The 43,668-nt window shown below is 66.9% G+C and carries 34 protein-coding genes and 2 pseudogenes; 21 read left to right on the plus strand and 15 right to left on the minus strand.

Translation table 11 applies throughout. The features are described 5' to 3' along the window. Nucleotides 1-11: 11 nt before the first annotated feature. The 4 genes from ASE02_RS01825 to ASE02_RS01840 form a co-directional block, all read right to left on the minus strand. Nucleotides 12-1,928, minus strand: coding sequence for a potassium transporter Kup (locus ASE02_RS01825; RefSeq protein WP_056730572.1), 1,917 nt, complete (start codon nucleotides 1,926-1,928; stop codon nucleotides 12-14). Nucleotides 1,929-2,090: 162 nt separating this feature from the next. Further along, on the minus strand, nucleotides 2,091-3,980 hold the full coding sequence (locus tag ASE02_RS01830) for an acetyl/propionyl/methylcrotonyl-CoA carboxylase subunit alpha (protein ID WP_056730574.1): 1,890 nt from the start codon (nucleotides 3,978-3,980) through the stop codon (nucleotides 2,091-2,093). A gap of 2 nt (nucleotides 3,981-3,982) precedes the next feature. Beyond that, the gene (locus ASE02_RS01835) at nucleotides 3,983-5,590 is read right to left on the minus strand and encodes a carboxyl transferase domain-containing protein (RefSeq protein ID WP_056730576.1); all 1,608 of its coding nucleotides are present in this window, start codon (nucleotides 5,588-5,590) and stop codon (nucleotides 3,983-3,985) included. Then, the gene (locus tag ASE02_RS01840; protein WP_056730578.1) at nucleotides 5,587-6,744 is read right to left on the minus strand and encodes an isovaleryl-CoA dehydrogenase; all 1,158 of its coding nucleotides are present in this window, start codon (nucleotides 6,742-6,744) and stop codon (nucleotides 5,587-5,589) included. The genes ASE02_RS01835 and ASE02_RS01840 overlap by 4 nt, the downstream gene beginning before the upstream one ends. A gap of 111 nt (nucleotides 6,745-6,855) precedes the next feature. Here ASE02_RS01840 and ASE02_RS01845 point away from each other — a divergent pair, with 111 nt between their 5' ends. Next, the gene (locus tag ASE02_RS01845) at nucleotides 6,856-7,722 is read left to right on the plus strand and encodes a LysR family transcriptional regulator (protein ID WP_200957590.1); all 867 of its coding nucleotides are present in this window, start codon (nucleotides 6,856-6,858) and stop codon (nucleotides 7,720-7,722) included. Nucleotides 7,723-7,748: 26 nt separating this feature from the next. Here ASE02_RS01845 and ASE02_RS01850 read toward each other — a convergent pair whose 3' ends face one another. The 3 genes from ASE02_RS01850 to ASE02_RS01860 form a co-directional block, all read right to left on the minus strand. Continuing rightward, nucleotides 7,749-8,159, minus strand: coding sequence for an META domain-containing protein (locus tag ASE02_RS01850; RefSeq protein WP_156405878.1), 411 nt, complete (start codon nucleotides 8,157-8,159; stop codon nucleotides 7,749-7,751). Further along, nucleotides 8,159-8,749, minus strand: a complete 591-nt coding sequence (locus ASE02_RS01855) for a beta/gamma crystallin-related protein (protein ID WP_056730583.1) — start codon at nucleotides 8,747-8,749, stop codon at nucleotides 8,159-8,161. Before ASE02_RS01855 ends, ASE02_RS01850 begins: the two co-directional genes overlap by 1 nt. Nucleotides 8,750-8,850: 101 nt before the next feature. Next, on the minus strand, nucleotides 8,851-9,369 hold the full coding sequence (locus tag ASE02_RS01860; RefSeq protein WP_056730584.1) for a GNAT family N-acetyltransferase: 519 nt from the start codon (nucleotides 9,367-9,369) through the stop codon (nucleotides 8,851-8,853). 134 nt (nucleotides 9,370-9,503) lie between these two features. Here ASE02_RS01860 and fghA point away from each other — a divergent pair, with 134 nt between their 5' ends. After that, nucleotides 9,504-10,334, plus strand: a complete 831-nt coding sequence (fghA, locus tag ASE02_RS01865) for an S-formylglutathione hydrolase (protein ID WP_056730586.1) — start codon at nucleotides 9,504-9,506, stop codon at nucleotides 10,332-10,334. Between the two features lie 12 nt (nucleotides 10,335-10,346). On the opposite strand, the gene ASE02_RS01870 is transcribed toward fghA, so the two are convergent. Then, nucleotides 10,347-10,817, minus strand: coding sequence for a DUF411 domain-containing protein (locus ASE02_RS01870; protein WP_056730589.1), 471 nt, complete (start codon nucleotides 10,815-10,817; stop codon nucleotides 10,347-10,349). 114 nt (nucleotides 10,818-10,931) lie between these two features. Here ASE02_RS01870 and ASE02_RS01875 point away from each other — a divergent pair, with 114 nt between their 5' ends. From ASE02_RS01875 to ASE02_RS01925, 11 genes and pseudogenes are all read left to right on the plus strand, one after another. After that, entirely contained in the window at nucleotides 10,932-11,225 is a 294-nt protein-coding gene (locus ASE02_RS01875; RefSeq protein ID WP_156405879.1) for a hypothetical protein, read from the plus strand. 17 nt (nucleotides 11,226-11,242) lie between these two features. Next, nucleotides 11,243-11,659 carry a periplasmic heavy metal sensor gene (locus ASE02_RS01880; protein WP_235536566.1) on the plus strand — a complete coding sequence of 139 codons (417 nt, stop codon included), beginning with the start codon at nucleotides 11,243-11,245 and terminating at the stop codon, nucleotides 11,657-11,659. After that, on the plus strand, nucleotides 11,656-12,243 hold the full coding sequence (locus tag ASE02_RS01885) for an RNA polymerase sigma factor (protein WP_056730594.1): 588 nt from the start codon (nucleotides 11,656-11,658) through the stop codon (nucleotides 12,241-12,243). The genes ASE02_RS01880 and ASE02_RS01885 overlap by 4 nt, the downstream gene beginning before the upstream one ends. A 161-nt stretch (nucleotides 12,244-12,404) precedes the next feature. Further along, a complete protein-coding gene (locus tag ASE02_RS01890; protein ID WP_056730596.1) occupies nucleotides 12,405-14,117 on the plus strand; it encodes a copper resistance system multicopper oxidase in 1,713 nt (570 codons plus the stop codon). Then, nucleotides 14,114-15,070, plus strand: a complete 957-nt coding sequence (locus ASE02_RS01895) for a copper resistance protein B (protein WP_056730598.1) — start codon at nucleotides 14,114-14,116, stop codon at nucleotides 15,068-15,070. The genes ASE02_RS01890 and ASE02_RS01895 overlap by 4 nt, the downstream gene beginning before the upstream one ends. Nucleotides 15,071-15,150: 80 nt before the next feature. Continuing rightward, complete coding sequence (locus tag ASE02_RS01900; RefSeq protein ID WP_056730600.1) at nucleotides 15,151-15,474, plus strand: copper-binding protein; 324 nt, start codon at nucleotides 15,151-15,153, stop codon at nucleotides 15,472-15,474. Nucleotides 15,475-16,155: 681 nt separating this feature from the next. Next, nucleotides 16,156-18,867, plus strand: coding sequence for a TonB-dependent receptor domain-containing protein (locus ASE02_RS01905; RefSeq protein WP_056730602.1), 2,712 nt, complete (start codon nucleotides 16,156-16,158; stop codon nucleotides 18,865-18,867). A gap of 85 nt (nucleotides 18,868-18,952) precedes the next feature. Further along, on the plus strand, nucleotides 18,953-19,654 hold the full coding sequence (locus ASE02_RS01910) for a hypothetical protein (protein WP_056730605.1): 702 nt from the start codon (nucleotides 18,953-18,955) through the stop codon (nucleotides 19,652-19,654). Between the two features lie 7 nt (nucleotides 19,655-19,661). Then, a complete protein-coding gene (locus tag ASE02_RS01915; RefSeq protein ID WP_056730607.1) occupies nucleotides 19,662-20,408 on the plus strand; it encodes a PepSY domain-containing protein in 747 nt (248 codons plus the stop codon). 35 nt (nucleotides 20,409-20,443) lie between these two features. Beyond that, nucleotides 20,444-20,662 (plus strand): annotated as a pseudogene (locus ASE02_RS01920) (GntR family transcriptional regulator); the annotation flags it as partial. An 87-nt stretch (nucleotides 20,663-20,749) separates the two neighbouring features. Further along, nucleotides 20,750-20,989, plus strand: coding sequence for a DUF2188 domain-containing protein (locus ASE02_RS01925; protein ID WP_056730611.1), 240 nt, complete (start codon nucleotides 20,750-20,752; stop codon nucleotides 20,987-20,989). On the opposite strand, the gene ASE02_RS01930 is transcribed toward ASE02_RS01925, so the two are convergent. Together ASE02_RS01930 and ASE02_RS01935 are read right to left on the minus strand one after the other, a co-directional pair. Then, nucleotides 20,986-22,980 carry an OPT family oligopeptide transporter gene (locus tag ASE02_RS01930; RefSeq protein WP_056730613.1) on the minus strand — a complete coding sequence of 665 codons (1,995 nt, stop codon included), beginning with the start codon at nucleotides 22,978-22,980 and terminating at the stop codon, nucleotides 20,986-20,988. The genes ASE02_RS01925 and ASE02_RS01930 overlap by 4 nt on opposite strands. Nucleotides 22,981-23,069: 89 nt before the next feature. After that, nucleotides 23,070-24,383, minus strand: a complete 1,314-nt coding sequence (locus ASE02_RS01935) for a serine hydrolase (RefSeq protein ID WP_056730615.1) — start codon at nucleotides 24,381-24,383, stop codon at nucleotides 23,070-23,072. Nucleotides 24,384-24,626: 243 nt separating this feature from the next. Here ASE02_RS01935 and ASE02_RS21910 point away from each other — a divergent pair, with 243 nt between their 5' ends. Then, nucleotides 24,627-25,127 carry an SMI1/KNR4 family protein gene (locus ASE02_RS21910; protein ID WP_162257126.1) on the plus strand — a complete coding sequence of 167 codons (501 nt, stop codon included), beginning with the start codon at nucleotides 24,627-24,629 and terminating at the stop codon, nucleotides 25,125-25,127. Between the two features lie 343 nt (nucleotides 25,128-25,470). On the opposite strand, the gene ASE02_RS01945 is transcribed toward ASE02_RS21910, so the two are convergent. Both ASE02_RS01945 and ASE02_RS01950 read right to left on the minus strand, forming a co-directional pair. Next, the gene (locus tag ASE02_RS01945; RefSeq protein WP_056730619.1) at nucleotides 25,471-25,749 is read right to left on the minus strand and encodes an HU family DNA-binding protein; all 279 of its coding nucleotides are present in this window, start codon (nucleotides 25,747-25,749) and stop codon (nucleotides 25,471-25,473) included. Between the two features lie 182 nt (nucleotides 25,750-25,931). Further along, nucleotides 25,932-27,911 (minus strand): TonB-dependent siderophore receptor, encoded by a 1,980-nt coding sequence (locus tag ASE02_RS01950; RefSeq protein ID WP_056730621.1) that lies wholly within the window; start codon nucleotides 27,909-27,911, stop codon nucleotides 25,932-25,934. Between the two features lie 274 nt (nucleotides 27,912-28,185). On the opposite strand from ASE02_RS01950, the gene ASE02_RS01955 reads away from it, so the two are divergent. Further along, nucleotides 28,186-31,071 (plus strand): flavodoxin domain-containing protein, encoded by a 2,886-nt coding sequence (locus ASE02_RS01955; protein WP_056730622.1) that lies wholly within the window; start codon nucleotides 28,186-28,188, stop codon nucleotides 31,069-31,071. A gap of 530 nt (nucleotides 31,072-31,601) precedes the next feature. Further along, nucleotides 31,602-32,333: a histidine utilization repressor gene (gene hutC, locus ASE02_RS01960; protein WP_235536568.1), complete on the plus strand. Its 732-nt coding sequence runs from the start codon at nucleotides 31,602-31,604 to the stop codon at nucleotides 32,331-32,333. Nucleotides 32,334-32,338: 5 nt separating this feature from the next. Here the strand turns inward: hutC (ASE02_RS01960) and ASE02_RS01965 are convergent, their stop codons facing one another. Further along, nucleotides 32,339-34,381, minus strand: a complete 2,043-nt coding sequence (locus tag ASE02_RS01965; RefSeq protein ID WP_056730624.1) for a TonB-dependent siderophore receptor — start codon at nucleotides 34,379-34,381, stop codon at nucleotides 32,339-32,341. 301 nt (nucleotides 34,382-34,682) lie between these two features. Here ASE02_RS01965 and ASE02_RS01970 point away from each other — a divergent pair, with 301 nt between their 5' ends. Continuing rightward, a complete protein-coding gene (locus tag ASE02_RS01970; RefSeq protein WP_235536572.1) occupies nucleotides 34,683-36,584 on the plus strand; it encodes a S9 family peptidase in 1,902 nt (633 codons plus the stop codon). A 23-nt stretch (nucleotides 36,585-36,607) separates the two neighbouring features. Here the strand turns inward: ASE02_RS01970 and hutC (ASE02_RS01975) are convergent, their stop codons facing one another. Next, a complete protein-coding gene (gene hutC, locus ASE02_RS01975) occupies nucleotides 36,608-37,357 on the minus strand; it encodes a histidine utilization repressor (protein WP_056730655.1) in 750 nt (249 codons plus the stop codon). Between the two features lie 486 nt (nucleotides 37,358-37,843). Here hutC (ASE02_RS01975) and ASE02_RS01980 point away from each other — a divergent pair, with 486 nt between their 5' ends. The 3 genes from ASE02_RS01980 to ASE02_RS01990 all read left to right on the plus strand — a co-directional run. Continuing rightward, nucleotides 37,844-40,807: a flavodoxin domain-containing protein gene (locus ASE02_RS01980; protein ID WP_156405880.1), complete on the plus strand. Its 2,964-nt coding sequence runs from the start codon at nucleotides 37,844-37,846 to the stop codon at nucleotides 40,805-40,807. 64 nt (nucleotides 40,808-40,871) lie between these two features. Further along, nucleotides 40,872-41,321: hypothetical protein (locus ASE02_RS01985; RefSeq protein ID WP_369818508.1), on the plus strand; the 450-nt coding region annotated here is incomplete at its 3' end. A 232-nt stretch (nucleotides 41,322-41,553) separates the two neighbouring features. Further along, nucleotides 41,554-42,003, plus strand: a 450-nt coding sequence (locus tag ASE02_RS01990) for a hypothetical protein (protein WP_235536569.1), incomplete at its 3' end; no start/stop codon positions are given. A gap of 118 nt (nucleotides 42,004-42,121) precedes the next feature. On the opposite strand, the gene ASE02_RS01995 is transcribed toward ASE02_RS01990, so the two are convergent. Then, complete coding sequence (locus ASE02_RS01995) at nucleotides 42,122-43,486, minus strand: formimidoylglutamate deiminase (protein WP_056730632.1); 1,365 nt, start codon at nucleotides 43,484-43,486, stop codon at nucleotides 42,122-42,124. Between the two features lie 96 nt (nucleotides 43,487-43,582). On the opposite strand from ASE02_RS01995, the pseudogene ASE02_RS22800 reads away from it, so the two are divergent. Further along, nucleotides 43,583-43,668: pseudogene (locus tag ASE02_RS22800) on the plus strand (hypothetical protein); the annotation flags it as partial.

Raw genomic sequence — 43,668 nt, forward strand, 5'->3', positions numbered from 1 at the left:
CTAGGGCGCGGTCAGACGCTCATCTGGGTGCCGAGTTCCACGACCCGTCCCGGCGGGAGCCGGAAGAAGTCGATCGGGTCGGCGGCGTTCTTGCTCATCCAGATGTAGAGCCTGTCCATGCCGGGTGGCAGCAGCGAGTGAGGCGCGTGGACGATGGTCCGCCGTCCCACGAAGAACGACGTGCTCATGATGTCCAGCTTCAGGCCCTGCTTGCGCAGGCCGGCCAGGGCGCGCGGGATGTTCGGCGTCTCCATGTAGCCGTAGGTCAGCACGATCTTGGTGAAGTCGTCGGAGAGCCGCTCGATCTCGACGTGCTCGGCCGGGCTCGCCCGAGGGGTCTGGGCGGTTCGAACGCTGAGGATCAGGTTCGTCAGGTGAAGCACCTTGTTGTGCTTGAGATTGTGCAGCAGCGCGCCGGGCGTGCGGCTGGGGTCCGATGTCAGGAACACCGCTGTGCCGGGTACGCGATGGACGGACCGCGAGGCCAGGATCGGCATGATGTCCGCCAGTAACGGCGTGTCGCGCTCCGAGCGTCGCCGGACCAGGTCGGTCCCGCGCGCCCAGGTGGCCATCAGGAAGAACAGCGCCGCGCCGATCGCCACCGGCACGAAACCTCCCGAGAGCAGCTTCAGGGCGTTGGCGCCCAGGAAGATCGTGTCGATCACCAGCATCGGGCCGACCAGAGCGATCGCGCCCCAGAGCGGCCAGCGCCACTTGCGGGTGACCACGATGAAGGCCAGGCAGGTCGTGACGACCATGGTCCCCGTCACCGCAAGGCCATAGGCGTGCGCCAGGCCGCTGGAGCTGTGGAAGACGCCGATCAGCAGCACCACCCCGATGGCGAGCAGCAGGGTGATCTGCGGAATGTAGATCTCGCCGGCCATGGTCTCCGAGGTCCGCAGGACCGTCAGCCGCGGAAGGTAGCCCAGCTGAATGGCCTGGTTGGTCAGCGAGAAGGCCCCGGTGATCACGGCTTGGCTGGCGATCACCGTCGCCATGGTCGCCAGCAGCACCATCGGCGCCCTGAACAGCACCGGGGTCATCTGGAAGAACCAGTCGGCGTTCTCCACCGGCTGGCCGTTCGCCGTGGCGATGTGGTGCAGGGCGAACGCCCCCTGGCCCAGATAGTTGAGCACCAGGGCCGGCAGCGCGAAGAACAGCCAAGAGGCCTGGATCGGCCAGCGGCCGAAATGTCCCATGTCGGCGAACAGGGCCTCGGCCCCGGTGACGGTCAGGAAGACTGAGCCCAGCACGAAGAACCCGGCCAGTCCGTGATGGAGCAGGAAGTTCACCGCATGATGCGGGCTGATCGCGCTGACCACCTCGGGGTTGGCGAGGATGTGCGGGACCCCGATCGCGGCGATGGCGACGAACCACAGGATGCAGATCGGGCCGAACCATCGGCCGACCCCGGCTGTGCCGCGCGACTGGACGAGAAACAAGCCGGTGAGGATGGCGATGCTGGCGCCGATCACCATGCCCTGGCTGATATGGTCGGCCAGGGCGGGCACGGTCCTCAGGCCCTCGACGGCCGAGAGTACTGAGATCGCCGGCGTGATGATGGCGTCGCCATAGAACAGCGCCGCGCCGGTGACGCTGAGCGCGAAGATCAGCGGCGTGCGTCGTCCCACCGCCGCCTCGGCCAGGGCGGCGAGCGACAGCACCCCGCCCTCGCCGTTGTTGTCGGCGCGCATGAGGAACAGCACGTACTTGACCGTGACGACGAGGATCAGCGCCCACAGCGCCAGGGAGACGACGCCCATGACCGCCGCGTCGGTGATGCCGCCGGCCTGGCCCAGCGCCTCGCGAAACGAATAGAGCGGGCTGGTGCCGATATCGCCGAACACCACGCCGACGCTGCCCACGGCCAGCGCCCAGAAACGCCGACGAGCCTGGGCATGCGCCGCCGGATCTAAATCCGTGTGCAACGGCCCGCCCCCCGCAGTTTCATCCCGAACGCGTGGCCGACATCTCTTGCGGGCATTGTTCTAGGCTACACCCGATCGGCTCGCGTCAGGAAGGTCGGAAATAGCCAGGCGCGGCGCGGCTCGCGGGCGGGGCCGGGCCGGGTGGCGTGGGCCCGCCTCAGCCTAAGCCGGGGGCGCCGCCAGCCGCGCCAACGTCACCCCTTCGCTGACCTGATCGCCGACCGAGACCGAGATCGACTCGACCTCTCCGTCGAAGGGGGCGGTCAGGGCGTGTTCCATCTTCATGGCTTCTAGGGTCAGCAGGGCCTGGCCGCGCGTGACCTTGTCGCCGACGCAGACCGCGACCGCGACCACCTTGCCCGGCATCGGGGCGCGGATGGCGCCGTCGCCGCCGCCGGCGTGGGCGGCGTCCTTGATCGGCGGGCGGGCGGTGAGCACGAAGGTCTCGCCGGCGTCGAACACCACGATCTCGCCGTCTTGCGTCAACAGCGCGTCGCCGGGGAGGTCGTCGGAGGCGAGCGGCGCGTCGAAGCCTTCATCGCCCAGATAGAGCCGCATGGTCGGCGCGCGCGCGGCGTTCAGCCGGAACCCGGTGAGGTCGCGCCACGGGGTGGCGGCGGGCTCGGCCTCGTCGCCCAAGGTGAGCGCCATCGCGGCGCTTGCGAGGGCGGCCTCCGATGGCGCCGGCCGTGGGGCCAGGACGTCGAGGCGCGCCTCGATGAAGCTGGTGTCGACGTCCCCGGCGATGAAGTCGGGGTGGTCCAGGCAGCGGGTCAGGAACCCGGCGTTGGTCTTCACCGGCCAGACCTCGACCTCGCTGCAGGCCTGGGCCAGCAGGTCCGAGGCGCCCTCGCGGGTCGCGGCGTGGGCGATCAGCTTGGCGATCATCGGGTCGTAGAAGGGCGAGACCTCGCCGCCCTCCTCCACGCCGGTATCGACGCGGATCAGGTCCTCGGGCAGCTTGAAGTGCTCCAAGGTCCCGATCGAGGGCAGGAAGCCGCCGGCCGGGTTCTCGGCGTAGAGCCGGGCCTCGATGGCGTGGCCGGTGAGGGTGATCTGGTCCTGGGCCAGGGGCAGCGGCTCGCCCGAGGCGACGCGGATCTGCCACTCGACCAGGTCGACGCCGGTGACGGCCTCGGTGACCGGGTGCTCGACCTGCAGCCGGGTGTTCATCTCCATGAACCAGATGCGGTCGGGTTTCAGGCCGTCGCTGGCGTCGGCGATGAACTCGACGGTGCCGGCGCCGACATAGCCGACCGCCTGGGCGGCCTTGACGGCGGCCTGCGTGACGGCGGCCCGGGCGGCGTCGCTCATGCCCGGCGCGGGCGCTTCCTCGATGACCTTTTGGTGGCGGCGTTGTAGCGAGCAGTCGCGCTCATAGAGGTGGACGACATTGCCGTGGCCGTCGCCGAACACCTGGACCTCGATGTGCCGGGGGCGAGTGACATAGGTCTCCAGCAGCACGCGGTCGTCGCCGAACGAGGCCGAAGCCTCGCGCTTGCAGGAGGTCAGGGCGGCGGCGAAGTCAGCGGCCTGCTCGACCTTGCGCATGCCCTTGCCGCCGCCGCCGGCCACCGCCTTGATCAGGACGGGGTAGCCGATCTTGTCGGCCTCACTTTGCAGGCGTTCGGGACTCTGGTCCTCGCCGAGATAGCCCGGCGTCACCGGCACCTGGGCCGCCGCCATCAATGACTTGGCGGCGTCCTTCAGGCCCATGGCGCGGATCGCCGAGGGGGGAGGCCCGATCCAGATCAGGCCGGCGGCGACCACGGCTTCGGCGAACTGCGCATTCTCCGAGAGGAAGCCATAGCCGGGGTGGATCGCCTGCGCGCCCGTCGCCAGCGCCGCCTCGATGATGGTCTCGCCGACCAGGTAGCTTTCACGCGCGGCGGCGGGGCCGATCAGCACGGCCTGGTCGGCCATGCGCACGTGCGGGGCGTCAGCGTCCGGCTCCGAATAGACCGCCACCGTGGCGATCCCCATCGATTGGGCGGTGCGGAAGACGCGGCAGGCGATCTCGCCACGATTGGCGACCAGAATGCTCTTGATCATGGTCACATCCGGAAGACGCCGAACCGGGTGTCCGGTATCGGGGCGTTGAGGGCCGCGGAGATGGAGAGGCCGAGCACGTCTCGGGTCTGGGCCGGGTCGATGATGCCGTCGTCCCACAGCCGCGCGGTGGCGAAATAGGGGTCGCCTTCGTGCTCGTAACGCTCGCGGATCGGGGTCTTGAAGGCGTCCTCGTCGGCGGCGGGCCAGGTCTCGCCCTTGGCCTCCATGCCGTCGCGCTTGATGGTGGCCAGCACGCTGGCGGCCTGCTCGCCGCCCATTACCGAGATGCGGCTGTTGGGCCAGGTCCAGAGGAAGCGGGGGGAGTAGGCGCGGCCGCACATGCCGTAGTTGCCCGCGCCGAACGAGCCGCCGATCAGGACGGTGAACTTCGGAACCTCGGCGCTGGCGACGGCGGTGACCAGCTTGGCGCCGTCCTTGGCGATGCCGCCGGCCTCGTACTTGCCGCCGACCATGAAGCCGGAAATGTTCTGCAGGAAGACCAGCGGGATCTTCCGCTTGCAGGCCAGTTCGATGAAGTGCGCGCCCTTCAAGGCGCTCTCGGAGAACAGCACGCCGTTGTTGGCCAGGATCGCCACCGGATGGCCCCAGATGCGGGCGAAGCCGCAGACCAGGGTCGTACCGTAGAGCGCCTTGAACTCGTCGAAGTCCGAGCCGTCGACGATGCGGGCGATGACCTCGCGCACGTCATAGGGCGCGCGCACGTCGGTGGGCACGACGCCGTAGAGTTCCTCGGGGGCGTAGGCGGGCGGGCGCGGCGCCGCCATGTCCATCTCGACCTGTTTGACGGTGTTCAGGTTGGCGACGATGGAGCGCACGATGCTCAGGGCGTGCTCGTCGTCCTCGGCCACATAGTCGACCACGCCGGAGCGGCGGCCGTGGGTGTCGGCGCCGCCCAGCTCCTCGGCGGTGATGATCTCCCCGGTGGCGGCTTTCACCAGTGGCGGGCCGCCCAGGAAGATGGTGCCCTGGCCACGCACGATCACGGTCTCGTCCGACATGGCGGGCACATAGGCGCCGCCGGCGGTGCAGGAGCCCATGACGCAGGCGATCTGGGCGATGCCCTGCGCGCTCATCCGGGCCTGGTTGTAGAAGATGCGGCCGAAGTGGTCGCGGTCGGGGAAGACCTCGGCCTGGTGCGGCAGGTTCGCGCCGCCGCTATCGACCAGATAGACGCAGGGCAGGTGGTTCTGCATCGCCACTTCCTGGGCCCGCAGGTGCTTCTTCACCGTGGTCGGGAAATAGGCCCCACCCTTCACCGTGGCGTCGTTGGCCAGGATCATCACCTCGCGGCCCGACACCCGGCCGATGCCGGTGATCAGGCCCGCGCCGGGCGCTTCGTCCTTGTAGAGACCATGGGCGGCGAGGGGGGCGACTTCCAGGAACGGCGAGCCGGGGTCGAGCAGGCGCTCGACCCGTTGGCGCGGCAGTAGCTTGCCGCGTGAGGCGTGGCGATGGCGGGCGTGTTCGGGGCCGCCGAGGGCCGCATGGGCGGCGCGCTCACGCAGCTGCTCGACCAGGGCCCGATTGTGGGTGTCGTTGGTCGCAAAGGCGGGGCTCGCCTTGTCGATGGCGGTGGCGAGTTTGGTCATGCGCCCAGCAGTTCCCGGCCGATGAGGAAGCGACGGATTTCGTTGGTGCCCGCGCCGATGTCGTAGAGCTTGGCGTCGCGGACCAGGCGTTCCACCGGGAACTCCTTGGTGTAGCCGGCGCCGCCCAGGGCCTGTACGGCCTCCAGGCTGACTTTCACCGCGTTCTCCGAGGCCAGCAGGATCGCGCCGGCCGCGTCAAAGCGGGTGGTGAGGCCGGCGTCGCAGGCCTTGGCGACCGCGTAGACGTAGGTGCGGGCCGAGTTCAGGGCGACGTACATGTCGGCGATCTTGCCCTGCATCAGCTGGAACGAGCCGATCGGCTTGCCGAACTGCTTGCGCTCGCGGACGTAGGGCAGGACCACGTCGAGGCAGGCTTGCATGATGCCGAGCGGCCCGGCCGCCAGCACAGCGCGTTCATAGTCCAGCCCGCTCATCAGCACGCCCGCGCCGCCGTTCAGCGGACCGAGCACGTTCTCTTCCGGGACCTCGCAGTCTTCGAACACCAGCTCGGCGGTGTCGGAGCCGCGCATGCCCATCTTGTCCAGCTTGGGCGAGACGGAAAAGCCCTTCATGCCCTTCTCGATCAGGAAGGCGGTGACGCCGCGGCTGCCCTCCTCGGGCGAGGTCTTGGCGTAGACCACCAGGGTGTCGGCGTGCGGGGCGTTGGTGATCCAGAACTTGGTTCCGTTCAGCACGTAGCGGTCGCCGCGATGCTGGGCGTGGGCGCGCATCGAGATGACGTCGGAGCCGGAGCCCACCTCGCTCATGGCCAGCGAGCCGACATGCTCGCCGCTGATCAGCTTGGGCAGATATTGGCGCTTCTGCTCGGGGCTGCCCCAGCGGCGGATCTGGTTCACGCAGAGATTGGAGTGGGCGCCGTAGGAGAGGCCGACCGAGGCGGAGGCGCGGGAGACTTCCTCCATCGCCACCACGTGCTCGAGATAGCCGAGGCCGAGGCCGCCGAACTCTTCCTCGACCGTAATCCCGTGCAGGCCAAGCTCGCCCATCTGGGGCCACAGCTCGCGGGGGAAGGTGTTGGTCGCGTCGATCTGCGCGGCGATGGGGGCGATGCGATCGGCGGCGAAGCGCGCGGTGGTTTCGCGGATCGCGTCGGCGGTCTCGCCGAGGCCGAATTGGAAGCTGGGGCCGGACATGTTCGATCTGCCTTCTGGAGGGCGGTCTTTAGACAACCTCGCAAAACTAGCGGCTTGTGAACAATCCACAAAATTGAACGATCATGATCCACATGATAGATGTGACCTATCATGGATCGCTACCTGCTCCGCTATTTCCTGGCCATCGTGGAGACCGGGAACTTCAGCCGGGCGGCGGCGCGGGAGAATGTGGCCCAGCCCACGCTCTCGGCCGGGATCGCCAAGCTGGAAGGCCAGCTGCAGGCCCGGCTGTTCGACCGCACTAATCGCCGGGTTCACCTGACGCAGGCCGGCAGCCGGTTCCTGGTTCACGCCCGCCGCATCGAGCACGAGTTCAACCTGGCGCAGGCGGCGGTGTCGGGCGCGGCGCAGACCGAACTGCTGCGGGTGGCGGTGCTGTCGACCATCCCGACCGCCCTGCTGGAACAGGCGCTGACGCAGCGCGCCGCCGGCGATGAGCGGGTGGAGCTGCTGGAAGGCTCGGAGCGCGAGGTGATCAGTTTGCTGGATCGCGGCCGGGCCGACGTGGCCCTGACCATCTTGCGGCCCGGTGCCGAGCGGTTCGCCAGCGAGCGCCTGTTCGAGGAAGGTTACGGCCTGGCCCTGCCGAGCAGCCACCGTCTGGCCGAGGCGGTGTCGCTACGCGGCGAGGAACTGGCCGACGAGGTAATGATGGTGCGGCGTCACTGCGAGGTGCTGGCGCAGACCAGCCGTTACTTTACCGACCGCAATGTCCGGCCGGCCTTCAGCTATCGCGGCGTGAACGACGACCGGGTGATGGCGATGGTGCGCGCGGGGCTGGGAATCACCGTCATGCCCGACAGCTATCGCGAGGCCGGGGTGGCGCGGGTGAAGCTGGAGGGCTTCACGCCGCGCCGGATCATCGGTCTCTGCTACGCCGGCCCGGCCGCTCGCTACCGCACCAGCGGCTTCGTGCAGGCGGCGCGGGAACTGGGAAGCGCCCTTCCTCCCCTGTGACCAAAGGGAACGGGGGAGGAAAGACGTCAATCCTTGCGGAACTTCAGCGGGCCTTGGGCGGTGGTGATCACCAGGGCACCGTCGGGGGTGAAGGCGTAGCTGGACGCGGTTTCCAGCGACCGCAGGAACTTGCCCTCCTGCTCCATCAGCGAGGGTGCGCAGGCCATCATGGTGGAGCCCATCTTGCCCAGGGTGAGCTTGGAGCCCGCCTGCGTCCAACTGCCGAAGTAGCGGTTGCAGCCGCCCGAACCGGAGGTTTTCCCCTCGGGGCCGAACGTCAGGGTGACGTGCGAGCGGTCGATGATCCCGCCGCCGAGCAGATCCTCCAGCCGCCATTCGGGGCCGGCGATGGAGCCGCCCCCGCCGGAGGCGGGCGGGGTGGTGGCGCAGGCGGTGGTCATGACGGCGGCGAGGCTGAGGGCAGCGAAGAGCCGCATCAGTTCCACCGCGAGCAGAGCACGTCGGCCAGCATGATCCGCCCGCTGACCGTCTCGGCCGCGCTGTTCTTAGCGCGGACATAGCCGATCGACTTGCAGAAGGTGTCGGCCTCGCGGGCGACGCAGGCCGCCGAGCCGCCTTGGGAATTACAGGAGTCGATGCGGCGGCCGCGATATTCCGGGGCCGGGAAGAACTCGGCCGCCATGCCTTTCAGCGATTGGCCGCCGCCGCCGCCGCCGGGGGGAATGCCGGGCAGGGTCACGGGGCCGCCGGGGGCGGGCCGGATCGAACCGATGCCGCTGATGCCCAACTGCTGCATGAGGTTGGTGCTGCTGCCGCTTAGGACGGTGCAGCGGCCGCGGAAGTAGCGTTGCTCGCACACTTCCCAGGAACTGCCGCCGCCCATGCGGATGCTGCGCGGCGCCCAGGAGGCCTGGATGATCGGCGTCTCGCGCATGATCGTCAGGCTGCGGCCGGTATAGTTCGGGCCGGAGAACAGTTGAGCATTGGGCGCCATGCGGTCCTGCGCCATCGCGGGCGCGGAGGCCCCGAGCAGGATCATCGAGGCCAACAGGATGCGAGACAGCATGACAAACTCCCCAAAAAGCGCGCGCGCCGAGATGCCTATAATGGCTAAGCGGCGCCGTAGTTCCCGCGAGGGTTGTCGAAAACCGGAGCGCGATCAATGAGTCAGGCGGTCAGCTCCGAGAGGGTCGCGGTCATATAGCGGGCGTCGGGGCTATAGCCGGCGACCTTGGCCTTGAGGGCCTCGGGGATCGTGGCGGGGGAGGCGTAGCCGAGCTTGGCCCAGAAGCTCCAGGCGCCCTGGACGGCGATCAGGTCGCCGCGAACCAGGCCAAGTTGCTGGGCGGCTCCGGCCCCGGCGCGCACGAGATCGCGGCCGAGCCCCAGGCCTCGCGCCTGCTGGCTGATGGCCAGGTCATGGACGAACCAGTTGTCGCAGGCCGGCGGCGGCGGCAGGGCCTGACCGAGCGGCGGGGGGCTGCCGGCCGGCCAGGGATGGCTGAGGATGTAGGCGAGCAGGTCGCCGCCCCGGAACGCGCCCCAGCAGCAGGTCGGGGCGATCTTCAGTCGGCTGCCCAACGCCTCCTGGGGTTCCAGATAGAGCGGGTCGAAGGCCGATTTCTGGATAGCCATCACCGCCGGCAGGTCGCCTGGGGTCAAGGGTCGGAGTTCGGGAGCGGTCATGTCGGCCTCGTTCTAGCTGAGGCGCATATAGGGTGTCTCAATGACGAGCCGGTTCATCGATTGTCCTCCCGTGTTCCTGGGCGGTATGGAACCGGCTTGTCTGGCGGCGCGCAAGCGCGGGGAGTTCTGGGTCGATGAGCGTCGAAATTCTTCAGCAGCATCGGGTCCATGGCGGAACCTTGAGCTATTGCCGGCACGCTAGCGCGGCGACCGGCACGCCGATGCGGTTCAGCGTCTTCCTGCCGCAGGCCGACGGGCCGGTCCCCTATCTGATCTGGCTGTCGGGCCTGACCTGCACCGAGGACAACTTCACTACCAAGGCCGGCGCCTACGCCGCGGCGGCCCGCGCCGGCGTGGCCATGATCGCGCCCGACACCAGCCCGCGCGGCGAGGGCGTGGCTGACGACCCCGCCTATGACCTGGGGCAGGGCGCCGGCTTCTATGTCGATGCGGTTCAGGCGCCCTGGGCGGCGCACTTCCAGATGGAGAGCTACGTCGTTCGTGACTTGATCGCGGCGGTGGAGGGCGCCTTCCCGCTCGACGGCGCGCGGCGCGGGGTGTTCGGGCACTCGATGGGCGGGCATGGGGCGTTGACGCTCACCCTGCGCCACCCGGAGCTGTTCAAGTCGGTCTCGGCCTTCGCGCCGATCTGCTCGCCGACCCGGTGCGCCTGGGGCCAGAAGGCCTTCACCGCCTATCTTGGCCCCGACGAGGCCGCCTGGCGCGAACACGACGCGGCCCTGCTGGTCGAGGCGGGCCGGGCGCGGGTGTCGGAGATCCTGGTCGACCAGGGAACCGCCGACAACTTCCTGGCCGACCAGCTCAAGCCGGAACTGCTGAAGGTCGCCTGCGAGGCGGCGGGCGTGGCCCTGACCCTGCGGATGCAGGAGGGCTACGACCACTCGTACTTCTTCATGACCAGCTTCGTCGCCGACCACGTGGCCTGGCACGCCGAGCGGCTCTAGGCGAAACGCCGATCAGCCGTGCCGGGCGAAGACCTTGGTGCGGCCGTTGGCGTCGAGCAGCAGCAGGGTTTCGTAGGCTTCGGTCTTGCCGCCGGGAACCTCCATGCCGGGCGAACCGATCGGCATGCCAGGGACGGTGAGGCCGAGCGCCTTGGGGCGTTCGGCCAGCAGGCGCACGATGTCCTTGGGCGGCACGTGGCCCTCCACGACATAGCCGCCGATCAGGCCGGTGTGGCAGGACGACAGGCGGAACGGCACGCCGTGCCGGGCGCGGATCGGGGCCAGATCCTCGATTTCGATGACCTTCGGGCTGAAGCCGGCGCGGCTCATGTGGGTGATCCAGCCCTTGCAGCAGCCGCAGTAGGGCGTCTTGTAGACCGTGATGTTGCGGCTCGCCGCCTGGGCAGAGCCCCCGGCGACCAGGGCGGCGGTCAGGCCCAGGATCAGTCCACGGCGGGGGAGGACGGCGGCTTCAAGGGTCATGTTTCACGTCCAGCAGTGTCGATAAGGCAGATACGCAGGCGATGGCTTCATCCCTCAGTTGAGGGTTTGGGCGTCCCGTGGCGTATATCAGGTGCGACGTTCGCGGAGTTTTCGATGAGTCACCCATTGGACGACCTGATCACCGGCCTTCGGGCGCAGGGGCCAGATCGCGATCTCAGCCAGGTCGAGCCCGCCGTGTGGCGGGTGATCGCCGAGCGGCGCCCGCAACGCGGGAGCTTCGGCGCGTTCATTCCGCTGCGAACCGCGGCGATCGCCATGTCGCTGGTCGTCGGCGTCGCCGTGGGTGGGGCTTCGGCTGTCGCGGCGGCCGCTCACCCGACCGAGACCTCGGTCTTCGCCGTCAACACCCACCTGGCGCCGTCCACCCTGCTGGGCGGCGGCCATTGAAGGGGCTGCGCGGACTTTTGCTGACGCTGGTCCTGGTCGCGCTGGCGGCGGGACTGGGCGCCTGGGGCGGCGCGAAATACGTGCTGCGGGCCGAGCGCGAGCCGTCGCTGCATTCCTTCCTGCATGGCAAGTTGAACCTGAGCACCGACCAGAAGGCCAAGCTGGAGATCCTGGAGACCGAGTTCGCGGTCCGCCGCCGGGCCCGCGAGGCCGAACTGCGGCTGGCCAACGCCGAACTCGCCGCCGCCATCGAGACCCAGCATCGCTATTCGCCAGAGGTGACGAGCGCGATCGAGCACTTCCATGACGTCATGGGCGAGCTCCAGAAGGAAACCATCGTCCACATTCTGGACATGCGGGCGATCCTGACCCCCAACCAGGCCGCGATCTTCGACAAGCGCGTGTCAGAGGCTCTGACCGAAGAAACGAAGTGAACGACCTGGACGACGCGACGGACGCCGAGCTGGCGTCACGGGCGCTGGCCGGGGAGGATCGCGCCTTCACCGTGCTGATGCGCCGCCACAAGGACGGCCTCTATCGGTTCGTGCGTCGCTATGTCGGCGACGCCGACGCCGCCTATGAGGCCGTGCAGGAAAGCTTCGTCGCCGTCTGGAACAACCTCGGGCGCTATGACGGCGCGCGTCCGTTCGGCAGCTGGCTGCGGACCATCGCCCTGAACAAGTGCCGTGACCGCGGGCGGCGCGAGACCGTGCGCCGGATGGTGTTTGGAACTCGCCCGCTGGAGGCGCAGGACACCCTAGCCCAGGCCGATCAGACGCCCGACGCCGAGGCCAGCCTGATCGGACGTGAGCGCCAGACGGCGCTCGACCGCGCCATCGCCGCCCTGCCGACCAAGCTGAAGGAGCCGCTGATCCTCACCTGCTTCGAAGACCTGTCCCACCAGGCGGCGGGCCAGCTGCTGGGCGTTTCGGCCAAGACCATCGAGACGCGGGTCTATCGCGCCCGGCGGAAACTGAGCGATGCGTTGGGGTTGAGGGATTTCGACCCCGGCGAGTGAGGGAGACGCGCGGCGCGTGCGTATCTGTTGTGTACCGCGTCTTGACCCTCCCATCGTGGGAACCCTCATTCTTCGCCGAGCATGACCTTTAGTATCCGTACCCGCCGCCCCGCGTTCCGACGCGCCGCGGCCTATCTTCGAATTTCTGAGGACCGCGTAACATGAGGGATCTCGACCGGCGCCAGCTGCTGCGCGGCGCTTCCATGATCGGCGGGGGGCTGGCGGTCAGCGCCATGCTGCCCAGCTGGGCGCAAAGCGCCACGCCGGGCCTGCTCTCGACCCTGCCCACCGTGTCGGGCGAGGACATCAAGCTCACCATCGGTCACACGCCGTTCAAGGTGGACGGCCGCAAGGGCCACGCCGTGACGATCAACGGCACGGTGCCCGGGCCGCTGGTGCGGCTGAAGGAAGGCCAGGACGTTCGGCTGTCGGTGACCAACCGCCTGGACGAGGACACCTCGATTCACTGGCATGGCCTGCTGCTGCCGTTCCAGATGGACGGCGTGCCCGGCGTCAGCTTCCCCGGCATCAAGCCGGGCGAGACCTTCAACTACGAGTTCAAGGTCCGTCAGAACGGCACCTACTGGTACCATAGCCACTCGGGGCTGCAGGAGCAGATGGGCCACTACGGTCCCATCGTCATCGACCCGGCCGGCGCCGATCCCGTCGCCTATGACCGCGAGCATGTGGTCGTGCTGTCGGACTACAGCTTCATGCATCCGCACACGATGATGCGGAAGCTGAAGGCCCATGCCGGCTACTTCAACATGCAGAAGCAGACGGTCGGCGGCCTGCTCGCGGGCAAGGACCAGCCGCTGAAGGACCGCGTCGAGTGGTCGAAGATGCGCATGGACCCGACCGACGTTCTCGACGTCACCGGCTCGACCTACACCTTCCTGATCAACGGCCATGGGCCGAAGGACAACTGGACCGGCCTGTTCAAGCCCGGCGAGCGGGTGCGGCTGCGGTTCGTCAACGCCGCCGCCATGACCATCTTCAATGTCCGCATTCCGGGCCTGAAGCTGAGCGTGGTCCAGGCCGACGGCCAGAACGTGCGGCCCGTCGAGGTCGACGAGTTCCAGATCTCGCCGGCCGAGACCTACGATTTCATCGTTCAGCCCACGGAAGATCAGGCCTACACCCTGGTGGCTGAGGCCGCCGACCGTTCGGGCATGGCGCGCGCCACCCTGGCCCCGCGCCCGGGCATGGTCGCCGCCGTGCCGCCGCTGCGTGAGCGGCCGCTGCTGAACATGCGCGACATGGGCATGGACATGTCCAGCATGGCCGGGATGGACCATGGCGACATGGACCACAGCGCGATGATGCTGGACCCGCGCAACGCGCCGAGCGTGAAGATGGGGCCTGGCGTGCAGATGATCTCGCCGATGCCGGCCGATCGCACCGGCGATCCCGGCCAGGGCCTGGAGAATGTCGGCCACAAGGTGCTGGTCTATACCGACCTGGCCTCTCTGGACCCGAACCCCGATCCAAGGCCGCCGTCACGGGAGATGGAGATCCATCTCACCGGCAACATGGAGCGCTTCATGTGGGCGTTCGACGGCGAGAAGTTCAGCCATCTGAAGGCGCCGATCCCGTTCCGCTTCAACGAGCGGGTGCGCGTGGTGCTGATCAACGACTCGATGATGGCGCACCCGATCCACCTGCACGGCCACTTCTTCGAGGTGGTGACCGGCAAGCCTGGGCACAATCCGCGCAAGCACACGGTCAATGTGCTGCCGGGTGGCAAGGTGGCCTTCGACCTGACGGCCGATGAGCCGGGGGACTGGGCGTTCCACTGCCACCTGCTGTTCCACATGCACGCGGGCATGTTCAATGTCGTCACCGTGCGGCCGCTCGATGGAGGCGCCGCATGAGCCGGTTGATGCTGATCGGCCTGCTGCCGCTCGTTCTTTCCACGCCCGCCCTGGCGCAGGCCGCTGATCCGCACGCCGGGCATGTCATGCCGCCGCCCGCGGCCCCGGCCGACCCTCATGCAGGCCACGTCATGCCGGCGGCGCCTGCTCCGGCCGATCCCCATGCGGGCCATGACATGCCGGCCATGTCGGCGGCTCCGGCTGATGAGGCGATCGGGACCGAGCCCGCTCCCCCAGTCCCGACCGACCGTGCGGCCGAGCGCTTCTACAGCCCGCAGGCCATGGCCGCGGCGCGTGCGCAACTCGCGCTCGAGCATGGCGGCGGCACGGCCTGGAAGGTCATGCTCTCGACCGCCGAGGTCCGGCCTCAGTCCGGCGACGACGCCTATGCCTGGGAAGGCGAGGCCTGGTACGGCGGCGACCAGCACCGGCTGGTGCTGAAGTCGTCTGGTGAGGGCGTCTTCGGCGGCGACCTGCACAGCGCCGAACTTCAGGCGCTCTATTCGCGCCCGATCGGGCCGTATTTCGATTGGCAGGTTGGGGTGCGGCACGACTTCGAGCCCGGCCCGTCGCGCACCTATGCGACGCTCGGCTTCGAAGGCGTCGCGCCCTACTGGTTCGAGCTGGAGGGCGCGGCCTTCCTGTCCGACAAGGGCGACCTGTCGGCGCGGCTGGAAGGTTCCTACGACTTCCGCCTGACCCAGAAGCTGGTGCTGGAGCCTCGCGCCGAACTCAGCCTCGCGGCCCAGAAGGTGCGCGAACTGGGGATCGGCTCGGGGGTCACCGACGCCGAGGTTGGCCTGCGCCTGCGCTATGAGTTCAAACGCGAGTTCGGCCCCTATGTCGGGGTCATGCACGAGCGGAAGTTCGGCGAGACCGCCGACCTGGCCCGTGCGGCGGGCGAAGACCGCGACAGCACCACTTTCGTCGTCGGCGTCCGGGCCTGGTTCTAGGGGCCGGGGCGAGGCGTTCGATTTTTCCGCGGTTTCGGCCGCACCCAACAGGCGCTGAACGCGCATCTCTGGAGACGCAAATGAAGACCATCATCCTGGCGCTCGCCGCCGCCCTCACCGTGACCTCCGCCGCCGCGGCGCAGCACGCGGGCCATGCCGATCATTCGGGTCAGGCCGCGGCGCCGGCCGCCGGAACCGTCGAAGGGGTCGGCGTGGTGAAGAAGATCGACGCCAAGACCGGCTCGGTCACCATCGCCCATGATCCGATCAAGGCGCTCAACTGGCCGGCGATGGTCATGCCCTTCAAGGTCGCCGACAAGGCGCTGATCGGGCAGATGAAGGTGGGCGCGAAGATCCGCTTCCAACTGAACGGTCAGGTGATCGTCGGCGTCCGCCCCTTCTAAGAACGTGAGGCCCTGGCGGCGCGGCGAGGCTCGCCCGCCGCCAGATCCCTCCGAACCTCGGGCGAACTGGTCCCCTTGTCACGGCGCGCCGCAGGCAAAAGTGAGGGATCGTGGCGGTCGGTGCGTATCCCAATCGAGCGGCTGAGATCGCTACGCGATCCGGTCGGGGTGGGTTCGAGGAGGGATAAGAAAAGTTCGTCTCAAATCTGAATAGCAATCGACTTCGTTCGGCTAATAGCTGTTCGAGAGCGATTTCATTCGAGCTACTTTCAATAAATATCGGCCCTCCGATCAATTCAATGAGGTCGTAGGCGAAACTGTAGGCGCGTTGTCGGCGCGACCATTTGCTTCTTTGGTCGACTATGTATCAAGCGCGGCTGCATATTGTTTGATCATTTTGACAATTTGTTGCGGGTCGACCGCAAGTGTTGATCAAAATCAAAATAACGACGTTTTCGGTGCAAGGTGGCGAGGTGTTGGAATTCTATTCCGATACGGTCCATTTTTTGGGATATTTTTCCCTATTGGCGCAGATTTTGGAGTAGATCGTTCCCGGTTTGCGCCACTTAATATGTATATACATGTCTTGACGCCTCGGGGTGGGACGCCAAGACAGTTCGACGAATGAAGGGCGCGGCCGGGCAGGTCGAGCTGTGGATCTGAGGGAATGAGGGGGTCGGCATGAGCCGTATTTCGAAGAATCTTCTGTTCGCCAGCGCACTGCTGACGACGGCCATGGTGGGTGGTCAGGCCTTTGCTCAAAGCGCCGAGCGCGCCGTTGAGGAAGTGGTCGTCACCGGTAGCCGCATCAAGCGGGTGGACATCAGCGGCGTTGGGCCAGCGACGGTGGTCAGCCAGGAGCAGATCTCCAACACCGGCATCGCCAATGTCGAAACGCTGCTGCAGCGCCTTCCGGCCTCGGCCGGCGCCGCCGGCGGCCAGACCAGCGCCTACTGGACCGGCAACGGCTACGGCACGGCGCAGGTGAACCTGCGCGGCCTGGGCATCAACCGCACCCTGACCCTGATCAACGGCCGCCGGGTCGTGAACGGCGGCACCGGGGCCAACAGCGCGCCCGACCTCAACATGATCCCGACGGCGATCATCGGCCGGATGGACATCCTGAAGGACGGCGCCTCGGCCATCTACGGCGCCGACGCCGTGGCCGGCGTGGTCAACATCATCACCATCAAGGATTTCGACGGGCTGAAGGTCTCGGGCAAGTACGGGATCACCGACGAGAACGACGGCGCCGAATACACCGTCGACCTGCTCTGGGGCATGCGCGGAGATCGCGGCAGCGTGACCGCGGCGCTCACCTATCAGAAGACCGAAGCCGTCAATCTGGCGAGCCGGGCGCCCTGCGCCCTCGGCGAGAGCAATGGCGCGCTGATCTGCTCGTACAGCGGCAACACCCTGGGCGGCCGTGCGCGCCTGGCTGACGGCCGGGTCGTCAATTTCAGCCAGACGGCGGGCGCTGACGGCCAGTTCTTCGAGCCCTACAATGGGGCCAAGCACGGCTTCAACTCGAACCCGTTCCTGAACGCGGTCTCGCCCATCGAGCGGGTCAGCACCGCCTTCTTGGCCGACTACGACCTGACCGACAATGTCAGCCTGTTCGGCGAGTTCTTCTTCACTCACCGCAAGAGCAACCAGCTGGCCACCCCTGGCGGGCTGACCCACAATCCGGCCACCCCCACCGGCGCCTACGATCCGCTGCGTGATTTCACGATCAAGGCTTCGAACCCGAACAACCCGACCGGCCAGGATCTGGTCCTGCTGGCGCGCCGGATCGGCGAGGGCGGCCCGCGTAAGTTCTTCCAGGAAACCGACACCTATCGCTTGGTGGCCGGCGCCCGCGGCACGATCGTCGGCGATTGGACCTGGGAAGCAGCGGTGAACTGGGGCCGCAACACCGGCATCGACGCCATGACCAACATCGCCAACCTGGAGCGCGTACAGCAGACGTTGGACTGTACGCCTGGGGCGACCACACCTTGCGGCGACTATCTGGGCGCCGGCAGCCTGTCGAAGGAAGTGCTGGACTACGTCCTCTACACCTCGCGCGACACCGGCGGTAACGAGCAGCGCAGCGTGACGCTCGATTTTTCGGGCACCGTGTTCGAGCTGCCGGCTGGTCCGGTGGGCGCGGCCGCGGGCCTGCTCTATCGCGAGGAAAAGGGTTGGCGTGACCCCGACGCCCGGACGGTCCTAGGCATCGCCAACTCCAACCGGCAGGAGTCCATCTCCGGCAAGATGCAGGCCAAGGAAGCCTACCTGGAAGTCTCGGCGCCGCTGCTGGCCGACCTGCCGATGATGAAGCTCTTGGTCGCCGACGCGGCCATCCGCTATTCCGATTACGACCTGTTCGGCAGCAACCAGACCTACAAGGGCAGCCTCAACTGGTCGGTGATCGAAGGCCTGCGCCTGCGCGCCACCTACGGCACCGGCTTCCGCGTTCCCAGCGTGCCGCAACTGTTCGGGGGCACCTCCGAAGGCAACCTGACGACCGCTGATCCCTGCAGCGGCTACAGTACGAGCGGCAACGCCACCCTGGTCGCCAACTGCAAGGCCTCGGGCGTTCCGGCCGGCTTCAAGCAGCTCGGCAACACCATCCTGACCACCAATGGCGGCAACGAGGACCTGCAGCCGGAGAAGGCCAAGACCCTGACCTTGGGCGTGGTCTTCACGCCGCCGCAGGTCAGCGGCCTGTCGGTGACGGTCGACTATTTCGACATCAAGATCACCGACGCGATCCGCTCGATCCCCGGCTCCACCAAGCTGGCGGTCTGCTACGCCTCGGCCGGCCTGACCCATCCGTTCTGCGGGCCGTCCAACTACACCCGCAGCAAGCTGACCGGCGAGGTCAACTTCCTCTCCTCCATCCCGGTCAACACCGGCAAGGAAGAGATGAAGGGCGTCGACATCGGCATCCACTACGACTTCGACCTGGGCCCGACGCGCGCCAGCTTCGACTGGAACACGACCTATCTCGGCGAGTATCTGATCACCGCCTATGAAGGCGCTGCGCCGATCCAGTTCGACGGCCGGATCGGGAGCGGCAATGGCGGCTTCCCGAAGTGGCGTTCGAACGCCAGCTTCTCGGTCACCGATGAGGCCTGGACCGGCACCTATTCGGTTCAGATGATCGGCAAGGCCATCGACTTCAACGCCGCGCCAAACGACATCGGCTACCAGGCGCCGCGGGTGTTCTACCACAACGCCCAGATCGCCTATCGCTTCGCCGAGAAGGCCGACATCGCCGTCGGCGTCGACAACCTCTTCGATCGCAAGGCGCCGTTCATCAAGAGCTACACGGACGGCAACACCGACACCATGACCTACGACCTGCTCGGTCGTCGGGGTTATGTGCGCCTGACCTACCAGTTCTAGGTCAGACGGCTTGGCGCCGGGCGGGTCCCCCATATCCCGTCCGGCGTCGTTTCCCAGAACAGTGCGGCGTTGAGAGAAACCTGAGATGCGCTTGCCAGCCTTGGCGCGAAAAACCCACAAGTGGCTCGCCCTGATCATGGGCGTGCAGGCGGTCTTTTGGACCGTAAGCGGCCTCTATATGACCGCGGTCCACATCGACACCATCCACGGCGACCACCTGGTGCGCGCGGCCGAGCCGGCGCCCATCGCCCTGGGCGGGTTGGTCGAACCCGGCTCGCTGATCCCCGGCGGCACGCGGTCGGTGAAGCTGGAAACCCAGCTTGGCCAGCCGGTCTATATCGTCGACGCGATCCCCGGTCGCATGTTGTTCGACGCCCGCAGCGGCGAGCTGCTGTCGCCGATCGGCGAGGACGCGGCGCGCGATCGGGCGCTGTCCTACTATGCCGGCGTGGGTGGTATCGAGAAGATCGAGCTGCTTGATGCGGCCCCCAGTGAAATCAAGAACCGTCCGGTTCCGATCTGGCGGGTGGAGTTCGCCGGCCTGTGGCGCCCGACGCTCTACATCTCGCCGTTGACCGGCGAGCTGGTGGCCAAGCGCCACGATCTTTGGCGCACCTTCGACTTCGTCTGGATGTTCCACATCATGGACTACGAAGAGCGCACGGACATGAACAACACCCTGCTGCGTGTCGCCACCTGGATGTCCGTCGCCACCTCGCTGACCGGCGGCTGGCTCCTGCTCTACAGTTTCCGGCGCCGTCGCCGCGCGCGCAAAGCCGGCGCCTGAGGTCCCCATGTTCCTGATCCGCACCCTGCACAAATGGTTCGGCCTGATCCTTGGCCTGCAGTTCGTCCTCTGGTCGATCAGCGGCGCGATGATGGCCCTGCTCGACCACCACAAGGTCTCGGGCGAGCCCTCGGTTCGTGAGCCGGCGGCCGCTATCGCTCCGGCCGAGCCCCTGACCCTGGCGCGCCTGTCGCAGGCGGTCGGCGCCCCGATCCAGGGCCTGAAGCTGAGGCCGCTGGGCGACGGCTATGTCTATGAGGCTATGACGCCGGCCGGCGTGAAGCTGGTCGATGCGACCAGCGGCCAGACGATCGCGGTCGACGAGGCCAAGGCCGCCGCGTTGGCGATCGCCGCCTTCAGCGGTTCGGAGAAGGTGGCCTCGGTTCGCAAGGTCGAGACCGGCGACGTCGAGACCCGGTCGCTGCCGCTGCCGCTCTGGCGAGTGGAGTTCGCCGACAAGGAGCAGACGACGCTGCTGCTCTCGACCACGACCGGCGAGGTTCTGGAGCGCCGCAACAACACCTGGCGGCTGTGGGACATCTTCTGGATGATCCACATCATGGACTACACCAAGCGCGAGAGCTTCAACCATCCGCTGATCATCACGGTGGCGAGCGGCGTGGCCTGGCTGGCCCTCAGCGGGGTGATCCTGCTGTTCCGCAGCTTCCGCCGTCAGGACTTCGCCTATGTCCTGGACCCCATCGAGCGTCTGCAGGACGAGCGCAAGACGCGCAAGGTCGCGAACCAGCCGTGATCGGTGAACGCACAGACGCCGAGACTGACGGGGCGATGCTCCCCGGCCGCGGCGCTTGGCTTTACAAGAAGATCCGCGCCGACATCTACCAGGCGATCGCGTCGGGGACTTGGGCGCCGGGCGCGCGCATCCCGTTCGAGCATGAGCTGATGGCCGCCTACGGCTGCTCCCGAATGACCGTGAGCAAGGCCTTGGCGCCGCTGGCGAAGGGCGGGTTGATCGTCCGCCGCCGCCGCGCGGGAACCTTCGTGGCGCCCGGGCCGCAGCGGTAGCGCTTGCAACGGCGCTGATCGGCGAGCCTTCTTGTCGGACGGGGGCGGCTCAGGACCAGCGGAGCGGCCATGTCAGAGGTAAAGTACGAGATCGTCGAACACGACGGAGGCTGGGCCTACCGGGTCGGCGGCACCTATTCTGAAACCTTCGCCAGCCATGACGCAGCCTCGCGGGCGGCCCACGCCGCGGCGCGCGAACAGGAGCGGCCGGGCGCGACCACGAGCATCGAATATGAGGACGAGAAGGGGCGGTGGCACGCCGAAGTCTCCTCCGGCGACGACCGCCCGCAGGCCGATGTCGATGACTAGATCGCCGCGCTCGGCGGCAGGTCGCGGGACTTGAGCTCAGTCCACAGATAGAGGCCGAGCACGATCAGGGCGAAGACGCCCGCGCCCGCCCACATGAACTGCTCGGGGAAGCTCGTCGGTGCGAGCGCGATGGGCGAGGGATTGTTGGTGGCGACGATCAGCCCGGCCAGGGCGACGTTGAACAGGCTCTCGCCGACGATGAAGCCGGACGCCAGCAGCACGCCCATGCGCTGGGCGGCCGCGCCGTTCGGCTTCTTGGCGACCCAGCGGTCGTAGATCCATCCGATCACCGCCCCGATCACCACAGGCAGGGTGACGGCGGCGGGCAGGTAGATCGCGATGCCGACGCCCAGCGGCGGCAGGCTGTACTTGCCGGTGCGCCGCAACAGCTCGTCGACCACGACCAGCACCAGGCCGAGCGCGGCGCCGACGCCGATATAGGTCCACGGCAGGTCGCCCTGGATCACGCCCTTGGCCAGGGTCGAGATCAGCACCGCCTGCGGCGCGGCCAGCGGCTGGTCGGAGATGGTGTCGAGGTTCGCCGCGCCGGCGAAGCCGAAGGCCTTGTTCAGCACGTCGAGGATCGGCGGGATCACGCAGGCGCCGGCCACGACGCCGACGATCAGCGCCACCTGCTGCTTCCAGGGCGTGGCGTCGACCAGCTGGCCGGTCTTCAGGTCCTGCAGGTTATCGTTGGCGATGGTGGCGACGTTCAGCAGCACGGCGGTGACGAACAGGGCGTAGGCGACCAGCGCCGCATGACCGGTCGGTCCCACCGTCTTGGCCGCCAGGGCGACCAGCAGCAGGGCCGCGCCCAGCACCGACAGGATGGCCAAGCCCGACACCGGACTGTTGGACGAGCCGATCAGGCCGGCCATGTAGCCGCAGACCGCTGCGACCAGGAACCCGGCCACCACCACATAGAGCACCCCGCCGACGATCAGCGGCGTCAACACCGACTGCAGCGGACCGGCCGAGAGGAAGGAGTGGAACAGCACCGCCAGCGGGGCCAGGCTGCCGAGCAGGGTGGCGCCGACGATCCAGATGGGGATGTCGCGCTCGGTGCGCGGCAGGCTCGCGCCCTGACCGCTGGAACGGATGCTGGAGGCGCGGATGGCGGAGGCCAGGCCCGCCCAGACCGGCGCGGCCAGCTTGGCCAGGGTCCAGATCGCCGCCGCGCCGATCGCGCCCGCGCCGATGAACCGGACATCGGGGGCCCAGGCGGCCTGGGCGATCTCGGCCGCCGTGCCGGGGAGGGCCGGGTGCAGATGGGTCATGATCGGCACCGCCACCCCCCAGGTGATGACCAGGCCGGCCAGCATGGCCATGCCGACGGCGATGCCCATCAGGTGCCCGGCGCCCAGCAGCGCCAGTTGCAGGCCGCCGGCCATGCCGGTCGCGGTGGTGGCGGTGGGCTTGAACCAGTAGGCGATCTCGCCGGCCATGACGCGCGCGCCGACCAGGGCGGCCACCGCCGCCGAGGCGATCGAGCCGACCAGCACGGCCCAGAGCCCGGCCTTGGCCTCGCCGCCGCCGGCCGCCTCGCGTGAGGCCGAGCCGACCTTCAGCACCTCGGCCGCCGCGCGGCCTTCGGGATAGGGCAGGTCGGAATTGGTCACCAGGGCTCGGCGCAGGGGGATGGTGTACATGACCCCCAGCACCCCGCCGATCACGCAGATCCAGAATGAGGTCCAGAACGGAAAGCCGGTCCACCAGCCGACCATCACCAGACCTGGCAGGACGAAGATGATCGACGACAGCGTGCCCGCCGCCGAGGCCACCGTCTGGACGATGTTGTTTTCCCAGATGGTCGAGGTCTTCAGCGCCCGCAGCAGCGCCATGGAGATCACCGCCGCCGGGATCGAGGAGGCGAAGGTCAGTCCCACCCGCAGGCCGAGATAGACATTGGCGGCCGTGAACACGACCGTGATCAGGCAGCCCAGGGCCACCCCCCGGAGGGTCAGTTCGACCCGCTTGTCCTCGGCGCGCATCGATGGTCCCCCAGCGGCGTTGAGGACCTATTTGGTGACAGATTGCGGGGCGAGCCGCCAGCCGGGAAGATTTCGCCCGCCTGGGGCCTCTAGCGGGGGTTGGCCATCAGGTGCTTGGCGATGGCGTCGTAGGCGGGCAGCGAGGTGGGATCGAGGCTGACGTTCGAGGCCAGCGGGAAGGAGGCGAAGCGCACGATGCTCATCTGGGCCTTGGGGTCGACGTAGCAGGCCTGGCCGTGGACGCCGCGGGCCATGAACGCGCCGTGGTCGTTATGCGAGACCCACCACTGGTTATGATAGCTCCAGCCGGGCAGGGTCTGGTAGCTGGCCTTGGCGAAGTCGGCCTTGCTGGCGCCGCGCGCGATGTCGGCGACCACGGCGGCGGGGATGATCTGCTGGCCGTTGAAGCGGCCGCCCTGGCGCATCATCTCGCAGAACCGCGCGAAGTCGCGAAGCTCCAGGTTCAGGCCGCCGGCGGCGTAGGCCGCGCCGCTGGAATCGACCTGCATATAGGCGTCCCGCTCCATGCCCAGCGGCCGCCAGAGCCGCTCGCTCAGCACCTCGGCCAGCGGTTGGCCGGTGACCCGGCTGACCAGCCAGCCGACGACCTCGGTGTTGGGTGATTTGTAGGTGAAGGCCTGGCCGTGCTCGCCGGCCTTCTTGAGGGTCTTCAGGTAGTCGAAGGTCGTCCTCGGGCCGTCATAGCCCGCCGGCCGGGGCAGCATGCCGCCGGCGCGGACGAAGTTCCAGGCGTCCGACTTCGGGTCGGCATAGACCTCGGAGTACTCAAGGCCGGTGGTCATATCGAGCACCTGGCGCACGGTCGCGTCGCCGAACGCACTGTCCTTCAACTCCGGCAGGTAGCGGGCGACCTTGGCGCTCGGATCGAGCTTGCCCTCGGCGATCAGCGTCGCGGCGACGGTCCCGACGAACGACTTGGTCACCGAGTGGGCGATGTGCTGGCCCTCAGGCTTCAGCGCGCCGAAATAGCGCTCATAGACGATGGCGCCCTTGTGCATCACGACGATGCCGTCGGTGTAGTTGGCGGCGACCGACTGTTCCCAGGTCATTGGCGCTGCGCCCCCCAGCGGCGTGAAGGTGACGGCGTCAAGATCGGCGCGCTCGGCGCGCGGCAGCGCGGCGACCGGCCCTGCCCCGCGATAGACCTCGGTGGTCGGGTACAGCTCGCGCCAGTGCGAGAACGTCCAGCGGATCTGGGGGAACTGCAGGAAGCTGCTGTCCTCGAAGCGAATGGTGCGTTCGGGCGGCGGCGGGGAGCCGACCATCCAGCCCATCGTGACCGGATCGGTGGCCTTCGCGTCGGGGAAGTTCGCTGGGGCCTGGGCCATGGCGGCGCCTCCGGTCAGGGCGGTCAGTACAAGCGCCAGAACATGCTTCTTCATCGCCGTCTCCCCGCAGATTTTCGGCCGGCCCATCCGCCTGAAAGCGTGGGCTCGGTCATTAGGTCTTTATTTGAAAGTAACTAGGCCGAGGCCATCCGTCAAACGGAGACGCGGGCCTGTGTGGAAGCGCTCGCGTCGGCGTCTCGGCTCGTTTGTTCTGACATCCTACGCGTCCAGGGGCGGGGCCTCCGCGCGAGTTGTCGGCAATTCGGCGGGACGTCGCAGACGAGCATCGAGGCGCTTGTGAAAGTCGCTCCACCGCCCGTCGGGCCACCTACCGCATTTGCCGGTCCGTGGGAGCCAATCGAAGCCGAACTCGGCGTGACCTTGCCGCAGGATTACAAGGACTTCGCGCGCCTCTACGGATCTGGCTCTTTCTTCGAGACCGTGGGCATCCATCTGCCGACCGCTCAAAGTCGCCATATTCGGCTCGTGCATGAGGCGCGAGTAATCTGTGACGACCTCCGGACGTTGGACAATCTGCCCCATGCGCTCTGGCCGGAGCCTGGCGGACTCTTGCCTTTCGGGAAGACCAACTACGGCGACTATCTCTGCTGGCTCACACGCGGCCGGCCCGCAAACTGGGGTGTCGTCGTCTGGGGGCGTGGCTTCTTGACCTTTGAGGCGTTCGACTGCGACCTGACTAGCTTCCTGGCGGGCCTGGCGACGGGCGAAATCCTGCCCGAGGAGTTCCCGGACGGGCTGCTGCCTTGCGATCAGCCTTTCGCGCCATACGCGCCTTGAACCGAATGGACGAGGCTCTCGGCCCGAGCGGAACTGATTTTCAGGAGGGGTTGGCGGTGCTGTCAATCTGACCGCAACTTGTCTCCTGGTGGCGCAGTAAGGGCCGGAGACGGCGGGCCGCGAGCGACCGCCACGCCGTCCGCCCGTATGGCTTACTGGCGACGCGACACAAGTGGAGGAAAACTCGCGGGCGCGTCTGTGCGACTCCCGTAGCCGCAATCCGGCAGCGGACGACTACTCCGAGTTCCTCATGCATCTACCGCGGCGAGGTCGAACTGCCGGTGCGCCGGATCGACGCCTACGACCGTTTTTTCGACCGGGCGTAGGCGTCTTTTCGCGAGGATCAGCCGATGACGGCGTCTTTCAAGGCCTTGGCGGGCTGGAAGACTACTTTCTTGGTGGCGGCGATCTCGATCGCCGCGCCGGTGCTGGGGTTGCGGCCAGTCCGGGCGGGCTTGTCCTGGACCTTGAACTTGCCAAAGCCGGGGATCGAGATCTCCTCGCCGCGGGCGGCGGCCTCGGTGATCGCCTTGAAGACCCCGTCGACCAGGGTCTTGGCCTGGGCCTTGGAGATCTTCTCGTCCGACGCCGCGATCAGCTCGGCCAAATCGTTGGTGTTCATGCGAATCTCTGTTGCTGGATGGTGCGTGATCCTAGCAGCAGGATCGGAATTGGGGAGCGCGGGGTGTGGCGAAACTCGCTACCGGCCGCCGTCGCCTCAAGACCCGCGACAGCGCCGGAAGGGGCGTCGTCGCGGGTTACTGATGCTTGAGCGCGCGGAGGGCCCGCGCGCTCAAGACAAGATCAGAAGTCGTAAGAGTACTGGACGTGGAAGGTGCGAGGAACGCCCAGGTTGTGCGCCACATAGGACGCGCCGCCAACGTCCTTGACCGCCCGCACCAACTTACTCGCGTAGGTCTTGTCGGTGACGTTTTCGATCCGAAGCGTAATCCGATGCCGGTCTTCCGGTCCGAAGACATAGTAGGCGGCTGCGTCGGCGGTGGTGACATCGCCGTAGGTTTGGCGGCCAAGACCGCCGGTCAGGGTGACCGCGGTCGTTCCGAAGTAGTTCACATTGATGGAGCCGCCGATCGGGAGGTCGCTCGGATGATAGTCGAGCGAGGCTTTGGCGGTCGCCTCAGGAACGCGATCGATCTGGCCGGGACGCCCTTTCGTCTTGGCGTTGGTCGCGCTGTAGGTGGCGCTGGCGCTCACCTCCTGGCCAAGTTGCAGCGTGGCGGTCACCAGGTAGCCATCCACTCGAGTCGAGCCCGGGGTGTTCTGGTAGACAGCGACGCCGGAGGCGTTCGGGACCGCCGCGATCAGGTTCTCAACCTTGCGGGTGAAGCCCACCAGCTCCCACGTTCCGTTCGTCCCGCCGAGCTCGAAGCTGCCGCCGGCCGAGGCATTGATGTTGCTGCTCTTCTCGCCTTGTAGCGACGGGTTGCCGATCTCGCAGCACGGGTCGATGGAGTACAGCTCGGACGCGTCGGGCAGGCGATAGGCGGTGCCGGCCGTCGCGCGGACGTAGAGGTGCTCCCCGATGTCGTATTGGCCGCTGGCGTTCCAGATCGTGATCGCCTTGCCCGACTTGGGCTTGTTGTAGCGAAGACCGGCCGACATCCGCAGGTTTTCGAACAGGTCTGGCGTTGTGCGAACCTGGCCGAAGAGCGCGTGCACCTGCTCGGTCTGCTCGCCGATCTTCAACGAATCGTCGTGACCGGAATAGTTTTGGAAATCGTATCCGGCGTATAGATCAACCCCGTCGTGAACGGTGTATTTGGCGAGTGCGTTCAGGCCGTAATCTTTGTATCCCCAGAACACATGGTCTCTTACGTGCAGAACAGTTCCGGGCGACGTAAGCGAATTGTTGAATCTGTTAACCGTGGACTTCCACTCGTGGTAGTATCCTTTCAGGAAGAGGCTAAATTCTTCCGAGGGCTTCCAGTCAATTTTGGCGTTCCCGAGGTCTTCGTCGCGCTCGTTGAAGTAGAGGGCGATCAGGTTCGGGTTCGCGAAGTCCAGGACGGCATGGGTCCGTTGGTAGCCCGCGCTGAACCGCAGTTCGTCGGAGAGGTCGATCCCGTACTTCACGCCGGCCGTCTGCACGTCGTATCCGCGACGACGATCGGTGGCGCTGGGCTGATAATCCTCGGTGGGGAAGGCTTGGTAGCCGGTCGCCTCGTCGCTCGACGCATAGACCACGAACTCATGCGGTCCGGTGGCGCTGCGGACATAGCCTGAAACGTGCCGACCTTCATTGGTGTCGACGCCGACCGTCACCTGTCCGCTCGTTTGTTTGGTGAGGGACTTGGTGATGACGTTGATGACGCCGGCGACGGCCTGAGTGCCGTAGAACAGCCCCTGGCCGCCTTCGAGGACCTCGATCCGCTCGACCATGGAGGCAGGAATGGTGTCCAGCGGCGTCGTGCCGTTGTAGAGGCGGTTGTTGATCCGCACGCCGTCGACCAGCCACAGGATGTCGCCTGTGCGCGATCCCTCAAGCGAAACCTCGACATAGTCGAAGGCACCCGATTTCGGCTGAATGTACAGCGACGGCGCCAGCAGTTGCAGGGCCTGAGCCACGTCATTGACGGCGCGCTTTTCGATCGCGTCCGACTGGATGAGCTGGATCCGGTTGCCGAGTTGGCTCAGTTCGAGCGGGACGCTCTCCTCAAGGTGCTTGCCGGTGACCAGGATTTCTTCGACAGCCGCGTCCTTCTCGGCGTCGGCTGCGTGAGCCGCTGAAATGCTCCCCAGGGTGGCAAGGGCAATTGTTGCCATCAGGACGGCCTTCCGCCCCGTGTTTGTTCTATTGCGCAACGGTTATCCTCCACTGTGCGCCTATGATATGCCCCAATTGGCGGCCCCCTCGGCCTGATCAATCTGCGCGGCGGCATGTGGGCATACGTTTAATGTATAGTCAAATGGGCCGTTGATCCGCTGGCTTGAGCGTCCGTGTCGACCGCGCGACATTTTTGTTGTCTATACATAATGATTGCGTCAAGGTTCAGAGTAAGCGCTGCGCATATCGGTTCCGGCGCGTGGAGGAAATGCGATGGCCAGCGACGACGCCCTGCATCACGCATCAAGAACCGGGGCGGGCGAGGTTTTCGGGGCTCCCGCCGGGCAGCGCAGCTCCGTGAGCCGTCCGCGCGCCTCGGCGAAGGATCAGTTCCAGCAGACGATCATCACGATCCACCGTTGGCTGGGCGTCATTGCGTGCGTCTTCTTCGTGATGTGGTTCATCAGCGGGCTGGTTTTGGCCTATGTGCGCTGGCCGGCGATGCCGCTGGAGGAGCGCCTCGACGTGCTCAAGCCCCTGGCCTGGAGCCAGGTCGTCGTAAGTCCATCGGCCGCGCTCCAGCGCTTGGGCTTGACCGAGTATCCCAAGGCGGTCCGGCTGGAGATGTCCGAGGGGCGCCCGGTCTATCGGGTCGACTTGTGGAACAAGGAGCATCGCGCCGTATCGGCCGTGACCGGCGCTCCCATCGAAGGGGTTACGGGCCAGGACGCCGTTAATATCGTCCGCGACCAATTGTCCGCGCCGAGCGCGACGCTCAGCGCCGCCAACCTCAAGCGCGACCAGTGGACCGTCACCGGATATTGGAACTGGGACCGGCCATTCCACAGGGTCGACCTGAACGATTCGGCCGGAACCCAGGTCTATGTGTCGGTCGCGACGGGCGAAGTCGTCCTGAGGACCGGTCGCACCCAGCGCATCCTGAACTGGTTCGGGGCGATTCCCCACTGGCTGTATTTCGAGTTCATCCGCTGGAACGGAGTGGCTTGGACCTGGACGGTCTATGTCTTCGCCACGGTAGGAATCTTCGTCGCTCTGAGCGGTTTCTGGATCGGAATTACGCGGCTCCGCCTGCGCGCGCGCTATCCAAATGGGAAGGCCACGCCCTTTTCGGGCTGGATGAAATGGCATCACATTTCAGGGCTGCTGGGCGGCGTCTTCCTGAGCCTGTGGATCATCACCGGCCTGGGGATGATGTATCCGGGAGGTTTTCTGGAGACCCGAAATATCACCCAGCTGGAGCGTGAGCACTTCGCGGGCGCCACAACCGTGCAGTTTCCCCTGGCCGCCGGCGCGGCGCTCGAGGAGCATGCTCGCGGCGCCCGACGGGCGACCCTGCGCTGGGTCGGCGGTCAGCCGCTCATCGCGCTGGAGGACGGGATTTCAGCGGCGAGACTGCTCGATGCGAGGACCGGAGCGCCTGTACAGCTGACGCCGGCGCGGATCGCGCAGGCGGCCAAGGGCCTGCTTCCGGGCGCGAAAATCGTGGAGACCACGTTCCTTGCGCAGGGCGATGAATATTATCACACGGGCTTCAAGAAGGAGAAGCTCCCGGCCGTCCGTGTGAAGTACGACGACGCTGCGAAGTCATGGTTCCACTTCGACCCCGAGACGGGGGACGTTCTCGCCCTTGTCGACAACACGTCGCGGATCGACCGCTGGACGATCGTCGCGATCCATGACGTGGACTGGTACTGGCTGCTCCAGCGTCGTCCGTGGTGGGATCTCATGCTGTTCGGCGTGACGTTGCCCGGCCTGTTGATCTCGATCACGGCGCTGACCATCGGCTATCGCCGTCTACAGCGAACGAATCTCGTGCCCATCCCGGTCGCCAAGCCCCGGGGCGCCGAGCCTCATCGCGGGACGGGCGCCGTCAATCAGATGAACGTGCCGGCGCCTGCACGGTCGGATGTCGTCCTGGTGGCCTATGCGAGCCAGACTGGCACGGCCAAGGCGATCGCCGAACGTACGGCCGCCTCTCTCGAGGCCGCCGGGCTGAAAGCGAAGTTGTGCGACCTCGGCCGCTTGGATCTCGCGACATTGAGCGGCGTCGGCAGGGCGCTGTTCGTGATCGCCACGTCGGGTGACGGTGACGCCCCTGACCATGCGATGAACTTCGAGAGCCGGGTGTTGCGTCGCCCCATGGCTCTGTCTGGCCTCGAATACGGTCTGTTGGCCCTGGGGGACGTTCAATACCGGGCGTTCTGCGGGTTCGGGTTGGCGGTGGACCGTTGGCTCCAGGCCTCCGGCGCGCGGCCGCTCTTCCCGACGATCCAGGCTCACGATGTCGAGGCCGAAGCCATGGCTGATTGGGCGCGAGGCCTCGCGGGCCTGACCGGACGCGTCGATGACCTAGAAGTCGCGCGGGCGCCGTTCGAGCCATGGCGGCTTGCCGCCCGGCGGCTCTTGAACGAGGGCAGCGCCGGAGAGCAGGTCTATCACGTGGAACTTGAGCCCGTAGCGGGAGGCGGCGTCTGGCAGGCCGGAGATATCGTCCAGCTGACGCCCGTCACCTGGGTGCAGCACCTGGCTGGCGCCGACCAGCGCGTGCGCGAGTTCTCCGCCGCTTCGGTTCCCGAGGATGGCCGACTGCACCTGCTTGTGCGCCAAATGCGGACGGAGTCCGGGGAACTGGGCCTGGCGTCGAGATTGCTGACATGCGCCCCTCTCGGTGAGGAGCTTCCCCTGCGCCTTCGCGGGAACATGGGGTTCCATCCTCCGGCCGACGCCGAACCGATGATCCTCATCGGCAACGGTACGGGCCTGGCGGGTCTGCGCTCGCACCTGCGGCGGCGAGTCCATCTTGATCACCACCGCAACTGGCTGATCTTCGGCGAGCGGAACGCGGCCACGGACAGCTTCTACGCCGACGAACTCCAGGCTTGGCTGGGCGGCGGGGAGTTGGAGCGCCTGGATCTCGTCTTTTCAAGGGATCAAGCCGAGAAGCGCTACGTTCAGGACCGGCTGCGGGAATGCGCGGAGGATGTTCGGGCTTGGGTTCGGCAAGGCGCCGCGATCTATGTTTGCGGCAGCCTCCACGGCATGGCGCCTGCGGTTAGCGACGCGCTGAGCGACATCCTGGGAGCGGCCGATTTCGATGCGCTGGTTGAGGCGGGCCGCTACCGCCGGGACGTCTACTGACAATCTCCCCTCGGCAGGCGCGGCCTGCTGAGGGGACGTTTCGCTGGGGGCTCGACGACCAGATCGGACGGTGACGGATCTTGCTTCACGCCCATCGGGCGCTCCGGTTCAGGCTCGCAGGCCGAGCGTCGGGATCCACTGAACGCGCGAGGATCATGTCGCGTATTGGTTGTCGACAAACATAAGCAAGTCGTATCGCAACCCTCTTGTGCGGCCGGTCGATGTCGCTCTTGAGCCTCGAGCGCCATTGCATGCTCCGCTTGCAATCACCACATTCAGCGCACTTGTGTTTTTTGACTCGATGATCAGCGCCAAACGAGGCGCCGACTTCGGCGGCGCCGTGGCCGGGGCGCAATATGTTCTGTGGGGGCGGTCGGGGCGCGCAATTTTTCTCCCGCCGCCGGTTGAGTTTGGACACTAAACGTCCGCAAAAATGGGCATGCTGATGCGCGCTGTGGTTGCTGATTGAAGGGAATGCTGTGAGCCGTAGAGCGAGTGACGCAACGCGCGGGGCGGAGACGAAAATTCCCTTGCCCAGCGCCCGCCTGCACGGCGTGACCCTGCACGAACGAATTCGCGCAAGCATCGAGAATAAAATCGTCTCAGGCGTTTGGCGTCCGGGTGACCGTATTCCATCGGAATATGAGCTCGTTCAAGAGTTCAGCTGTTCGCGAATGACCGTAAGTAAAGCGATCGGTGATTTGGTGCGGGCTGGCTTGGTTCTGCGGCGCCGTAAGGCTGGTTCATTTGTCGCGCAGCCGCCAATTCATTCAGCGATATTGGATGTCCCGGACATCGCGGCGGAAATCCGCAAGCGGGGTCACGAATATGACTACCGGTTGTTGAAGCGAAACCTGCGTGATCCCGACCATGCGAAGTCTGTCGAATGTGACCTCGCCGGGAACGGCCAACTGGTCGCCCTCCAGTGTCTTCACAGCGCAAACGGCCGGCCGTTCGCCTTCGAAGAACGGCTGATCAGCGTCGAGGCTGTCCCCCAATCGGCCGACGCCGACTTTTCGACCACGCCGCCGGGGACTTGGCTCTTGGGGCGGGTTCCCTGGACGACGGCGGAACATCGGATTGCGGCGATCGGCGCGGGCGCGGCGACGGCGCGTCTACTGGATGTGGCCGCCGGAAAGCCCTGCCTTCTGCTGGAGCGTCGGACTTGGCATGCCGGCAAGGCCGTCACGCAGGTTTGGCAAACCTTTCCAGGCACCAGCTACGATCTAACCGCCACCTTTGAGCCGACACGCTCGCAGTAGCGGGCTCATCCGCCGAACGTCTTGCGCAGCCGGATCTCGATGGTCCGCTCCCAGGTGAACTGTCGAACGTTAGTGCGAGACAGCGCGCTTGTGTGACGAGGCCCCGCATAGATGTCGCGGATGCGCTTGGAGCCGCCTTCGGTGGCGCTCTCCAGCTCGATGGTGAGGGTCAGGTCCGGCCGCGGCCTGTACTCCACGAAGGGGACCACCCACGTCGAGAACTTGAGCGTGTCGGTCTCGGTCAGCCGGTAGGCAGTTTGGCGATAGGCGCCGAAGACATCCACCCCCCAGCTCACGTCCCACTGCGGCAGGTCCTGCTTGAGGTGGACCTCCCAGGAAAGGGGCATGTCGTTGGAGGTCTCGCGGGACCGGCCGGTCATGGGATCGGTCACGCGTGACCGTCGCCAGGTGGCGGCCGACTTGAGCTGGGCGTCCGCCAGGCCCAACCGCTCCAGCGGGAGCGCCAGGCTGACCGACAGCTCGTCGCGCCGTCCCTCGCCGATGTTGCCCGGGGCGTCGGCGATCACCACGCCGTCCCGGTCCAGGACTGGGAGGCGGTCGATCACGTCGGACAGCTCGTAGTGGCGGACCGTCACGATCGCCGCGCCGCTTGTCCAGAAGCGCCGCTCGAAGGCCGCCTCGGCGACCCAGGCCTGCTGGGGCCGCAGGTTCGGATTGCCGGCAAGCACGACCCCGGTGTTGACCAGGGAGGAGGAGGCGACGAAGTCGTCGAAGTTGAGCTGGCCCACCTCGCGTTCCAGGCGCAGGCGAATCTGGTCGGTTGGAGTCGGACCCCAGGTCAGCGCGAGCCGGGGCTTGGCGAAACGGAGGCTCTTGCTGACGGTCGTATCGCCGTTCGAGGTGATGCTGGAGACCTCCTGCCGTAGGCCCGCCTCACCCGACCAGGTCGGGCTGGGCCGCCAGGTCGCCAGAACGAAGGCCTCGCCGCGCCGCTCCTTCACCCGGACGTTGGCCGCCGGGACCGCCACCGGCGCGCCGTTTTCGGCGAAGGCCGTGTGGCTCTCCAGGGTGTTCAGGGCGCCTTCGCCGCCGGCTTCGACGTCCAGCGTCTTGAGGGGGCGCCATTTCAGGCGACCGCGGCCGACCGATTCAGCGGTCTTTCGGTCCAGGCCGAACTCGCGAACAAGCCCTGGGCCCTCCAGCCGTGCGACCGTGTCGGCGTTCTTCCATTGCTGGAAGGCGGTGAGCTCAAGCCCGAGGCTCGGCGCCAGGTCGACCGTGTGGCGAGCGCCGAGCTCGGCCTGGACCTGATCGCGGTCGTTCGTTTCAACGTTCGTGGCGCCCGTCTCGCGCGAGCGCTCGGTGATCACGCTCTGGTAGGGGCTCAACATGTAGGCGCCGCTCAAGCGCAGCCGGCCGCCGGCGAGCGGGGTCTCCACCGCGCCGGTCGTCCATACGCGCAAGGTGTCTCCCTCGCCTCTGACATCGGCGAGCTGCAGGGCCGAGGTGGAGGCGTCCCTAATCGTGCGCCTGCCGTCGCCCAGGGTGTCGTCGGCCTGGCGACCGACCCGCAGCGACATCTCCGCCGCCTGCTCGCCGCGGCGCCACTGTCCTTCGGCGCGGACTTCTGGCAGCCGGCGGCCGTCGTTGACCAGGTAGCCGCCGGCGGTCACCGCGCCTTGAGCGCCGGCCCGCGTGCTGCGCACGACATTGGCGACCACCGAGCGGCCAGCCATGTCGACGCCCGCCGCCCCGCCCCGGATCAGCTCGACGCGGGCGACGGCGGAGGCCGGGATGCGCTTGAGGATTTCCTCCAGGTTGTCGTTCTTCGAGACGGCGGGCTGGCCGTCGATCAGGACGTTGCCGCCGGCGCCGCCCAGGCCGCGGACGTTCGAGCCGCGCTCGAAACTGAATCCCGGCAGGCGCGCCACCATGTCGAACGCCGTCGCCGGCGCCGCCTGGGCGAAGAAGGCGGGGGGATAGGCGATGACGTCGCCCGATGTCTCGGCCGCAGCGGCGTCCGCACCGCCCACCAACAGGGTCGCGGCGATGGCGAGCCGCCATCCTCCGGCGCGTGAATCCGCCACTCCGAAATCTCCCCCAACTGCGCTGTAGCCAGCTTGGCTCGATTATCGTCAGGTTGAATTTTTTGTCTATACATATTGGCGGGCGTTCGCCGCAGCCTTTAGGCGGCGGCCCGTTCAGCCGCGCCGCGCCGCGGATCGATCCGTTGCACATGTCCAGGTGTCTGCATTTTTATGTATAGACATTACGGGCTTGAGTGAGCAAGCTGAGCCTCTGGTCCCGTGCAAGAAGGAAGATGACATGGCGCGCTGTCGATGGAGGGCTCGGTCCGTCCAGGGTTTGGTTCTGGCCGCTGCCTTGGCCGTGGCCAGCCCGCCGCTAGCGGTCGCCCGCGCGGCCGAACCGGCCCTCGTGGCGCAGTTGGTCAAGCTGCACAAAGTCAGCGGCACGGTGTTCTCTCCCGACGGCGGCAGGGCGGTCTTCGTTGTCGCCGAGCCAGCTGTCGGCAAGGACCGCAAGTCCAGCATCTGGCTCTACGAGAGCGCGACACAGACCACTCGCAAACTGACGGCGGCGGGCAAGCAGGACAGCCAGCCCCGGTGGTCTTCGGACGGCAAGACGCTGGCCTTCATCTCCTCGCGCGGCGACGACGAGCCTCAGGTCTATCTGCTGCCGATGGATGGCGGCGAGGCCCAGCCGCTCACGACCGCCAAGGGCGGCGTCAGCGCTTTCGAATGGTCTCCAGCGGGCGGCATGATCGCCTATGTCGGGTCGGACCCTGAGCCGGAGTCCCCCGAAAAGGAGAACGGCGATGACGAGATTGTCGCGAGCCAGGGCTTCGGTCCGCTGCGCCTCAACGTCATCGACCTGGCCACAAAGACCAGCCGCAAGGTCCTGGCCGGTGACCGGTGGGCGATCGGCATGTTCGCCTGGAAGCCCGACGGCCAGGGCGTCGTGGCCACGGTCAGCGATGGTTTCAAGCCGGAAGGCGCGATAGATCGGCTGTTCGAGATCTCGGTGGCCGACGGCGCGATGCGTGAGATCGGCCAGATCAAGGGCGTGGAGTTCAGCGACCTGAAGGTCTCGCCGGACGGCCGCCTGGCCGCGTTCCTCGCCTCGGGCGACGGGCCCATACCGCATGATCTCTATGTTCAGACCCTGGCGGGCGGACCTGCGCGCAACCTTACGGGCGCCGGGGTTCGCGGCGGTGTAGACCGTCCTGTAGCCGATCCCACATGGACCGGGCCGACATCCCTGACCTTCGCCACCCAGGAGGGCTTTGGCGGCGCCGTCTACAGCGTCTCGACCGTCACCGGCCGCATACGGGAGTTGAAGCGTTTCCAAGACAACGACGTGAGCGCATTGGCCGTCTCCGGCGACCGGATGCTCTATGCAAAGTCGAACTCGGTCACGCCGGTGGAAGTCTGGGCGTCGACGGGCGGGACGGAACGGAAAGTCACCAACCTGCACGCCGGGTTCGCGGCCCTCGTGGCGCCGCGTCTGATCAAGTATGCGAGCGCCGATGGCTTCGAGATCGAGGCGCAGCTCTTCACCCCGGCTGGCGCCCCGGGACCCTCGCCGTTCGTCGTGCTCGTCCATGGCGGGCCGTCCGGGCGCTGGAGCAACGCCGTAAACGATCGGGCCCAACTTTTGGTGCAGCAAGGGTTCGCCGTGCTCGCCCCTAACATCCGGGGTTCGGTGGGATACGGCTACGCCTTCGTGAAATCCAATCGCGCCGATTGGGGCGGCGGCGACTTCAGGGATGTCATGGCGGGCGTCGATCAGATGATCGCCCAGGGCGTCGCCGATCCGGAGCGGCTCGGCATCGCTGGCTGGTCCTATGGCGGTTACATGAGCGCTTGGGCGGTGACCCAGACGCACAGGTTCAAGGGCGCTGTCGTGGGCGCTGCGATGCTGGACCTCGAGACCCAATGGGGCACCGAGGACGGCGAGCTTATCCCCTACGACACCTGGTATGTCGGTACGCCCTGGGACAACAAGGCCGACTTCGCCCGCATGTCTCCGATCACCCACGTGAAGAACGTGACGACACCGACGTTGCTTTTGGTGGGCGAGGACGACTCGGTCGATCCGATCGCGCAGAACTGGCAGTTCTACCGGGCCCTGCGGATGAACGGGGTGAAGGCGGAAATGGTCGCCTATCCGCGCGAGGGGCACCGTGTCAGCGAGGAACTGCACAGTCGCGACGTGTTGACCCGGACTACCGAATGGCTGGTGGACCATGTGAAAGGCGCTGGGAAATGACGCCCCGACGCCCGCGGGCCGGTCTACTTCGGGCGCGTCGGGGCGAAGGTGGCGATCAGGTCGTAGCTGTGGCCCGGGAAGGTCTGCCGGACCTGGGTCACGCCGACGCCGTCGCGCCATGTCTGGCGCTCCAGCAGCAGGCAGGCCGTCCCGGGGGCGATGTCCAGCAGGCCCGCCGCGGCCGCGCTGGCCCCGACTGCGGCTATGCGGTGCAGGGCTTCCGTCCAGGGCACGTGACCCAGCAACCACGTGCCCGGCGGCGTGACGGCGAAGTCAGTCTGTTTGGCCTCCGGCACGGCTTCGATGCTGATCAGGCGTTCCTCCAGGGCGAAGGCTCGGCCGTCGGCGCTGTGCAGGCACCGCAGAGCGATCAACCGACCCTCTTGCGCCAGCGCTTCTTCAGTGGGGTTGCCCCGGGTCGGTTTGCGGACGCTGCGCTGCAGGAGCTGGTAGCCGTAGACCTGTCCGCGCTGCAGGATCTCGGCCTGGATGTCTGGGATGTCCAGGATCGCCGAATGGATGGGCGGCTGGGCGACAAACGAGCCGGCGCGCCGGCGACGGACCACCAGACCAGCGTTGGCCAGCTCGCTGATCGCCTTGTTCACGGTCATCCGTGAGCAACCGTACTGCGCGGTTAGTTCATGTTCGAAGGGGATCCGGTCGCCGGGCTTGAGGGCGCCGGACAGGATCTGGTTCTCGATTTTCGACCGGATCTGGTCGTGCAGCGTGACGGGTGTCGCGCCCGTTAGCGCCTTGTTGGCGGTCTTCTTCATCTCAGGCAGGCCCCAGACTACGGCGATAGCGACGGTGACGCCAAGCGCCGGTGTCCGCAACCGACGATGGCTTCGGCGTCCGCCGGCTTGCGCGCCGTGATGTTGCACTTATGTGCCGCGGCGCGTCTGGAAAACACCTGGCCGGCCATACGCCAAATGTTTTTCACCGGCGATCTGCGCCGCATGGCTGAGCCCGCGCTCAACGCCGCCGAGCAAAACATGTCCGTCAGAAGGTCTGGAGACTTGTTGCGCTTGGGCCCTGCGCCATTAGGCCTCGCTTGCGCACCCACGACATTCCGCCTTGTATCGAGGGCTTGATCGGCGTGCGGGCCGGGCGTGGCTGCGTTGCAATATGTATATACAAATATGGGGCGCGAGGGCGGCCCGCGGGATGTGTAGAGCCTGCCCACCTTGCGCGGCGGGACGCAAAAATCGTGCTCAGCATGTCGTTCTGGGGCGCTGGGGGCGGGGCGGGGCAGATGTAACTTGTCTAGACATAAAACTCGTGCGCAAATGCCAATCCAACGTGGCCGGCGCATGGGAGTCAGGTCGCGAGGAGGAACGATTATGGGCAGCGACGGTGTAGTCCCACACTCACGGATCCAGCATGATGCCGCGGGAACCTTCCGAGGCGGAAGGGCGAGCGAAGAGGCCGTGGCCGGCCCACGCACGGCGTTCAAGGACAAGTTCCAGCAGACCATCATCACCATCCATCGCTGGCTGGGCATCCTGGCCTGCATCTATTTCGTGATCTGGTTCGTCAGCGGCGTGGTCCTGGCCTATGTCCGATGGCCCGCGATGGACCCGGCCGAGAAGCTCACGATGTTGAAGCAGGTCGACTGGAATCAGGTCCAGGTCATGCCCGACAAGGCTCTCGCGGCCGCGGGCATGTCTGAATTCCCGCGGGATCTGCGGCTCGAAATGTCGGGCGGCAAGCCGGTCTATCGGATCATCGACTGGAAGAAGGGCCATCACACGGTCTCGGCGGTGACGGGGGCGCCCATCGTCCGGGTGTCTCCGGAGCAGGCGCTACGGATTGTGCAAGAGCAACGCTCGGCCCCGGGCGCGACCCTGGCTAAGGGCGACCTTTACCGCGACCAATGGACCGTCACCGGCTATTGGAACGCGGATCGGCCCTTCCACCTCGTGCATATGAACGACGCGGCGGGCACGCAGTATTACGTCTCCGTCGCCACCGGCGAGATCGTCCTGGACACAACCCGGCATGAGCGGATGTGGAATTGGGTCGGCTCCATTCCGCACTGGGCGTATTTCGAGTTCATCAGGTGGGATACGGTGGTCTGGGAGTGGACGATCTATGTCGCGGCGAGCATCGGCATCTTCATAGCGTTCAGCGGACTGTGGATCGGCTTCTCACGTCTGCGCCTGCGTTCGCGGTACGCCAACGGCAAGGCCAGCCCCTTCACCGGCTGGATGAAATGGCACCATATCTCGGGCGTGATCGGCGGGGTTTTCCTGGCGGCCTGGATCAGCTCCGGCCTGCTGACCATGTATCCCGGCGGATTCCTCGAGACACGAAAGATCGTTGAGACCGAATACTCAGGCTATGCCGGGAGCAAGAGCCCCGCGTTCACCTTGCCCGGGTTGGCTAAGCTTCGAGCCTACACCGCCGAGCGGATCACCTTCCGACGGGTCGGCGGCGAGGCGATCGCGGTGCTGGAAAACAACGGCGCCAAGCCGCTCATGGTGGATGTAACCACCGGGCAGGTCCGCACCCTCAGCCTCGGTCAGATTACGCAGGCGGCGCGCGCGATGATGCCGCAGGCGAATGTCGTCTCCACTGTCCTGCTCAAGACGGGCGACGAATACTGGCACAGCGGCTTCCACGCCGTGAAGGTGCCGGCCGTTCGCGTCATCTTCGACGACCCGGCCAAAAGCTGGTTCCACATGGATCCCCAGACGGGTGAAGTCCTTGGGCTCGTCGACAAGACCAGCCGGGTGGATCGCTGGACCGTCGTGGCCCTCCATGATCTCGATTGGTGGTGGCTGCTGCAGCAAGGCCGGTGGTGGGACGTGTTCCTGTTCGCGGTGACCGTGCCGGGCCTGATCATCTCCGTCACGGCGCTCACCATATCGTTCCGGCGGTTGCAGCGGACCAACCTGGTTCCCGCCGGGGTGGCCGGCGTGTTGTCCGGCGGCCGGTCCCGGCCAGCGCCGAGCGGCGGGGGGAGCATGCCGCTGGCGGCGCGCTCGGACACCATGCTCGTGGCCTATGCCAGCCAGACCGGTACGGCGCAGGGGCTTGCGGAGAAGACCGCCGCGGCGTTGCGGAGCGCCGGCGTAAAGGTCGCCTTGCGGGACCTTGGCCACGTGGACGCCGCGACGCTCGCGGAGGTGCGACGCGCGATCTTCATCGTCGCCACGACCGGCGATGGCGACACGCCCGACCATGCCATCGCCTTTGAACGCCGGGTGATGCGCCGGGCGGCCTCGCTGCAGGGGCTGGACTATGCGCTGCTGGCGCTCGGCGATCGGCAATACCGTTCGTTCTGCGGCTTCGGAACATCCTTGCATCGCTGGCTGCAGGCCGGCGGCGCCCGGGCCCTGTTTACGCCGATCCACGTCCACGACCTCGACGCCGACGCCCTGGCCGCCTGGTCGCGACAATTGAGTTCGACCACTGGCCATTCGGCGGATCTCGTGGTGGAGCGGGCGCCGTTCGAGGCCTGGCGCCTTCTTAAGCGGCGCCACCTGAACCCCGGCAGCGCCGGGGGGGCCGCCTTCCATCTGGAACTCGGGTCGATCTCCGGATCCGCCCGTTGGGAAGCTGGCGACATCGCCCAAGTGGCGACGAGCTTCTGGAGCGAGTTCGACCCGTCCGGAGAGATCGTTGAGCGTGAGTTTTCCATCGCCTCGGCCCCGGTCGACGGCCGCCTACATCTGCTCGTCCGCCAGATGCGCAGCGAGCAGGGAGACCTCGGGCCGGCTTCCGCGCTGCTTACCGAGCGCGCGGCCATCGGCGACGAGATCCCGCTCAGGGTGCGGCGCAACGCAGGCTTCCGGCCGCCTGCTGACGATCGCCCGATGATCCTGGTCGGCAACGGCACGGGCCTGGCTGGGCTCAGGTCGCACCTGCGCCGGCGCGTGGCGCTCGGTCATAAGCAAAACTGGCTGATTTTCGGTGAGCGTAACGCCGCCACCGACGCCTTCTACGCTGATGAACTGCGGGCCTGGCAGGCGCGGGGCGAGTTGGAAAGACTAGACTTGGTGTATTCCCGCGACCAAGCCGAGAGGGGCTACGTGCAGCATAAGCTCGCGGAGGCCGCCGACGAGGTTCGCGCCTGGGTCGCGCGGGGGGCGGCGATCTATGTCTGCGGCAGCCTTAACGGCATGGCCCCCGCCGTCACCGAGACCCTGGTCGCTATTCTTGGCGAGCCGGCGTTCGAGGCTTTGATCGAGAGCGGCGGCTACCGACGCGATGTCTACTGATCAACCCGGCCATTCGGTCGGCGAAATGTTGCGATGCGTATCGTCGCATCTTGAGGAGGAATTTATGAGCTTGTTTTCTAGAACCGGCCCGATCCTGGCGGGGCTTGGCCTACTGGCCCTCGCCGCGCCGGCGAGCGCCCAGCAGGCGCCGCCGCCGGAATTCCGTTCATCGGACCTGCCCCACCTGGTGGTGGAGAAGCAGCAGGACAAGGTGTTCCGCACGGACGTGATCGAGATCCCGCTGGCCGCGGCGAAACAGCTGGGCTCGCGCACGGAATACAAGGTCAGCATGAAGGCCGGCGACGCCATGGTCTATTCGCTGACCGCCAGCAAGCCGGTGCACTCGGAGTTTCACGGGGAATCGGACGCCAACAAGGCGGTGATGTTCTATCGCGAAGAGACCGCCACCTCGGCTACCCACGGCCAGTTCGTGTCGCCGATGGCCGGCGCGCATGGCTGGTACCTGGCCAACACCAACGACACGCCGATCACCGTGCGGCTGCAGATCAGCGGCNCACCGTCGAGCCTGGCCTGATTAAGTTCAGCAAGCCCTAGTCGGTTCGCCGACAGACTGTCGTTCCGCCGGCAAGCGTCGGCGGAACAGCTCTGCTCGCCATCCTGGGCGACCAGACGTTCGAAGCCCTGACCCAGAATAGCGGCCGCCGCCGCGACGCCCACTGATCAACGTCGGCCATTCGGCCGGCGACATGTTGCGACGCGCGTCGTCGCATCTTGAGGAGGAACTTATGAGCTTGTTGTCTCGAACCGGCCCGATCCTGGCGGGGCTCGGCCTGCTGGCCCTCGCCGCGCCGGCGATCGCCCAAGAGGCGTCGCCGCCGGAATTCCGTTCATCGGACCTGCCGCAGCTGGCGGTGGAGAAGAAGCAGGACAAGGTGTTCCGCACGGACGTGATCGAGATCCCGCTGGCCGCGACCAAGCAGCTGGGCTCGCGCACGGAGTACATCCTCAGCATGAAGGCCGGCGACGCCCTGGTCTATTCGCTGACCGCCAGCAAGCCGGTGCATTCGGAGTTCCACGGCGCCTCGGACGCCAGCAAGGCGGTGATGTTCTATCGCGAAGAGACGGCCACCTCGGCTACTCACGGCCAGCTTGTGGCGCCGATGACCGGCGCCCATGGCTGGTACCTGGCCAACACCAACGACACGCCGATCACCGTGCGGCTGCAGATCAGCGGCNTACCGTCGAGCCCGGCCTGATTAAGTTCAGCAAGCCCTGACGGTCCGGCGATACAGGTGCGCCCCTCGTTCGCGCCTGTATCGCCGATCTCAGCCACCCCAGCTCAGGCCATCGGGGTCACCCCAGTACGGAGGCCAGGACCGCTCGGTAGCGGGCGACAATCTGAGGCCTCGCCTGGTGCCGGCCCTGCATCACGACCTTGCGGCCGAAGCGCCAGACATCTTCGACCATCGGCGAGCTACCGGCGAACAGCCAACTGTCGATCCATGCATCGTTCTGACGCGCGACCATATCGGGATGGTTCGCCGACAGGCTGACGATGTCGGCGGCCATGCCCGCTTCGAACCCTTGCGTGGCCGGCTCTCCGAGCGCCGTCCTTCCGCCGGCAAGCGCCCGGCGAAACAGCTCGCCGCCCGTGGATGCGCCGGGTCGTCCCGCCAGGACGTTGCGAGCGCGATGGGTCAGGCGCTGGGTGTATTCGAGCAGCCGAAGCTCCTCCGCCGCGTCGATCCGCACATTGGAGTCAGAGCCCACGCCGAGCGCCCCGCCGGCCGCAAGATAGGCCTGCGCCGGGAAGACTCCGTCGCCGAGGTTGGCTTCAGTGATCGGACATATCCCCGCCACCGCCTGTGTGGCGGCCAGGCGGTGAATTTCCTCCGGGGAAACGTGGGTCGCGTGCACGAGGCACCAATTGGCGTCGACGTCGAAACGATCCAGCAGCCAGTCGACCGGCCTCGACCCGGACCAGGCGAGGCAGGCTTCGACCTCGGCGGTCTGCTCGGCGATATGCAGATGAACGGGGCCGGTGATGGCCTGCGTCAGTTGGCGCAGCTCGTCCTCGGCGACCGCCCGCAGGCTGTGCGGCGCGCAGCCGACCCTCGCGTCTGGAAGGCCGCTCACCGCCAGCCGACAGGCTTCCCAGAGGTCCTGATAGCCGTCTACCGTGTTCAGGAACCGCCGTTGCGCCGACGTTGGCGGCGCGCCGCCAAACCCGGAATGGGCGTAGAAGACGGGGAGGAGGGTAAGGCCGATGCCGGTTGCGTCGGCCGCCGCCGCGATCCGTTCGCTCATCTCGGCCAGGTTGGCGAAAGGGCGCCCATCGCGATCATGGTGCAGATAGTGGAACTCCCCCACCCGGGTGAAACCGCTTTCAAGCATCTCTACGAACGCCATGGCCGCGAGGGCCTCGATCTCGTCCGGCCCAAGGCGGTCGACGAACTGGTACATCAGCTCGCGCCAGGTCCAGAAGCTGTCGCCTTCCGGCCCCCGAACCTCAGACAGTCCGGCCATGCCGCGTTGGAATGCGTGGCTGTGCACATTGGGCAGGCCGGGCAGCCCGATCTCGTGCCGCGAATCGCCGACATCCGCCGCGACCCCGATCTCGATCTTGGCGATGCGACCCTGGCTTAGATGGAGCCGGACATCCTGCGCCCATCCTTCAGCGACAAGGGCGTTCGCGAACCAAAGTCTCTCTTCCGGCATGCTTTGTTTCCTAAGGCGTCAGCGTCGACGCGTGTCTGCTCATCAACTTATGTCTATACAATAAAGTCGCGGTGGGCTAGGTTTTGGGCAGGGGAGGTGACGGTGGATGAGTGCCTCGTCGGCGTGACGCGCGAAGCCGCCCGCGCGCTCGGCGTCCTGGCGCAGACCGGGACCTTGGAAGC

Source organism: Phenylobacterium sp. Root700 (genome assembly GCF_001429025.1).
GTDB lineage: Bacteria > Pseudomonadota > Alphaproteobacteria > Caulobacterales > Caulobacteraceae > Phenylobacterium.

What these genes read in the sequence shown, in the direction of transcription:
- ASE02_RS01830 (WP_056730574.1), bottom strand. Translation starts at nt 3,980, where the DNA reads ATGATCAAGAGCATTCTGGTCGCCAATCGTGGCGAGATCGCCTGCCGC.
- ASE02_RS01835 (WP_056730576.1), bottom strand. Translation starts at nt 5,590, where the DNA reads ATGACCAAACTCGCCACCGCCATCGACAAGGCGAGCCCCGCCTTTGCG.
- ASE02_RS01840 (WP_056730578.1), bottom strand. Translation starts at nt 6,744, where the DNA reads ATGTCCGGCCCCAGCTTCCAATTCGGCCTCGGCGAGACCGCCGACGCG.
- ASE02_RS01845 (WP_200957590.1), top strand. Translation starts at nt 6,856, where the DNA reads ATGGATCGCTACCTGCTCCGCTATTTCCTGGCCATCGTGGAGACCGGG.
- ASE02_RS01850 (WP_156405878.1), bottom strand. Translation starts at nt 8,159, where the DNA reads ATGCGGCTCTTCGCTGCCCTCAGCCTCGCCGCCGTCATGACCACCGCC.
- ASE02_RS01855 (WP_056730583.1), bottom strand. Translation starts at nt 8,749, where the DNA reads ATGCTGTCTCGCATCCTGTTGGCCTCGATGATCCTGCTCGGGGCCTCC.
- ASE02_RS01860 (WP_056730584.1), bottom strand. Translation starts at nt 9,369, where the DNA reads ATGACCGCTCCCGAACTCCGACCCTTGACCCCAGGCGACCTGCCGGCG.
- fghA (WP_056730586.1), top strand. Translation starts at nt 9,504, where the DNA reads ATGAGCGTCGAAATTCTTCAGCAGCATCGGGTCCATGGCGGAACCTTG.
- ASE02_RS01870 (WP_056730589.1), bottom strand. Translation starts at nt 10,817, where the DNA reads ATGACCCTTGAAGCCGCCGTCCTCCCCCGCCGTGGACTGATCCTGGGC.
- ASE02_RS01875 (WP_156405879.1), top strand. Translation starts at nt 10,932, where the DNA reads ATGAGTCACCCATTGGACGACCTGATCACCGGCCTTCGGGCGCAGGGG.
- ASE02_RS01890 (WP_056730596.1), top strand. Translation starts at nt 12,405, where the DNA reads ATGAGGGATCTCGACCGGCGCCAGCTGCTGCGCGGCGCTTCCATGATC.
- ASE02_RS01895 (WP_056730598.1), top strand. Translation starts at nt 14,114, where the DNA reads ATGAGCCGGTTGATGCTGATCGGCCTGCTGCCGCTCGTTCTTTCCACG.
- ASE02_RS01900 (WP_056730600.1), top strand. Translation starts at nt 15,151, where the DNA reads ATGAAGACCATCATCCTGGCGCTCGCCGCCGCCCTCACCGTGACCTCC.
- ASE02_RS01905 (WP_056730602.1), top strand. Translation starts at nt 16,156, where the DNA reads ATGAGCCGTATTTCGAAGAATCTTCTGTTCGCCAGCGCACTGCTGACG.
- ASE02_RS01910 (WP_056730605.1), top strand. Translation starts at nt 18,953, where the DNA reads ATGCGCTTGCCAGCCTTGGCGCGAAAAACCCACAAGTGGCTCGCCCTG.
- ASE02_RS01915 (WP_056730607.1), top strand. Translation starts at nt 19,662, where the DNA reads ATGTTCCTGATCCGCACCCTGCACAAATGGTTCGGCCTGATCCTTGGC.
- ASE02_RS01925 (WP_056730611.1), top strand. Translation starts at nt 20,750, where the DNA reads ATGTCAGAGGTAAAGTACGAGATCGTCGAACACGACGGAGGCTGGGCC.
- ASE02_RS01930 (WP_056730613.1), bottom strand. Translation starts at nt 22,980, where the DNA reads ATGCGCGCCGAGGACAAGCGGGTCGAACTGACCCTCCGGGGGGTGGCC.
- ASE02_RS01935 (WP_056730615.1), bottom strand. Translation starts at nt 24,383, where the DNA reads ATGAAGAAGCATGTTCTGGCGCTTGTACTGACCGCCCTGACCGGAGGC.
- ASE02_RS01945 (WP_056730619.1), bottom strand. Translation starts at nt 25,749, where the DNA reads ATGAACACCAACGATTTGGCCGAGCTGATCGCGGCGTCGGACGAGAAG.
- ASE02_RS01950 (WP_056730621.1), bottom strand. Translation starts at nt 27,911, where the DNA reads ATGGCAACAATTGCCCTTGCCACCCTGGGGAGCATTTCAGCGGCTCAC.
- ASE02_RS01955 (WP_056730622.1), top strand. Translation starts at nt 28,186, where the DNA reads ATGGCCAGCGACGACGCCCTGCATCACGCATCAAGAACCGGGGCGGGC.
- hutC (WP_056730655.1), bottom strand. Translation starts at nt 37,357, where the DNA reads ATGAAGAAGACCGCCAACAAGGCGCTAACGGGCGCGACACCCGTCACG.
- ASE02_RS01995 (WP_056730632.1), bottom strand. Translation starts at nt 43,486, where the DNA reads ATGCCGGAAGAGAGACTTTGGTTCGCGAACGCCCTTGTCGCTGAAGGA.